Below are 57671 nucleotides of genomic sequence, written 5' to 3'. Positions count from 1 at the left end.
AATGGCGCTCATTGGCCAGATAGGTGGGGAACCAGGTCAGGAAGAAAACCAGCGTAGTATTACCTGCAAACTGCCCAAGGCTGGCGCCAATGATTTGCCTGCAGCACAGTAAACGTTTTGCATCGGGCCAGTTGAAAGGGACATTTTCATTCGCTTTCTCGGTATTTTCTAAACCGATATATTCCAGTTCTGCTTTATTTGCGGTTTTGGATTCATGCGGCTCATGATAAAACTTCCACCATACAAAAGTGAAGGCGATACCTAATCCACCAGTAATAAAAAATAACGTTCTCCAGCCATGATGTTCAAGAATAATAAAGAGTAACGGAGAGAATGCTGCCAGACCAATATATTCTCCGACGGTGTAAGTTGCCGTTGCACGTGCGCGTTCATGTTGGGGAAACCATTTGCTCACGACCCGACTGTTGACCGGGAAACAGGGTGCTTCACTGATTCCCAGACCTAAACGCAATAGCAATAAGGATTTTAACCCGACTGAAAAGCTTTGTAATAGAGTGAAGGTTGACCAGAAAAAAATGGAAAGCGCGTAGGTTAATTTGTTACCAAAGCGATCTAAAAACATGCCGCCAGGGATTTGTGCCAGCGCATAGGTCCAGGCAAAAGCAGAAAAAACGATGCCCATCATTGCCGGATCGATATGTATTTCGCTTGTTAACTTAGGAGCAACAATACCAAGGATAGTACGATCAAGATAATTTATCATCGTACCAATAGAGAGTAACATTAAAATTACAATTCGCGTTTTGGTTCGCTTCTGCGTGGCCGGTGGCGAAATAGGCCTTTCCTGAACATCGATTGTCCTCATTGAGAGTTCCTTTAAAGTTTAAAATATTTTTGCATATATTGACACATGCAAAAATATTCTACTGAACCATTGATTTAGTCTATGATATTGCAATCCTTTGTTACGTGATGAATAAAATAACAAAACAATATTTGATGCGACGCCGATATTTGCCCTTTGCGACTCATCATAGATGGCTTGTATGGTATATTAGGTGCATTAGTTTTATTCTTATATTATACGAGCAAAAATAATGAACCTAAAGCAACTTTATTATTTTAAGCGACTGGCAGAAACCGAGCATTACACCGAGGCGGCCTCTAGTCTTTTCATCACCCAGCCCTCCTTAAGCCATGCCATATCTGAGCTGGAGAAAGAACTGGGAGTAGCGCTATTTGCCAGAAAAGGGCGAAATGTCAAGATCACACAGAATGGTAAACGCTTTCTGCCCTACGTGGAAGATGCGCTGGCTTCTCTGGAAAATGGTCGCATGACGCTGCAAAAAAATAGTGCGGAAAACAAAGAGAATATTCGTATTGCTTTTATTTATACAATGGGTGAGTTTGTTGTTCCGCAGTTAATTAATAAATACTCACTTTCACCATCTTGTCACAATGTGACGTTTTCTTTTACTCAGGGCACGTCGCTAACGTTGCTACAGGAACTGAAGGCCGGAAAGACTGATTTAGCCATTTGCTCTTATATTGCTGATGAACCAGATATTGATTTTATTCCAATTATTCAGCAAGAACTGGTTGTCGTGACGGCGAAAGATCATCCTCTTGCCAGGCTATATGATGATGAAGTCGATCTGGTTGAGACGATTCATTATCCCTATGTCTATTTTTCAGAAAATAGCGGTCTGCGGCCTTTTATCGATAACGTATTTATGCAGCAAAAATTAGTGCCGGACATTGCTTGCTATGTTGACGAGGATACGGCGATGGCGGGGCTGGTGAGTATTGATTATGGTATTGCGATTATGCCGCGAATTTCCGCACTCTCGTACTACAACGTGCATATCCTGACGATCAAAAATGCGATTCCTCCACGCTATATCTATCTGGCAACGATGAAAGAGCGGGTACTTTCCCCTGCAATTCAGTCGTTTAAGAATGTTATTATTAATGACAGCCAAAAAATGATTTAAGTAGATGCCCGGAGGAAACCTCCGGGCACTGTTTTATCAGGAAAGAATATCCATCAGTTCACGCAGCTGAGTAATGGCGATTTGTCCCGGTGCTGACGCCTGACCTACGGTACCGAAGGTCATTGCTGAACCGAACAAACGACCCGTTACCCGGCTAACCCCGCCGGATTTACCCATCGACATGGTAATTAATGGGCGGGTTGCATACTTTTCTTTCATCGTCAGGGTTGCAGACAGCAGGGTTAACACATCCTGCGGCGACTGCGGCATGACGGCGATTTTCGGTAAATCGGCACCCAGATCCTGCATACGACGCAGGCGGTAGATAATATCTTCCTGAGCCGGAGTTTTATGGAAATCATGATTACTCATGATGACTTTTACGCCAGCCGCATGGGCATCGTTCACCAGTGAACGAATCTGTGCTTCATCATTGAATAGCTCGACATCAATGACGTCAGCGAGTCCGCTAACCGCCGCTTGGCGATTCAGTTCAAAATAAGCTTCATCGCTAATTTCCGTTTCGCCGCCCTCTTTTTTACTGCGGAAGGTGAACAGCAGCGGAATGTCTTTCAGCAACTGACGAATTTCGCCCAGCGCCAACAGTACCTGCTCAATTTCTCTAACCTGCGTGAAGTGATCAACACGCCATTCGATAATGTCAGCTCCGGCAGTAGCCAGGGCACGAGCATTGACTTGCAGTTCGTCAATGGTTTTACCAATCAGCGGAACGCAAATCAGGGTTTCCCCTTCCTGGAAGGTGATGTTTTTTACTGTTACTGCTTTAGTCATGTTGGTATCCATTATTCTTTTTGTCATTGACCATCAGGCGGTTGCTGCAACATGAGATGTTTTTGCAGCGGCGCGAGCCTGAAACTGACGATAACCGATGTACAGAGCGATCACAAAGCCGACGATAGCGATCAGGAGATCAAACCACATAATGCTGGCGATACCAATCTTCGACAGTTTTGCCGTGATGAGTGGAATCGTAAAGCTTGCCAGACTCCCTGCGGTATAAAAGATCCCGGTGGCTTTGCCTTTTCCGTTAGGAAAGCTCATCGCCATAATGGTCGCGCCTATCTGCAGAACACCGCCAGCGGCGGCAAAGCCGATGATAAAGGCGAACCCGGTAACCACCATTGGCGTCGGGAACAGGCAGACGATCAGCAGTGAAATCATCGACAGGAAGGTATAGATGATCATGGCGACGGCTGAACTGAACACCTCTTTGACGAAGGCCGCAGTGACAAATACGCAAGTCAGAGAACCCGCAGTATAGACGCTCAGCAGTTTAATGGCCGACTCATGCGGGATCCCCGCCACGAACTCGCCGTACTGCGCTAACCATTGGCTAACCAGATAGAAAGTCGCCATCCCGATATAGCCGTACAGGGTAAATACCACCATATCCAGCTTGCCGGAATTAGCTTGCGGAGCAGCTGTAACAGCCTGGGACTTTTCGACAGTTTCCTTTTTCGCCCGATGATCCGGGAAAGGCATTTTTATCAGATAGATGGCGCTCAGAACCATCAATGCTGCGGCGATGATAAACGACCAGCCATACCACATATTCGCCCATATCAGCGCGCCGATAATGAACGGCAGCAGGAACTGCCCAGCAGAGACGAAGGCTTTGATCAGCACGTTCGCGCGGCTGGCGGAGTTAGGGAAAGACTCCATCAACGCCGGATAGGTTCCGGAATCGAGGAAGCTGTTTGCCAGACCTGCCATAATGCCGAAGAAGTAGGCCATATAAATGTTTTTCGTCAGTAAAATACCGAGGAAAAACACCAGATAGCTGGCGATCCCGAGATAGATAAAGGGTTTGCGTCCAAAGCGATCGGACAGGAATCCTGTCACGATCGTGGCGAGTTTACCAATACCTAGCGACGATATGACGATGGAGACGCCGGCAGCGTCGGTTCCCCATTGCGTCTGTAAATTCGCCATATTGAGGGTAATTAATAATACCCCCATGCCATGGATCAGATAGTTAAGGTATAGCCCCGCTGCCGTTGGGACATATTTATTTTTCATCGCGCCCCATCCTTAAAAAAGGATACTTTTGACGTGTTCAACCGGCATTTCTTTGCCCGTCCAGATTTCAAAAGCACGCGCACCTTGCCAGAGCATCATGCCCAGACCATTGATGGTGCGGCAGCCTTTTTTCTCAGCCACTTCCAGCAGATACGTTTTGCGCGGGTTATAAACCACGTCAGAAACGATCAGATCCGGGCGCAGGAAGCTGTCGTTAGGCAGCAGCATCTGGCCTTCAAACGGTTTCATGCCAACGCCGGTCGCGTTAGTAAGAATGACGCTGCTGTCGATCTCGGCGCGCAGTTTGTCATGATCGTCCAGGTCGAACAGATGGATCGCACAGTTGGTGTTATTACGGATCTTGGCGACGGTTTGTTCTGCGTTGGCGAAGAATTTATCTTTACGGTTGAAGATGGAGATCTCTTTGACGCCATCCAGCGCGGCCTGTACGCAGAGCGCGGTTGCCGCGCCGCCTGCACCTAATACGGTCATTTTTTTGCCGATTATGTCGATGCCTGCTTCAGACAGCGCGCGCATATAGCCGGTGCCATCGGTGATGTGACCCGTTAACACGCCGTTGTCGTTCACCACGGTATTCACCGCGCCAACCAGTTCTGCTGCCGGGGAGAGCTTATCCAGATACTGGCAAATTTCGGTTTTGTTCGGCATAGAGACGTTGCAGCCGCGCAGTTTTAGCGCCCGAAAACCCTGTACGACATCTTTCAGCTCCTCATTACCGACTTCAAAAGCCAGGTAAACATAGTCCAGCCCCAGTTTGGCAAAGGCTTCGTTATGCATTGTCGGTGACATGCTGTGGCGAATCGGAGTTGCAATCAGGCCAATCAGCTCAGTGTGTCCAGTAATACGTTCTGCCATGATAAAATCCTCAATATGTTAGAAATGGAATTTTTGTAGATTCGCGGTTACCCAGAGCACCCATGTCTTCCAGGGTGTCCAGCACGTTGCGCCCCTCGCGCACGCCATCAATGATTCGCCGGGCCATCAGGCTGTCGCCGATGTTCATTATTTTTACGTTATTGGCTCTGGCCCATTGTTCAATCTCATTGAGACCGGTGGTATTGGCGCGCATTCCCAGGCAGACGAAGCCGTAATCAAAGGGAATGTCAAAGGTGCTATCCGCGTTTTTAACTGTGAAGTGAGTTGGAGTAACGGCAACCAACTGCGTTTGCATGTGCTGTTCCACGTGATGTTCATCAAGCATGGTCAACATGGCATTTTTAGTGATGATGTCCAGGTCGCGGCCCGCTGACTCCTGCATTTCGATAAGTACTGCGCTGGCACCGCGTGCGGAGAAATATTCGATGACGTCCAGACCGACCGCACCTGCGCCGACGACAGCAATGCGTTTACCTTTCGCATCGGCAAACTGGTCCAGATGATGAATCATATTGGTAATCGAAAAGACGCTGCCGCCTTCGACATCAATGTTCTCGCGCAGCCCTTCAATTGGTGGCAGCAGAGGAACCGAACCGGTCGCATTGACAATTAAATCAGGGTGCAGGGCGGAAACCGATTCAACAGTGGCGCGTTTGCCGACCTGTAGCATCAGGTTATCCAGCGAGGCGATACGGTTTTTCATAAACTGCGGGAAATCGGCAATACGCTTTTTCTCTGGCAACAGAGAGATCTCGCTGGCCAGCCCGCCGATGCTGTGTTTTTCCTCAAGCAGCCAAGTGTGGCAGCCGACTTCGGCCGCGGTACAGGCCGCTTCCATTCCCGCCGTGCCAGCGCCGATAACCACCACGTTGGTGTCGCGGTTCACACGCTGCTGTTTGTAAGCGTCGCCGTGGATAATATCCGGGTTGATAGAGCAACGCAGCGGGCGAGAACGGGCGATGCGGTGATCCGCGCAGCCAATGTTGCAGGAGATGCATTTGCGCATCAGGCGCTCGTTACCGCTCTGGACTTTTTGTACCCATTCTGGCTCGGCGATAAGCCCGCGGCCAATCGCAATCAGGTCGGCATCACCGCTGGCGATAATATCTTCGGCGACTTTTGGTGAACGAATGTTGCCTGCAATAACCGTTGGTTTGTGGAATTTGTCGCGAACCGCGCGGGAGAGATAACGCTTCCAGCCATCCTCCAGAGACATCTGGTCAATCTGGAAATTCAGGTTGTCGTTTTGCGCTGCGGAGACGTTGATAATATCGACTTTGTCCTGGCACAGTTCGAGGATGCGCAGCGAATCTTCGAGCGTATTTCCGCCTTCTAAGAAATCATCAGCGCTAATACGTAAGCTCACCGGAAAACGTGGCCCTACGCAGGCGCGCACTTTATCAACAATTAAGGTTAATATTCTGGCGCGATTTTCTATACAGCCGCCAAATTCATCGGTGCGTTTATTAAACAGCGGCGATAAAAACTGGCTAATTAAATAAGAGTGACCAGCGTGAATTTCCACACAGTCAAAACCAGCCCGGCGTACGCGCTCTGCGGCATCGCCAAATTTACTCACGGCGTGATAAATTTCATCACGTGTCATCGGGCGCGGAATATTGCCATTCTTTTTCGATGGTGTGCTGGAAGAGGAAAGCGGCATTTCACCATTCAGACGATAAGCATAAGCTGAAGCGCCGGCATGGTTTAATTGGATACCGACGCAGGCACCGTGTTTATGCAGGGTTTCGGTTAATTTGAACAGTCGTGGAATATATTGATCGTTATCGATACGCAGCTGCGTTGTGCCATTAGAAGCGAAAGGAAAATCGATACAAATATTTTCGATAGTGATGAGTCCGGTGCCGCCACGCGCGCGTAACTCATAGTATTCAATCTGTTCCTGAGTGACTTCACCGTTCAGGCTGGCCAGGTTAGTCCCCATTGGCGGCATGATGATACGGTTTTTTATGGTCATCCCGTTAATGGTCAACGGGGAAAAAAGGTGGGGGTAGTGGCTCATATGCTCTCTCCACTGGATGCCTGATGGTCGCCGTACGGCGATCCTGGCCTGTCCAAAGTTAATATTTCTCTATGGGGAAAGATAACGAGGCGCCAAATGGAAAAATAATGCTTTTTTTTGCGTAGAGCTATAGTGTGCTTCTATGGAATTAACGTTTTAGTTACATGTTTGTATTCTTATCTTAAATATCTCAAGCGATTTTTTACTTGTACTTGTGAATTGACACAATAAAAGGAGGGGAATGATTGAATAAATGCCCAATTGATAAATATTTATTTTCCTGGCTTTAAATATTTCTATATATCAGGCTGAGCAATATCGATATATGTGCATCAGATCTCATTTTTCTGCTGAGGAAAACAAAAAAGCCCGGCGCAAAGGCCGGGCTGAGAGGTGAACTGCGCGTGGTTTTAATTCATAAAGGCGGGTTGTTTATTCTCGTAAGTAGAGATTGCATCTTCATGCTGCAGCGTCAAGCCGATGCTGTCCAGGCCATTGAGCATGCAGTGACGGCGGAAAGCATCAATTTTAAAGCTGTAGGATTTATCGCCCGCTTTAACCACTTCAGCTTGCAGATCAACTTCAAATGTAATGCCTGGCTGCGCCTGAACCAGCTTAAACATTTCATCGACCTGTTCGTCGCTCAAGGTGACCGGCAGCAACTGGTTGTTGAAACTGTTGCCATAGAAGATATCGGCAAAGCTTGGGGCGATAACGACTTTAAAACCATAGTCGGTCAACGCCCACGGCGCATGCTCACGAGAGGAGCCGCAGCCAAAGTTTTCTCGCGCCAGCAGAATCGACGCTCCTTTGTACTCAGGAAAGTTCAGCACGAATTCCGGATTCGGCTGCTCACCTTTGTCATCAAGGAAGCGCCAGTCGTTAAACAGGTGTGCACCAAAGCCGGTACGAGTGACTTTTTGCAGAAACTGCTTTGGAATGATTGCATCGGTGTCCACGTTCGCGGCATCCAGCGGAACCACCAGGCCGGTATGTTGGGTAAATTTCTCTGCCATGATGGTTTCCTTATTTCAAGCTACGGATGTCGGCGAAATGGCCGGTAACGGCTGCCGCTGCGGCCATTGCCGGGCTGACCAAATGGGTGCGTCCGCCACGGCCCTGGCGGCCTTCAAAGTTACGGTTGCTGGTAGATGCACAGCGCTCACCCGGGTTCAGGCGATCGTTGTTCATTGCCAGGCACATGGAGCAACCCGGCAGACGCCATTCAAAACCGGCCTCGATAAAGATCTTATCCAGGCCTTCCGCTTCGGCCTGCGCCTTCACTGGGCCAGAACCTGGTACAACCAGCGCCTGAACGCCCGGAGCCACTTTGCGACCTTTAGCAATTTCCGCTGCGGCGCGTAAGTCTTCGATGCGAGAGTTGGTACAGGAGCCGATAAAGACTTTATCAATCGCCACTTCAGTTAACGGCACGCCAGACTTCAGACCCATATACGCCAGCGCTTTTTCAGCACTCGCACGTTCTACCGGATCGGTGAATGATGCCGGGTCCGGAATAATGTCGGTAACGGAGATAACCTGGCCTGGGTTTGTTCCCCAGGTGACCTGTGGGGCAATCTCTTCTGCTTGCAGAGTGACAACGCTATCAAAAGTCGCGCCATCGTCGGTGGTCAGGGTCTTCCAGTATGCGACCGCATCGTCAAAATCCTGGCCTTTGGGCGCCTGCAGACGGCCTTTCACATAGTCAAAAGTCGTTTGGTCAGGCGCTACCAGGCCTGCTTTGGCGCCCAGTTCAATGGCCATATTGCACAGGGTCATACGACCTTCCATGCTTAAATCACGAATAGCTTCGCCGCAGAATTCGACAACGTGCCCGGTACCGCCAGCGCTGCCGGTTTTACCAATAATCGCCAGTACGATATCTTTTGCCGTGATGCCTGGAGCCGCTTTACCCTTGACTTCAATTTTCATGGTTTTAGCACGACCCTGCTTGAGGGTCTGGGTCGCCAGCACGTGCTCAACTTCTGAGGTGCCGATACCAAAGGCCAACGCACCGAATGCGCCATGAGTCGCCGTGTGGGAATCGCCACAGACGATAGTCATACCCGGCAGGGTAACGCCCTGTTCCGGCCCCATCACGTGGACGATGCCCTGGTAAGGGTGGTTCAGGTCATACAGTTCAACGCCAAACTCTTTGCAGTTTTTAATCAGTTCCTGCATCTGGATGCGCGCCATTTCGCCGGACGCATTAATGTCCTTGGTTTGCGTTGAAACGTTGTGATCCATGGTGGCGAAGGTTTTACCCGGCTGGCGTACCGGGCGGTTGTGGGCGCGCAGGCCATCAAATGCTTGCGGCGAGGTAACCTCATGGACCAGATGACGGTCGATGTACAACAGCGGGGTTTCGTTTTGCGCTTCATAAACGACATGAGCATCAAACAATTTTTCGTATAACGTCTTCGCCATGATTACACCCCTTCAGCGACATAGCGGGCAATGATATCGCCCATTTCATCGGTACCGACCGCTGCCGCACCGCGAGCTAAATCGCCGGTACGCACGCCTTCTTCTAATGCACGGTTGATCGCATTCTCAATTGCCGTTGCCGCGTTATCGGCATCCAGGCTGTAGCGCAGCAGCAGCGCCAGCGACAGGATCTGCGCGATCGGGTTAGCGATGTTTTTGCCTGCGATATCCGGAGCGGAGCCGCCGGCTGGTTCGTACAGGCCGAAACCTTGCTCGTTGAGGCTGGCGGATGGCAGCATGCCCATAGAACCCGTGATCATGGCGCACTCATCGGACAAGATGTCGCCAAACAAGTTGGAGCACAGCAGAACGTCGAACTGAGACGGATCTTTAATCAGCTGCATGGTGGCGTTGTCGATGTACATATGTGCCAGTTCAACATCAGGATACTGCTTGCTAATTTCACTGACGATTTCGCGCCACAAAATAGAAGACTGCAGCACGTTGGCTTTATCAATAGAAGTGACTTTGTGACGACGCTTGCGGGCAGACTCAAACGCAATGTGAGCGATACGCTCAATCTCAAAACGGTGATACACCTCGGTATCAAACGCTTTCTCGTGCTGGCCACTGCCTTCACGACCTTTTGGTTGGCCGAAGTAGATGCCGCCGGTCAGTTCACGAACGCACAGAATATCGAAACCGTTGGCGGCGATATCCGCACGCAGCGGGCAGAACTCTTCCAGACCTTGGTACAGCTTGGCTGGACGCAGGTTGCTGAATAATTTGAAGTGTTTACGCAGCGGCAGCAGCGCGCCGCGCTCCGGCTGCTCTGCAGGCGGCAGGTGTTCCCATTTCGGGCCACCAACGGAACCAAATAAAATCGCATCAGCCTGCTCGCAGCCTTCTACGGTCGTCTGTGGTAATGGAGTGCCCTGACGGTCGATGGCGATGCCGCCGACGTCATGCTGACTGGTGGTAATGCGCATATCAAAACGGTTGCGAACAGCTTCCAGTACTTTCATCGCCTGGTTCATGACTTCCGGGCCAATACCATCACCTGGCAAAACAGCAATATGGTAATTCTTCGACATTACACGGTTTCCTTATTGTTCTCTTTATTCTGAGCTTTGCGTTGCAATTCTTTCTCGACTTCGGCGGCGCGCCAGATGTTGTTCAGGACGTGAACCATGGCTTTCGCGGATGATTCCACGATATCCGTTGCCAGACCCACGCCGTGGAAGCGACGTCCGTTGTAGGTAGCCACGATATCCACCTGACCCAGCGCATCTTTGCCCTGACCCTTGGCGTTCAGATCGTATTTAACCAGCTCAACCTCATAGCCGGTGATACGGTTAATCGCCTGATAAATGGCATCTACCGGGCCATTGCCGTTGGCGGCTTCAGCTTTAGTTTCTTCACCACAGGCCAGCTTCACGGACGCGGTCGCGATATCGCTGGACCCGGACTGGACGCTGAAGTAGTCCAGGCGGAAATGTTCTGGCTCTTCTTGCTGCTTGTTAATGAAGGCTAAAGCTTCCAGATCATAATCAAACACTTGGCCCTTTTTATCCGCCAGCTTCAGGAAAGCGTCATACAGATGATCCATGTTGTAGTCGCTTTCTTTATAGCCCATCTCTTCCATACGGTGTTTCACCGCGGCACGGCCTGAACGAGAAGTCAGGTTCAACTGAACCTGGTTCAGACCGATAGATTCCGGGGTCATGATTTCGTAGTTTTCGCGATTCTTCAGCACACCATCCTGGTGAATACCAGAGGAGTGAGCGAAGGCACCGGTACCGACGATGGCTTTGTTCGCGGGGATCGGCATATTACAAATCTGGCTAACGGTCTGGCTGGTGCGCCAGATTTCGTTGTGATTAATGCGGGTGTGCACATCCATGATGTCTTTGCGCACTTTGATAGCCATGATCACTTCTTCCAGCGAGCAGTTACCTGCGCGCTCGCCGATGCCGTTCATTGCGCCTTCAACCTGACGAGCGCCGGCGTGAACCGCAGCGATGGCGTTACCGACCGCAATGCCTAAATCGTCATGAGTGTGGACGGAGATAATCGCTTTATCGATATTAGGAACGTGTTCATACAGACCGGTAATGATATTGGCGAATTCGAACGGCATGGTGTAGCCAACGGTGTCCGGGATGTTGATAGTGGTTGCGCCAGCGTTGATCGCCGCTTCAACGACGCGCGCCAGATCGGCAATTGGCGTACGGCCAGCATCTTCACAGGAAAACTCAACGTCGTCAGTGTAATTACGTGCGCGCTTCACCATATACACCGCGCGCTCAATCACTTCGTCCAGGGTGCTGCGCAGCTTGGTGGCGATATGCATCGGTGAGGTGGCGATAAAAGTATGAATGCGGAACGCCTCGGCCACTTTTAAAGATTCTGCCGCTACATCAATATCTTTTTCAACACAGCGGGCCAGCGCGCAAACGCGACTGTTCTTAATGTTGCGAGCGATGGTTTGTACGGACTCAAAGTCGCCCGGAGAAGAGACCGGAAAACCAACTTCCATCACATCAACGCCCATACGCTCCAGGGCCAGAGCAATTTGCAGCTTCTCTTTTACACTCAGGCTGGCCTGTAAGGCTTGTTCGCCGTCACGTAAGGTTGTATCGAAAATAATGACTTGCTGGCTCATGGTTTAAATCCTTAGTCTGTGTCCGGGCGCCTTGCTGACGAGCATAAAAAAACCCGCGCATCGGCGCGGGTTTTATAGTCTTGCTGGAAGATGACTTAACGATGAACGTCGCCCAACAGCCTACCGCGCAAAATGGATGCGTTTAGTAGTAGTAGGCTGAGGAAGCGAGTGGTGCAAATCATTGCGTCATACTCCAAATGAAATCGTTATGCTTTTAGAGTTACTGGATATGGCGTTTAATGTCAACACTCGGAAGAAGAAAACGTCTTTTTGCCTGAGCAGTGAATTAGCTAATTGTGCTAGAGATCGCGCTTTTTGACCGATGATCCTTTTTTGGATGTTGCTCCTCGCTGTGTGACTGTCAACATTTGATAAGTTTTCTTTTCACTTACGCTCTCATTTCCTGTGCGTTGTGGCTAGATGATATCTTAATGAAAATTATGAATTTATTTATTGTGTGAATGTTTTTGTGTGAATGTGGATAGATTATCAATGATAAATAAACGTTAACTTTAAGGGTGACTTAAATAGATACTTTAATAGTGCTTAAATTATAGTTAACCACTACTGTTGTTGTTTATTTTTAATATTTATGGGTAAACTTAATGCCATCAAGTAAACGATATGGTTTAAGTGGTTTCGGTACTTTCAATCGCGCGGATTTTTCGTCGCCACTCATAACCTTGATATATTCCTAAAATTCATCTTTGCTCTTTTGCAAATGTCATATGCATGATAAATGATATTCTCAGAATTAATTACTGCACTTTGGCAAAGGGAATTTAGCGTGACAGTGGAGTTAGATATGTTAATTGAAGGTACTGAATATAAAGCTGCCCCAGGGGCAGAGATCACTAAACCTCAACTGCGTATGGTTGATCTCAATCTACTTACCGTTTTTGATGCGGTGATGCAGGAACAAAACATCACCCGTGCGGCACATTCTTTGGGAATGTCCCAACCAGCGGTCAGTAATGCGGTATCACGTTTAAAAGTGATGTTTAATGATGAGCTGTTTGTTCGCTACGGACGCGGCATCCAGCCTACAGCACGTGCTTTCCAACTATTTGGCTCAGTACGTCAGGCACTGCAATTAGTGCAAAATGAATTACCAGGCTCTGGCTTTGAGCCGCTCAGCAGTGAACGTGTTTTCAATCTGTGTGTCTGCAGCCCGTTAGATAACTATTTGACTTCCGTTATCTTTAATAAAGTTGGCGAAATTGCGCCGAACATTCATTTGGTTTTTAAATCTGCATTGAATCAAAACACTGAGCATCAATTGCGTTATCAGGAAATTGAATTCGTTGTTGGTTATGAAGAGTTTCGTCGTCCTGAGTTTGCTTGTGTTCCATTATTTAAAGATGAAATGGTGCTGGTTGCCAGTCGGAAGCATCCGCGTATTTCCGGGCCGTTAATGGAGACGGATATTTATCAGGAAGAACATGCGGTGGTTGCTCTCGACCGCTACGCATCATTTAGCCAGCCATGGTATGACTCTGCGGATAAACAATCTCGCATTGCGTATCAGGGAAATGCGATGGTCAGCGTATTAAATGTTGTTTCGCAAACCAACATGGTTGCAATTGCACCACGCTGGCTGGCGACTGAATTTGCCGATAAGCTGGATCTACAAATATTACCTTTGCCGCTGAAAGTGAATAGCCGCACCTGCTATCTCTCCTGGCACGAAGCGGCGGGGCGCGATAAAGGCCATCAGTGGATGGAAGAATTACTGACGAGTATTTGCCAGCGCTAAATTGTCGCTAAACAAACGGGGGCTTCGGCTCCTGCTTTGTGTGACAAAAGTCATCAAATGCAGAATTTTATTCTGTTTATCCTCGCAGGTGGCCATCGACATCAGATGAAAAATGGATGATTTACTGTAGTTGGTAATTTTATCCGAGTATTGACCATCATATTTTCTTATCCCTGAAGTTTTTCACCGCTTTTCTTCTTAGAATCTTTCTTTTCTTCTATTAATGCTTGCAGTGTGGCGGCGGTGGCTAATTGCCTGCCCGTTGGCGAGCAGTTATGGTAAAGGCATGCAGTCTATTCACCTCACTGCGGAGCCTTTTTGCTTCGTATTGTGCGAGCGCGCGGAAATTGGATTCCGCTGTCGTTAAAAACAATAAGCCGGGAGGCAAACCATGGAGATGTTGTCAGGAGCCGAGATGGTCGTCCAGTCGCTAGTCGATCAGGGCGTCAAGCAAGTGTTCGGTTACCCCGGGGGCGCAGTCCTCGATATCTATGATGCGTTACATACCCTTGGTGGTATCGATCATATTCTGGTTCGCCATGAACAAGCCGCTGTTCATATGGCTGATGGCCTGGCCCGTGCGACAGGCGAAGTCGGCGTGGTGCTGGTGACGTCGGGGCCAGGAGCCACGAACGCGATTACCGGCATTGCGACGGCCTACATGGATTCTATTCCGCTGGTGATTCTTTCCGGACAGGTTGCGACCTCTTTGATTGGTTACGATGCTTTTCAGGAGTGCGATATGGTGGGGATTTCCCGACCGGTGGTGAAGCACAGCTTTCTGGTTAAGCAAACCGAAGATATCCCTGGCGTCCTAAAAAAAGCCTTTTGGTTGGCGGCGAGTGGACGTCCTGGTCCGGTGGTGGTTGATTTGCCGAAGGATATTTTGAACCCGGCGAAAAAGCTGCCTTACACCTGGCCAGATACGGTTAGCATGCGCTCCTATAACCCGACGACAACGGGCCATAAAGGGCAGATTAAACGTGCGCTGCAAACGCTGATTACGGCAAAAAAACCGGTCGTCTATGTTGGCGGTGGGGCAATTAATGCGAAATGTGAACCGCAGCTATATACCCTGGTTGAGAAACTGAAGCTGCCCGTCGTTTCTTCGCTGATGGGGCTGGGCGCTTTTCCTGCATCGCATCAGCAGGCATTAGGGATGTTAGGTATGCATGGCACCTATGAAGCCAACATGACCATGCATAACTCTGATGTGATTTTCGCTGTTGGCGTGCGCTTCGACGATCGTACGACGAACAATCTGGCAAAATACTGTCCGAACGCGACGGTGCTGCACATTGATATTGATCCCACTTCGATTTCAAAGACCGTTCCCGCCGATGTTCCTATCGTTGGTGATGCGCGTCTGGTGCTGGAACAAATGCTGGAGCTACTCGAACACGAGGAGTCTCTGCAGCCGTTAGATGAAATTCGCGACTGGTGGCAGCAGATTGAACAGTGGCGCGCGCGTCATTGTCTGCAATACGACACCCAAAGCGGCAAGATCAAACCGCAGGCGGTTATCGAGACTATCTGGCGTCTGACTAACGGCGATGCGTACGTGACGTCTGATGTTGGCCAGCACCAAATGTTTGCAGCACTCTATTATCCTTTCGACAAACCAAGGCGTTGGATTAATTCCGGCGGGCTGGGGACCATGGGATTTGGCTTACCCGCAGCACTTGGCGTGAAGATGGCGCTGCCGGAAGAAACGGTTGTCTGTGTGACGGGTGATGGCAGTATTCAGATGAATATTCAGGAGCTGTCTACCGCGTTGCAATACGATCTTCCTGTATTGGTACTGAATCTGAATAACCGTTATCTCGGGATGGTTAAGCAGTGGCAAGATATGCTCTATTCTGGCCGTCATTCACAATCTTATATGGAATCGCTACCCGATTTTGCCCGCGTAGCGGAAGCCTATGGTCATGTCGGGATTCGTATTAGCGACCCACAGGAGCTGGAAGCGAAGCTGACTGAAGCGCTGGAGCAAGTACGTAACAATCGCCTGGTTTTTGTCGATGTGACGGTTGACGGCAGTGAGCATGTATACCCTATGCAGATTCGCGGCGGTGGTATGGACGAGATGTGGCTGAGCAAAACGGAGAGGACCTGATTATGCGCCGGATATTATCAGTATTGCTGGAGAATGAATCGGGTGCATTATCCCGCGTGATCGGTCTCTTTTCGCAGCGTGGCTATAATATTGAAAGCCTGACGGTAGCACCGACGGACGATCCGACGCTGTCCAGGATGACGATTCAAACCGTTGGTGATGAGAAAGCGATAGAGCAAATAGAAAAGCAATTACATAAGCTGGTGGACGTTTTACGCGTTACTGAGCTTGGGCAGGGCGCGCACGTTGAGCGAGAAATTATGCTGGTGAAAGTCCAGGCCAGCGGTTATGGGCGCGATGAGGTCAAGCGTAACACGGAGATTTTCCGTGGGCAAATTATCGATGTGACGCCGTCTATTTATACCGTTCAACTGGCGGGCACTAGCGACAAGCTGGATGCGTTCCTGGCTTCACTGCGCGATGTTGCGCGAATTGTGGAAGTGGCTCGCTCCGGCGTGGTCGGATTGTCGCGCGGCGACAAAATCATGCGTTGAGTCGCTGAAACTGATGTAAAAATAGCCCGACACCGCCTGTCGGGCTATTTTTTTGCGAAATCGGTGGGAACTGTGGACTAAAGCGGTTGCTGTGCTCACTTTTCTGCGCTTAGATGTTATAAAAATGAATCCATACCTGAAGAATGGTTATGTTCTGTACTTATTACCCAAGGGGCAATTGTGAAACTGGATGAAATCGCCCGGCTGGCCGGTGTCTCGCGAACCACCGCTAGCTATGTGATTAACGGTAAAGCGAAGCAGTATCGCGTTAGCGATAAGACTGTTGAAAAGGTGATGGCGGTTGTTCGTGAGCACAACTATCACCCGAATGCGGTCGCTGCGGGCTTGCGTGCAGGACGCACGCGTTCCATTGGTCTGGTCATTCCGGATCTGGAAAATACCAGCTATACGCGCATCGCTAATTACCTGGAGCGTCAGGCGCGTCAGCGCGGCTATCAGTTATTGATTGCTTGTTCTGAGGATCAACCGGATAACGAAATGCGCTGTATTGAGCACCTGCTACAGCGTCAGGTTGATGCCATTATCGTTTCTACCTCGCTACCGCCTGAACATCCGTTCTATCAACGCTGGGCCAATGATTCCTTCCCGATTGTCGCCCTTGACCGGGCGCTCGATCGTGAACACTTCACGAGCGTAGTTGGTGCCGATCAGGACGATGCTGAAATGCTCGGCGCAGAATTACGTAAATTCCCTGCTGAAACGGTACTGTATCTTGGTGCGTTACCGGAGCTATCCGTGAGCTTCCTGCGCGAGCAGGGCTTCCGTACGGCGTGGAAAGACGATCCGCGAGAGGTGAATTACCTCTACGCCAACAGCTATGAACGCGAAGCAGCGGCACAGCTATTCGAGAAGTGGCTGGAAACGCATCCCATGCCGCAGGCGCTGTTCACGACATCATTTCCGCTGTTGCAGGGGGTGATGGATGTCACGCTGCGTCGTGAAGGGAAGCTGCCTTCTGAACTGGCTATTGCGACTTTTGGCGATAATGAGCTGCTGGATTTCCTCCAGTGTCCGGTGTTAGCCGTTGCTCAGCGCCATCGTGATGTTGCTGAACGCGTACTGGAGATTGTGCTCGCCAGCCTCGATGAACCGCGCAAGCCAAAGCCGGGCTTGAGCCGCATCCGGCGCAATCTGTATCGCCGTGGTAGTTTGAACCGTCGTTAAACATATCGGCAGTATGCGGTTAGGATTATTCGCAGGTTGTTCGCCAGACGGATACTCGTCTGGCGATAATCCGAACAAATGACGTAAATATTTTTTGGCTGAATATCTTTCAGACAAATCCCTAAACTTCTTTACGTATTATTTTTGTTTTATTAGGACCCATTGCCTTTTTGTATCAAGTGCGTGCATGAAAAGCGCCGCAGGTTTTTATTCGTATTATTTTGTTACATTCATTTGGTTATTTGCTGAATTAACAATCATTTTATGCCCGTGCTCCCCCTCATTCCTCTGTACCCCGCGGCAAACGTGCTTCTCTGACAACAACTGGTGCTGTTAACGGACATCAGAATGGCCTAAAATGCCGCTCGCGTCGCAAACTGACACTTTATATTTTCCCCGCGAAGATATTTTGCTGCTTTTAACTGTTACAAGTTTGTTGGTTGTTTTCTTACCGATATTCATAACGTTAATTTGCTTCGTTTGTTGGGTGATTTTCCATCAGGGTGAATATCGGCTGTAAATAATGGGTTTTTGAGCTCTGTTAGCATCCGTGCTGGCTTGACAAGCTTTTCCTCCGCTCCGTAAACTCCTTCTTGTGGGAATTTGTGGGTTAAAGTGGCGAAAAGGGGTGAGGCTGGCATGTTCCGAGGGGCAACGTTAGTCAATCTTGACAGCAAAGGCCGTCTGGCCGTACCGACGCGTTACCGCGACGGGCTGATCGAGGACGCTTCCGGTCAATTGGTTTGCACCATTGACATTCATCACCCATGCCTGCTGCTTTACCCCTTGCCCGAATGGGAAATCATCGAGCAAAAATTGTCGCGTTTATCGAGCATGAATCCCACTGAGCGGCGCGTGCAGCGTTTGCTTCTGGGGCATGCCAGCGAATGTCAGATGGATAATGCCGGGCGACTATTGATTGCCCCGGTGCTGCGGCAACATGCCGGGCTGACAAAAGAAGTGATGCTGGTCGGGCAGTTCAATAAATTTGAGCTGTGGGATGAAACGACCTGGTATCAACGGGTCAAGGAAGATATCGACGCTGAGCAGTCCGCATCCGGGGAACTGTCGGAGCGCCTGCAGGACTTGTCTTTGTAAAATGATGGAAAATTTTAAACATACTACGGTACTTCTGGATGAAGCCGTCAACGGCCTGAATATTCGTCCGGATGGTATCTACATTGATGGAACCTTTGGTCGCGGTGGTCACTCGCGTCTGATTCTCTCCCAACTGGGAGCGGAGGGACGTCTGCTGGCAATCGATCGCGATCCGCAGGCTATCGCCGTCGCGAAGACCATCGATGATCCGCGCTTCTCCATCATTCATGGTCCTTTCTCTGCGCTTGCTGATTATGTTAGCGAGCGCGAACTTACTGGCAAGATCGATGGGATTCTGCTCGATCTTGGCGTTTCCTCTCCGCAACTTGATGACGCTGAACGCGGTTTTTCGTTTATGCGCGATGGCCCGCTGGATATGCGCATGGATCCAACTCGCGGTCAATCTGCCGCTGAGTGGCTACAAACCGCCGATGAAGCCGATATCGCCTGGGTGATTAAAACCTTTGGCGAGGAGCGTTTTGGTAAACGTATTGCCCGCGCCATTGTTGAGCGCAACCGTGTGGAGCCGATGACGCGAACTAAAGAGTTGGCGGAAGTTGTGACGGCCGCCACCCCGGTAAAGGACAAATTCAAACATCCCGCGACCCGTACCTTCCAGGCGGTGCGCATTTGGGTGAACAGTGAACTGGAGGAGATAGAGCAGGCGCTAAAAAGCTCGCTCAGCGTGCTGGCTCCGGGTGGGCGGCTCTCAATCATCAGTTTCCATTCGCTGGAAGACCGTATTGTGAAGCGCTTTATGCGTGAACAAAGCCGCGGTCCGCAGGTTCCGGCTGGATTACCGATGACCGAAGAGCAGCTCAAAAAACTGGGCGGCCGTGAGTTAAGAGCACTAGGCAAGTTGATGCCGGGTGAAGAAGAGGTAGCTGAAAATCCTCGTGCCCGTAGTTCAGTTCTGCGTATTGCAGAGAGGACGAACGCATGATCGGCAGAGTGACAGAAGCCCTAAGCAAGGTTAAAGGGTCGATTGGAAGCAACGAGCGCCATGCTTTGCCTGGCGTGATCGGAGACGACCTTCTGCGGTTTGGGAAGCTGCCACTCTGTCTGTTCATTTGCATTATTGTTACGGCGATTACGGTGGTGACAACGGCGCACCATACTCGCCTGTTAACGGCACAGCGTGAACAGCTGGTTCTGGAACGTGACGCGCTGGACATTGAATGGCGCAACCTGATCCTTGAAGAGAACGCCTTGGGCGATCACAGTCGGGTTGAGCGGATCGCGACGGAGAAGTTGCAGATGCAACACGTTGATCCATCACAAGAAAATATCGTTGTACAGAAATAAGGATTATTGCGACGCATGAAAGCAGCGCCGAAAACGCCAAAAGCAAAACGTCAGGAAGAACAAGCCAACTTTGTCAGTTGGCGTTTTGCGTTGTTATGCGGCTGTATTCTGCTGGCGCTGGGCTTCCTGCTGGGCCGCGTGGCCTGGCTGCAGGTGATTAGCCCGGATATGCTGGTACGTCAGGGCGATATGCGCTCTCTGCGCGTACAGGAAGTTTCCACCGCGCGTGGGATGATTACCGACCGCTCTGGTCGCCCGCTGGCGGTGAGCGTGCCGGTAAAAGCGATTTGGGCTGACCCGAAAGAGCTACACGATGCTGGCGGCGTCACGCTGGATAATCGTTGGAAAGCGCTGGCCGATGCGTTGAATATGCCGCTGGATCAGCTGGCATCGCGTATTAATACCAACCCGCGAATGCGTTTCATCTATCTGGCGCGTCAGGTGAACCCTGATATGGCCGATTACATCCGCAAGCTGAAGCTACCGGGGATTCATTTGCGTGAAGAGTCTCGCCGCTACTACCCGTCAGGAGAAGTAACCGCTCACCTTATTGGCTTCACCAACGTGGATAGCCAGGGGATTGAGGGCGTCGAGAAGAGTTTCGATAAGTGGCTTACCGGCCAGCCTGGCGAACGTGTCGTGCGTAAAGACCGCTATGGCCGCGTGATTGAAGATATCTCTTCTACCGACAGCCAGGCGGCGCATAACCTGGCATTGAGTATTGATGAACGCCTGCAAGCACTGGTTTACCGCGAGCTGAATAATGCCGTGGCGTTTAACAAAGCGGAGTCAGGCACTGCGGTTCTGGTTGATGTGAGCACTGGCGAAGTGCTGGCGATGGCCAACAGCCCCTCTTACAACCCGAATAATTTCGCCGGTACCGCTAAAGATACTATGCGTAACCGCGCCATCACCGACGTGTTTGAACCAGGTTCAACGGTAAAGCCGATGGTAGTAATGACGGCGCTCCAGCGCGGTATCGTTAACGAAAATACCGTGCTGAATACCATTCCATACCGAATTAACGGCCACGAGATTAAAGACGTGGCGCGCTATAGCGAATTGACCCTGACCGGGGTACTACAGAAGTCGAGTAACGTCGGTGTTTCCAAGCTGGCGTTAGCGATGCCGTCCTCAGCGTTAGTAGATACTTACTCACGTTTTGGACTTGGAAAAGCGACCAATTTGGGGTTGGTCGGAGAACGCAGTGGCTTATATCCTCAAAAACAACGGTGGTCTGACATAGAGAGGGCCACCTTTTCTTTCGGCTATGGGCTAATGGTAACGCCGTTACAGTTAGCGCGAGTCTACGCAACGATTGGCAGCTATGGCATCTATCGCCCGCTGTCGATTACCAAAGTTGATCCACCGGTTCCGGGCGAGCGCGTCTTCCCGGAATCACTCGTTCGTACCGTTGTTCACATGATGGAAAGCGTGGCGCTGCCCGGCGGCGGCGGCGTGAAGGCGGCGATCAAAGGCTATCGCATCGCCATTAAAACCGGTACCGCGAAGAAAGTAGGACCGGATGGTCGCTACATCAACAAATATATTGCTTACACCGCAGGCGTTGCGCCCGCCAGCCATCCGCGTTTCGCGCTGGTGGTGGTGATCAACGACCCGCAGGCGGGTAAATACTACGGCGGCGCCGTTTCCGCGCCGGTCTTCGGTGCCATCATGGGCGGCGTACTGCGCACCATGAACATCGAGCCGGATGCGCTGGCAACGGCTGAGAAAAGTGAATTAGTCATTAATCAAGGCGAGGGAACAGGTGGCAGATCGTAATTTGCGCGACCTTCTCGCTCCGTGGGTGCCAAATGCGCCGGAGCGAATTCTGCGGGAAATGACGCTGGACAGCCGGGTGGCTGCTTCTGGCGATCTTTTTATCGCGGTTTTGGGTCATCAGGCGGACGGGCGTCGTTATATCCCGCAGGCGATAGCGCAAGGTGTTGCTGCCATTATTGCTGAGGCCAAAGATGAGGCTGATGACGGCGAAATCCGTGAGATGCACGGCGTGCCGGTCATTTACCTGAGCCAACTCAATGAGCGCTTATCCGCGCTGGCCGGGCGTTTTTACCATCAGCCTTCGGAACAGCTGCGCCTGGTTGGCGTTACCGGGACGAACGGCAAGACCACCACTACTCAACTGTTGGCGCAATGGGCGCAACTGCTTGGCGAAACCAGTGCGGTGATGGGTACGGTAGGCAATGGTCTGCTGGAGAACGTGATCCCAACAGAAAATACTACCGGTTCTGCGGTGGATGTGCAGCACGTACTCTCCGGCCTGGCAGGGCAGGGGGCGACGTTTGCCGCGATGGAGGTTTCCTCCCATGGCCTGGTGCAGCATCGCGTTGCCGCGCTGAAGTTTGCCGCATCGGTCTTTACTAATCTGAGCCGCGATCACCTCGATTACCATGGCGACATGGAGCATTACGAAGCGGCGAAATGGCTGCTCTATTCAACGCATCATTGCGGTCAGGCGATCGTCAACGCTGACGATGAAGTGGGCCGCCGCTGGCTGGCGAAGCTGCCGGATGCGGTTGCTGTTTCAATGGAAAACCATATTAATCCGAACTGCCGGGGCCGCTGGCTCAAAGCAACCGCTGTGAATTATCACGATAGCGGTGCAACCATTCAGTTTGAATCCAACTGGGGCAACGGTGAGATCGAAAGCCGCCTGATGGGCGCGTTTAACGTCAGTAATCTGCTGTTGGCACTGGCAACGCTGCTGGCGTTGGGGTATCCGCTGGCTGAACTGTTAAAAACCGCTTCTCGTCTGCAACCGGTTTGCGGGCGAATGGAAGTGTTCAGCGCGCCGGGTAAACCGACCGTTGTGGTTGATTATGCCCATACGCCTGACGCCCTGGAAAAAGCGCTGCAGGCAGCGCGTCTGCACTGTAGCGGCAAGCTGTGGTGTGTGTTTGGCTGCGGCGGAGACCGCGACAAAGGCAAGCGCCCGTTGATGGGCGCTATCGCCGAAGAGTTTGCCGATATTGTGGTTGTCACCGATGACAATCCGCGCACTGAAGAGCCGCGGGCGATCATCAACGATATCCTCGCTGGCATGCTAGATGCGGGCCACGCGAAAGCGGTGGAAGGCCGTGCGGAAGCGGTCACCAACGCGGTAATGCAGGCAAAAGAAAACGATGTGGTGCTGGTGGCAGGTAAAGGCCATGAGGACTACCAGGTCGTCGGCAATCGCCGACTGGATTACTCTGACCGCCTCACCGTGGCGCGTCTGCTGGGAGCGGTAGCATGATTCGCTTGACTCTCAGCCAGCTTGCCGACGTGACGCGCGGTGAACTGCGCGGTAGCGATGTGGCGATTGATGAAGTTACTTCAGATACCCGCAAGATCACAGCAGGCTGCCTGTTCGTGGCACTGAAAGGCGAGCGCTTTGATGCGCATGATTTTGCCGAACAGGCAAAAGCCGCAGGTGCCGGCGCATTGTTAGTCAGTCATCAGCTGGCGTGTGATTTGCCGCAGGTGATAGTGAAAGATACGCGTCTGGCCTTCGGCGAACTGGCCGCGTGGGTGCGCCAGCAGGTTCCGGCGCGAGTTGTTGCACTAACTGGTTCTTCCGGGAAAACCTCGGTCAAAGAGATGACCGCCTCAATTCTCAGCCAGTGTGGCAATACGCTGTATACCGCAGGCAATCTGAATAACGATATCGGCGTCCCGATGACGCTGCTGCGCCTGACCAAAGAACATGATTACGCAGTTATCGAATTAGGTGCTAATCACCAGGGCGAAATAGCCTGGACCGTCAGCCTGACGCGCCCTGAAGCCGCGTTAGTCAACAATCTTGCTGCCGCGCATCTTGAAGGTTTTGGTTCGCTGGAAGGTGTTGCCAAAGCCAAGGGCGAAATTTATACCGGTCTGCCGGTCAATGGCATTGCCATTATGAACGCCGATAACAATGACTGGCTGAACTGGCAAAGCGTGATTGGCGAACGTAAAACGTGGCGCTTTTCGCCGAATGCCGCTAATAGCGATTTTACGGCGACTAACGTTCATGTGACCTCGCACGGTACTGAATTTACCCTGCAAACCCCAACGGGCAGCGTTGATGTACTGCTGCCGTTGCCGGGTCGTCACAACATCGCCAATGCGCTGGCCGCCGCTGCGCTGTCAATGGCGGTTGGAGCAACTCATGAGGCGATCAAAGCCGGGTTGCGGGATCTGAAGGCGGTACCGGGGCGTCTGTTTCCGATCCAACTGACCGACAGCCAGCTCCTGCTGGACGATTCATACAACGCAAACGTCGGCTCGATGACCGCGGCGGTGCAGGTTTTATCTGAGATGCCGGGCTACCGGGTGCTGGTTGTTGGCGATATGGCCGAGCTCGGCGCAGAAAGCGAAGCGTGCCATCGTCAGGTAGGCGAGGCGGCGAAAGCGGCTGGTCTCGATTGCGTGTTGAGCGTCGGAACGTTGAGTTCAGATATCAGCAGTGCCAGCGGTGTTGGCGAACATTTTAGCGAGAAGGCCGCGCTGTTAGCTCGTCTGCGCGAGCTTATTGCAGAACACAAAATTATGACCATTTTAGTGAAGGGTTCACGTAGTGCCGCCATGGAAGTGGTAGTACGCGCATTACAGGAGAACGGAACATGTTAGTATGGCTGGCCGAACATTTGGTCAAATATTATTCAGGCTTTAACGTCTTTTCCTACCTGACGTTTCGCGCCATTGTCAGCCTGCTGACCGCGCTGTTCATCTCTCTGTGGATGGGCCCGCGCATGATCGCCCGTCTGCAAAAACTCTCTTTCGGCCAGGTTGTGCGCAACGATGGTCCGGAGTCACATTTTAGCAAGCGCGGTACCCCGACGATGGGCGGGATCATGATCCTGACCGCTATTGTTGTCTCCGTACTGCTGTGGGCCTATCCGTCCAACCCTTACGTCTGGTGCGTGCTGACCGTACTGATCGGCTACGGCATCATCGGCTTCGTTGACGACTACCGCAAAGTGGTGCGCAAGGATACCAAAGGCCTTATCGCCCGCTGGAAATACTTCTGGATGTCAGTGATTGCGCTTGGCGTCGCCTTTGCGCTGTATATGGCGGGCAAAGATACGCCAGCGACTCAACTGGTGGTCCCATTCTTTAAAGACGTGATGCCGCAGTTGGGTCTGTTCTATATCCTGCTGGCCTATTTTGTCATCGTTGGTACGGGTAATGCAGTCAACCTGACCGATGGCCTTGATGGTCTGGCGATTATGCCAACCGTGTTTGTGGCGGCGGGCTTTGCGTTGGTGGCCTGGGCGAGCGGTAACATGAATTTTGCCAGCTATCTGCACATTCCTTACCTACGTCATGCGGGGGAATTGGTGATCGTCTGTACGGCGATTGTCGGTGCGGGTCTGGGCTTCTTGTGGTTTAACACTTACCCGGCACAGGTCTTTATGGGTGATGTTGGCTCGCTGGCCCTCGGCGGCGCGCTGGGCATCATCGCCGTGCTGCTGCGCCAGGAGTTCCTGCTGGTGATTATGGGCGGCGTTTTCGTCGTAGAAACGTTATCGGTGATTTTGCAGGTCGGTTCCTTCAAGCTGCGCGGACAGCGCATCTTCCGTATGGCGCCGATTCACCATCACTATGAATTGAAGGGCTGGCCGGAACCGCGCGTTATCGTGCGCTTCTGGATTATTTCGCTGATGCTGGTGCTGATTGGCCTGGCGACGCTGAAGGTACGTTAATCATGGCAGATTATCAGGGTAAAAAAGTCGTCATTATTGGGCTGGGTATGACCGGCCTGTCATGCGTGGACTTTTTCATGGCTCGTGGCGTCACGCCTCGGGTGATGGATACCCGCGTCGCGCCCGCTGGACTGGATAAACTGCCGGAAGCCGTTGAGCGCTATGTCGGCGGTCTGAACGATGATTGGCTGCTGACGGCCGATCTGATTGTCGCCAGCCCTGGTATTGCCCTGGCGTATCCTTCCCTGAGCGCGGCGGCTGATGCTGGTGTGGAAATTGTCGGCGATATTGAGCTGTTCTGCCGCGAAGCGCAGGCACCGATTGTCGCTATCACCGGTTCCAACGGCAAAAGCACCGTGACCTCGCTGGTTGGGGAAATGGCGAAGGCCGCGGGCGTTAACGTTGGCGTAGGGGGCAATATTGGCCTGCCAGCGCTGATGTTGCTGGATGATGAACGCGAGCTGTATGTCCTTGAACTCTCCAGCTTCCAGCTGGAAACCACCTCCAGTCTTCGGGCCGTTGCGGCGACCATTCTTAACGTCACCGAAGATCATATGGACCGTTATCCGCTGGGGCTGCAGCAGTATCGTGCTGCCAAACTGCGTATTTATGAAAATGCACAGGCCTGTATCGTCAATGCCGATGATGCCTTGACCATGCCGGTACGCGGCGCTGACGAGCGCTGCATCAGCTTCGGCGTTGACGTTGGTGACTATCACCTGAACCGCCAGCAGGGAGAAACCTGGCTGCGCGTCAAAGGCGAGAAAGTGCTTAACGTCAAAGAGATGAAGATTAGCGGCCAGCACAACTACAGTAACGCTCTGGCGGCGCTGGCGCTGGCGGATGCCGCAGGCCTACCGCGCGCCAGCAGCCTGCAAGCGCTGACGACCTTTACCGGCCTGGCGCACCGTTTTCAGGTGGCCCTGGAACATAACGGCGTGCGTTGGATTAATGATTCCAAAGCGACCAACGTTGGCAGCACCGAGGCCGCGCTCAACGGACTCCATCTTGAAGGGACGCTGTATCTGCTGTTAGGCGGCGATGGGAAATCGGCTGATTTCACACCGTTAAGTCGCTACCTGACCGGCGACAATATCCGTCTGTACTGCTTTGGCCGCGATGGGGCACAGCTGGCAGCGCTTCGCCCGGATGTTGCAGTACAAACTGAAACTATGGAACAAGCGATGCGTGAGATAGCGCCGCAGGTTGTTCCCGGCGATATGGTGCTGTTGTCGCCTGCATGTGCCAGCCTGGACCAGTTTAAGAGTTTTGAACAACGCGGCGATATCTTTGCTCGTCTGGCGAAGGAGTTAGGCTGATGCGTTTATCACTCCCGCGCCTGAAAATGCCACGGCTGAGACTGCCGGGAATGTTTATTTTCACCTGGCTGTTCGCTGCGATGAAAGGCTGGGTGATGGGGTCGCGTCAGAAAGATACCGATAGCCTGGTGATGTATGACCGGATGCTGCTGTGGCTGACCTTTGGCCTGGCCGCCATCGGTTTCATCATGGTGACCTCGGCTTCAATGCCGGTGGGGCAGCGCCTGGCCAACGATCCGTTTTTGTTCGCCAAGCGCGATGGTTTATACATTTTGCTGGCGTTAGGGCTGTCGATGGTGACGCTGCGTCTGCCGATGGAGTTCTGGCAGCGCCATAGTACCGCGATGCTGATCGCCTCTATCGTGATGCTGCTGATCGTGCTTGTCGTCGGCAGCTCGGTTAACGGGGCATCGCGCTGGATTGCGCTGGGGCCGCTGCGTATTCAGCCTGCGGAGTTTACCAAGCTGTCGCTGTTCTGTTATATCGCCAACTACCTGGTGCGTAAAGGTGACGAAGTGCGTAACAACCTGCGCGGCTTCTTAAAACCGATGGGCGTGATTTTCGTACTGGCGATTTTGCTGCTGGCGCAGCCTGACCTGGGGACCGTGGTCGTACTGTTTGTCACGACCCTGGCGATGCTGTTCCTCGCGGGAGCCAAGCTGTGGCAGTTTATCGCGATTATTGGGATGGGAATTTCGGCGGTCGTGCTGCTGATTCTCGCCGAACCGTATCGTATTCGCCGCGTGACCTCCTTCTGGAACCCGTGGGAAGATCCGTTCGGTAGTGGTTACCAGCTAACCCAGTCGCTGATGGCTTTTGGTCGCGGTGAAATGTGGGGGCAGGGCCTGGGTAACTCGGTGCAGAAACTGGAGTATTTACCCGAGGCGCATACCGATTTCATCTTCGCCATTATCGGCGAAGAACTCGGTTATATCGGTGTGGTGCTTGCGCTTTTAATGGTATTCTTCGTCGCTTTTCGCGCCATGTCTATTGGTCGTAAAGCACTGGAGATTGACCACCGTTTTTCCGGTTTTTTGGCCTGTGCTATCGGGATCTGGTTTAGCTTCCAGGCGCTGGTTAACGTTGGGGCGGCGGCGGGTATGCTGCCAACTAAAGGCCTGACGCTGCCGCTGATTAGTTACGGTGGTTCCAGTTTGCTGATTATGTCGACGGCCATCATGTTGCTGTTACGAGTTGATTACGAAACGCGTCTGGAAAAAGCCCAGGCGTTTACACGGGGTGTTCGATGAGCGGTCAGGAAAAGCGGTTAATGGTGATGGCAGGCGGTACCGGCGGGCATGTGTTCCCGGGACTGGCGGTTGCACACCATTTAATAGACCAGGGCTGGCAGGTTCGCTGGCTGGGCACCGCGGATCGTATGGAAGCGGACTTAGTGCCGAAAAACGGCATTGAGATTGATTTCATCCAGATTTCCGGCCTGCGTGGCAAGGGTTTGAAGGCGCAGCTGTTGGCGCCGGTCCGTATTTTCAACGCCTGGCGTCAGGCGCGGGCGATCATGCAGCGTTTTCAGCCGGATGTGGTGTTGGGGATGGGCGGATATGTTTCCGGTCCCGGCGGTCTGGCGGCCTGGTCGCTGGGTATTCCAGTCGTACTGCATGAGCAAAATGGGATCGCTGGCCTGACCAACAAGTGGCTGGCAAAAATTGCTAAAAAGGTGATGCAGGCGTTTCCTGGCGCTTTTCCGGATGCCGATGTTGTTGGTAATCCGGTTCGTACCGATGTCCTCGCGCTGCCGTTGCCAGAACAACGCTTAGCCGGGCGTCAGGGGCCCATTCGCGTATTAGTCGTGGGGGGCTCGCAGGGCGCGCGCGTACTGAATCAGACGATGCCGCAGGTGGCGGCGAAGCTCGGCTCTTCTGTCACCATCTGGCACCAGAGCGGTAAAGGTGGTCAGGAAACCGTGCAGCGGGCTTATACCGATGCTGGACAGCCGCAGCATAAAGTAACTGAGTTTATTGACGACATGGCGGCGGCTTATGCCTGGGCCGATGTTGTTGTGTGTCGTTCCGGCGCATTGACGGTGAGCGAAATTGCCGCCGCAGGTTTACCGGCGCTGTTTGTGCCTTTCCAGCACAAAGACAGGCAGCAGTACTGGAACGCGCTTCCGCTGGAGAAAGCGGGTGCAGCGAAGATTCTCGAACAACCGCAGTTTACCGTGGATGCCGTCGCGCAAGTCCTGGCCGGTTGGGATCGAGAAACGCTATTGGATATGGCGGAGCGAGCGCGTAGAGCCTCGATTCCGGACGCTACCGAGCGGGTAGCAGAAGAAGTCAGCGCCGCAGCACTGGCGCGCTAATCGCGGTGAATATCACCGTCCGAATAAAGAAGTTGATGGCGTAAAGAATGAATACACAAGATCTGGCAAAACTGCGTTCCATAGTGCCCGAGATGCGTCGCGTCCGGCACATTCACTTTGTTGGCATTGGCGGTGCCGGCATGGGCGGTATTGCCGAAGTTCTGGCCAACGAAGGTTATCAGATTAGCGGCTCCGACCTGGCGCCGAATCCGGTGACTCAGCAGTTGACTCAGCTTGGCGCCACCATTTATTTCAACCATCGTCCTGAAAACGTTCGCGATGCGAGCGTAGTGGTGGTTTCCAGCGCGATCTCTGCGGAGAACCCGGAGATTGTCGCTGCCCATGAAGCACGAATTCCGGTTATTCGTCGCGCGGAGATGCTGGCGGAGCTGATGCGCTTTCGCCACGGTATTGCTATCGCCGGGACGCACGGAAAAACGACGACGACAGCGATGGTTTCCAGCATTTATGCTGAAGCGGGTCTCGATCCAACCTTCGTGAACGGTGGACTGGTGAAAGCGGCGGGTGTTCATGCGCGCCTGGGACATAGCCGGTATCTGATTGCCGAAGCGGACGAAAGCGATGCCTCGTTCCTGCACCTGCAGCCGATGGTCGCCGTGGTGACCAATATCGAAGCCGATCACATGGACACCTATCATGGCGACTTCGAAAACCTGAAGCAGACGTTTATTAACTTCCTGCATAACCTGCCGTTTTACGGACGCGCGGTGATGTGCGTGGACGATCCGGTTATCCGTGAACTGCTGCCGCGCGTTGGCCGCCAGATAACCACCTACGGATTTAGCGATGATGCCGATGTTCGTATTGAAGATTATCGCCAGGTTGGTGCTCAGGGGCATTTCCGCCTGATTCGCCAGGACAAAGATGTTATTCAGGTGACGCTCAACGCGCCAGGTCGCCACAACGCGCTAAACGCAGCGGCGGCGGTGGCTGTGGCGACGGAAGAGGGCATTGAAGATGACGCTATTCTGCATGCGCTGGAAAGCTTCCAGGGTACCGGTCGTCGTTTTGATTTCCTTGGCGAATATCCATTAGCAGAAGTAAACGGCAAAAGCGGTACCGCCATGCTGATTGATGATTATGGCCATCATCCGACGGAAGTTGATGCCACGATTAAAGCGGCGCGGGCTGGCTGGCCGGATAAAAATCTGGTCATGCTGTTTCAGCCGCACCGTTTTACTCGTACACGCGATCTGTACGACGATTTCGCCAACGTTCTGACTCAGGTTGATGCCCTGCTGATGCTTGACGTTTACTCTGCTGGCGAGGCCGCTATTCCGGGGGCTGATAGCCGTTCGCTGTGCCGCACGATTCGCGGGCGTGGCAAGGTTGATCCGATTTTGGTGTCCGATCCGGCACTGGCGGCGGAGATGCTGGCTTCTGTACTGACTGGTAACGACTTGATACTGGTTCAGGGTGCGGGAAATATTGGAAAAATCGCGCGTCACCTGGCTGAAATCAAACTGCAACCGCAAAAAATGCAGGAGGAGCGCCATGGCTGATAAAATCGCGGTCCTCTTCGGTGGCACCTCAGCGGAGCGTGAAGTCTCACTCAATTCAGGTTCAGCGGTGCTTGCTGGCCTGTGTGAAGCTGGCGTTGACGCGCATCCGGTAGATCCGCGCGATGTTGATATTACTCAGTTGAAAAACATGGGTTTTCAGAAAGCGTTTATTGCGTTACACGGCCGCGGTGGTGAAGATGGTACGTTGCAGGGGCTGCTTGAACTGATTCGATTGCCTTATACCGGCAGCGGTGTGATGGCTTCCGCTATCTCGATGGATAAGCTGCGTAGCAAATTGTTGTGGCAGGGAGCAGGATTACCCGTTGCACCATGGGTTGCGTTGACGCGTAAACAGTTTAACGCAGGGCTTTCCGCTGACATAGAGCAGCAGATTGCTGCCCTCGGGCTGCCGCTGATTATTAAGCCCAGTCGTGAAGGTTCCAGCGTCGGCATGTCGAAAGTGAGCGAAAGCTGCGCATTACAAAATGCATTGGCGCTGGCTTTTCAGCATGATGATGAAGTTCTGATCGAAAAATGGCTCAGTGGGCCGGAATTTACCGTCGCAATCGTTGGTGAAGAAATTTTACCGTCAATACGTATCCAGCCGGCAGGAACCTTCTATGATTATGAGGCGAAGTATCTCTCTGATGAGACGCAATATTTCTGCCCTGGTTTTGAAGATCTTGTACGTGAGTCAGAAATCCAGGCTCTGGTGCTGAAAGCCTGGAATACCCTTGGCTGTAATGGTTGGGGACGAATTGACGTGATGCTGGACAGCGATGGCCAGTTTTATCTGTTGGAAGCGAATACATCTCCTGGCATGACCAGCCATAGCCTGGTGCCGATGGCGGCTCGTCAGGCAGGGATGAGCTTCTCGCAGCTTGTTGTACGAATTCTGGACCTGGCGGGGTGATATGTCGCAGGCTGCGCTGAATACGCGGAACCACGAAGAAGAGGAAGAGTCTTCTTCGCGTAGAAGTAATGGAACTCGCCTGGCAGGCATTTTCTTCCTGCTGGCGGTGCTATGTACCGTGCTGGTCAGCGGATGGATGGTTCTGGGTTGGATGGAAGATGCACAGCGTTTACCGCTGTCAAAGATGGTGGTTACCGGCGATCGTCACTACACGCGTAATGATGATATCCGTCAGGCGATTCTGGCGTTAGGTTCACCGGGTACCTTCATGACGCAGGACGTCAACATTATTCAAAGCCAGATTGAGCGTCTGCCGTGGATTAAGCAGGCGAGCGTTAGAAAGCAGTGGCCGGACGAATTGAAGATTCATCTGGTTGAATATGTGCCGATTGCGCGCTGGAATGATCAGCATATGGTCGACGTGGAAGGGAATTCTTTCAGCGTGCCGTCAGATCGCACCAGTAAACAGAATTTACCGATGTTATACGGCCCGGAAGGTAGCGAGAACGAAGTTCTTCAAGGATACCGCGACATGGGGCAGGTGCTGGCAAAGGATAAATTTACGTTGAAAGTGGCGGCAATGACCGCGCGCCGTTCCTGGCAGTTGACGCTTAATAACGATATTAAGCTCAATCTTGGTCGGGGCGACACCATGAAACGGCTTCAGCGCTTTATGGAACTCTACCCGGTTCTTCAGCAGCAGGCGCAGACCGACGGCAAACGGATAAGCTACGTTGATTTGCGTTATGACTCGGGGGCGGCAGTCGGTTGGGTACCGGTTCCCGTAGAGGAAACTAATCAACAACAGAATCAGGCACAGGCAGAACAACAATGATCAAGGCGACGGACAGAAAACTGGTAGTTGGACTGGAGATCGGCACCGCTAAGGTTGCCGCTTTAGTAGGGGAAGTTCTGCCCGACGGTATGATTAATATCATTGGCGTGGGCAGTTGCCCATCGCGTGGTATGGATAAAGGCGGAGTGAACGACCTGGAATCCGTGGTGAAATGCGTACAGCGCGCCATTGACCAGGCCGAACTGATGGCCGATTGCCAGATCTCGTCAGTCTATCTGGCGCTTTCAGGCAAACATATCAGCTGTCAAAATGAAATTGGTATGGTGCCGATTTCTGAAGAGGAAGTGACGCAGGATGACGTCGAGAACGTAGTGCATACCGCGAAGTCGGTTCGCGTGCGCGATGAGCATCGTGTTCTGCACGTTATTCCTCAAGAATATGCTATTGACTACCAGGAAGGGATTAAAAACCCTGTCGGACTGTCTGGTGTCCGCATGCAGGCGAAAGTGCATTTGATTACCTGCCATAACGATATGGCGAAAAATATTGTCAAAGCGGTGGAACGTTGCGGTCTGAAAGTCGACCAACTGATATTCGCCGGTTTAGCCGCTAGCTATTCCGTATTAACAGAAGATGAACGTGAACTGGGCGTCTGCGTGGTGGATATCGGCGGTGGTACAATGGATATTGCCGTCTATACCGGCGGTGCGTTGCGTCATACCAAAGTGATCCCGTATGCGGGCAACGTAGTGACCAGCGATATCGCCTACGCCTTCGGTACGCCGCCGAGCGACGCTGAAGCCATTAAGGTACGTCATGGTTGCGCGCTAGGTTCCATCGTAGGTAAAGACGAGAACGTCGAAGTGCCAAGCGTGGGTGGACGTCCACCTCGTAGTCTGCAGCGTCAGACGCTGGCTGAGGTTATTGAGCCGCGATATACCGAATTGCTCAACCTGGTAAACGAAGAGATCCTGCAACTGCAGGAGCAGCTCCGCCAGCAAGGGGTGAAGCACCACCTGGCGGCAGGAATTGTATTAACCGGCGGCGCGGCGCAAATTGAAGGTCTTGCCGCCTGTGCACAGCGAGTGTTCCATACGCAGGTACGAATCGGCGCGCCGCTGAACATTACTGGATTAACGGATTATGCCCAGGAGCCGTATTACTCAACGGCGGTTGGGCTGCTGCACTACGGGAAGGAATCTCATCTCAGTGGTGAAGCCGAAGTGGAAAAACGCGTAACGGTTGGGTCGTGGATCAAACGGCTCAACAGTTGGTTGCGAAAAGAGTTTTAATTTTTTAAGAGAACGCAGAAAATTAGCGTTCTCAGGCGACAGGCACAACGGAGAGAGAAATTATGTTTGAACCTATGGAACTGACCAACGACGCGGTGATTAAAGTCATCGGCGTCGGTGGCGGCGGCGGTAACGCCGTTGAGCATATGGTGCGCGAGCGCATTGAGGGTGTTGAATTTTTTGCGGTGAACACCGACGCGCAGGCTTTGCGCAAAACAGCGGTTGGCCAGACTATTCAGATCGGTAGCGGTATTACCAAAGGTCTGGGCGCAGGCGCAAACCCGGAAGTTGGCCGTAATGCGGCGGATGAAGATCGTGAAGCGCTGCGCGCTGCTCTTGACGGCGCAGACATGGTATTTATCGCAGCCGGTATGGGCGGCGGTACCGGAACCGGTGCGGCACCTGTTGTCGCTGAAGTAGCAAAAGATTTAGGTATCCTGACCGTTGCCGTCGTGACCAAGCCTTTCAATTTCGAAGGCAAGAAGCGCATGGCATTCGCTGAGCAGGGGATTACCGAGCTGTCCAAGCACGTAGACTCACTGATCACTATCCCGAACGACAAGCTGCTGAAAGTTCTGGGCCGCGGTATCTCACTGCTTGACGCTTTTGGCGCAGCAAACGACGTGCTGAAAGGCGCGGTGCAGGGGATCGCCGAATTGATTACCCGTCCGGGTCTGATGAACGTCGACTTTGCAGACGTGCGTACCGTGATGTCTGAAATGGGCTACGCGATGATGGGCTCCGGTGTGGCGAGCGGTGAAGACCGTGCAGAAGAAGCGGCTGAAATGGCTATTTCTTCCCCGCTGCTGGAAGATATCGATCTGTCCGGCGCGCGCGGCGTACTGGTCAACATCACCGCGGGCTTCGATCTGCGTCTGGATGAGTTCGAGACCGTAGGTAACACTATTCGTGCATTTGCTTCGGATAACGCGACCGTGGTTATCGGTACTTCTCTGGACCCGGATATGAACGACGAGCTGCGCGTGACCGTTGTTGCAACTGGTATCGGTATGGACAAACGTCCAGAAATTACCCTGGTAACCAACAAACAGGTTCAGCAGCCGGTGATGGATCGCTACCAGCAGCACGGTATGTCTCCATTGAATCAAGAGCAGAAACCGGCAGCTAAAGTGGTGAACGACAATACGCCACAAACTGCAAAAGAGCCGGATTATCTGGATATTCCAGCGTTCCTGCGTAAGCAAGCCGACTAAGAATTGGCTGGAAGTTGGGCATCTGCGCTCTTTGTGCTAAACTGGCCTGCCGAATGTATTGTACACTTCGGTTGGATAGGTAACTTGGCGAGATTATACGATGATCAAACAAAGGACTCTTAAACGTATCGTTCAGGCGACTGGCGTCGGTTTGCATACCGGCAAAAAGGTCACACTGACGTTACGCCCTGCGCCGGCAAATACCGGGGTCATCTATCGTCGCACCGACTTGAATCCACCGGTTGATTTTCCGGCTGATGCCAAATCTGTGCGTGATACCATGCTCTGTACTTGCCTGGTCAACGAGCATGACGTGCGGATATCGACGGTCGAACACCTCAATGCCGCACTGGCTGGCTTAGGTATCGACAACATTGTTATTGAAGTCGATGCCCCGGAAGTCCCGATTATGGACGGTAGTGCGGCTCCGTTCGTTTATCTGTTGCTGGATGCCGGCATTGATGAACTGAACTGCGCTAAGAAATTTGTACGTATCAAAGAGACAGTTCGCGTTGAAGATGGCGATAAATGGGCTGAATTCAAACCGTATAATGGTTTTTCACTGGACTTCACCATTGATTTTAACCATCCGGCGATTGATTCCAGCAGCCAGCGCTATGCAATGAACTTCTCGGCTGATGCGTTTATGCGCCAAATTAGCCGCGCGCGTACCTTCGGTTTCATGCGTGATATCGAATATCTGCAGTCCCGTGGCCTGTGCCTGGGCGGCAGCTTCGATTGTGCCATCGTTGTTGACGATTATCGCGTACTGAACGAAGACGGTCTGCGCTTTGAAGATGAGTTTGTCCGCCATAAAATGCTGGATGCGATTGGTGACCTGTTTATGTGTGGTCACAATATCATCGGTGCATTCACGGCGTACAAATCCGGTCACGCGTTGAATAACAAACTGCTGCAGGCTGTTCTGGCAAAACAGGAAGCCTGGGAGTATGTGACTTTCGAAGACGACGCAGAAATGCCGCTGGCATTCCGTGCACCGACGTTGGTTATGGCATAAGCCTGACCATGCAGTAAATTCGACTGGTAACCTGGTACTCTCTCCGGCCAGGGAGCCAGTCGTTTTTCTTTCTGAGTTTCCAGTCCTGTATTCTGCTCCGATCTTTCTTCTGCATTTATCGTGCGTTCGCTCCTTTTTTAAACGTTTTTACCCCGCGTAGGCCTTCATTCCTGCTGCTGTGATGGCGTATTAATGTTAATATTTGGGCGCAAAATATTTCTCAGGGTTGCTACCAACATAAAGGTAATGTAAGTGAGTGGATTGCTGACGCGCTGGCGACAGTTTGGCAGACGGTATTTTTGGCCGCATCTCCTGTTGGGGATGGTCGCGGCTAGCCTTGGCCTGCCTGCGCTTAGTAACGCTCATGAGCATGAAACCGCATCACCTGCAAAAACGACATCCAGCAACCATAACCCGGCTAAAGTTAACTTCTCTCAGCTGGCACTGCTGGAATCCTCCAATCGTCGCCCCAATTTCACGGTTGATTACTGGCATCAGCACGCTATTCGCACGGTCATTCGTCACCTGTCATTTGCGATGGCACCGCAGGTGTTGCCGGTAGCCGAAGAATCTTCGCCGCTTCAGGCACAACATCTGGCCCTGCTCGACACGCTCAGCGCGCTGCTGACGCAGGAGAGCAAACCGCCAGCCATTGTCCGCCAGGTGGCATATAACCCGTCCTGGTCTCATTGTGCATTTCGTGTCTGTACCTGGATTAGCCAGGTAACGGGTATCCGCGCCGGGCCTCAACGTCTCAGCTGAAACAAAAACGAACCTTTCTATTTTTTGTGACTCCGCATCGCGGGGCGTTTGAGATTTTATTATGCTAATCAAATTATTAACTAAAGTATTCGGTAGCCGTAATGACCGTACACTGCGTCGTATGCGCAAAGCCGTCAACGTCATCAATGCCATGGAACCGTCCATGGAAAAACTTTCTGATGATGAGCTGAAGGCTAAAACCGTCGAGTTCCGTGCGCGTCTGGAAAAAGGCGAAAGTCTGGAGAGTTTGATTCCAGAAGCCTTCGCGGTGGTACGCGAAGCCAGTAAGCGTGTTTTTGGTATGCGCCACTTTGATGTCCAGCTACTGGGCGGGATGGTGCTTAATGAGCGCTGCATTGCGGAGATGCGTACTGGTGAAGGTAAAACCCTGACCGCAACCCTGCCAGCATATCTTAATGCACTGACTGGTAAAGGCGTACACGTGGTTACCGTCAACGATTACCTGGCGCAACGTGATGCGGAAAACAACCGCCCGCTGTTTGAGTTCCTCGGGATGAGCGTGGGTATCAACATGTCTGGCCTGCCAGCTCCGGCCAAGCGCGAAGCATACGGCGCAGATATTACCTACGGCACTAACAATGAATATGGTTTTGACTATCTGCGCGACAACATGGCGTTTAGTCCTGAAGAACGGGTACAACGCAAACTGCACTATGCGCTGGTGGATGAGGTGGACTCCATCCTGATTGATGAAGCGCGTACCCCACTTATCATTTCTGGCCCGGCTGAAGACAGCTCCGAAATGTATAAGAAAGTGAACAAAATCATCCCGCATCTGGTACGTCAGGAGAAAGAAGATTCTGAGACCTTTACCGGTGAAGGTCACTTCTCTGTCGATGAGAAAGCGCGTCAGGTTAACCTGACTGAACGCGGTCTGGTGTTGATTGAAGAGCTGCTGGTTAACGAAGGTATCATGGATGAAGGTGAGTCTCTTTACTCACCGACTAATATCATGCTGATGCATCACGTTACCGCCGCGCTGCGTGCTCATGTACTGTTCACGCGTGACGTTGACTACATCGTTAAAGATGGCGAAGTTATCATCGTCGACGAACATACCGGTCGTACTATGCAAGGTCGTCGCTGGTCAGATGGCCTGCACCAGGCTGTTGAAGCGAAAGAAGGCGTTGATATCCAGAACGAAAACCAGACGCTGGCCTCGATCACCTTCCAGAACTATTTCCGTCTGTACGAGAAACTGGCGGGGATGACCGGTACTGCCGATACCGAAGCCTTTGAATTTAGCTCGATCTACAAACTGGATACCGTTGTGGTTCCGACCAACCGTCCGATGATTCGTAAAGATATGGCGGACCTGGTCTATATGACCGAAGCGGAAAAAATTCAGGCCATTATTGAAGATATCAAAGAGCGTACTGCAGCGGGTCAGCCGGTCCTGGTGGGGACTATTTCCATTGAAAAATCGGAAGTGGTCTCTAACGAATTAACTAAAGCCGGTATCAAGCACAACGTTCTGAACGCTAAGTTCCACGCCAGTGAGGCCGATATCGTTGCTCAGGCAGGCTATCCCTCAACCGTAACTATCGCAACCAACATGGCGGGACGTGGGACCGATATTGTGCTGGGTGGTAGCTGGCAGGCTGAAGTTGCAGAGCTGGAAGATCCGACGCCGGAGCAGATTGCTCAGATCAAAGCTGACTGGCAGGTTCGCCACGAAGCTGTATTGGCTGCAGGCGGCCTGCATATCATTGGTACCGAGCGTCACGAATCTCGCCGTATTGATAACCAGCTCCGTGGCCGTTCAGGTCGTCAAGGGGATGCCGGTTCTTCCCGTTTCTATCTGTCGATGGAAGATGCGCTGATGCGTATTTTTGCCTCTGACCGTGTGTCGGGCATGATGCGTAAATTGGGCATGAAGCCTGGAGAAGCGATTGAGCACCCTTGGGTGACCAAGGCGATTGCCAATGCTCAGCGTAAAGTGGAAAGCCGTAACTTTGATATTCGTAAGCAACTGTTGGAATATGATGATGTTGCTAACGACCAGCGTCGCGCAATCTACAGCCAGCGTAACGAGCTGTTGGATGTGTCTGATGTGAGCGAAACTATTAACAGCATCCGCGAAGACGTTTTCAAAGTGACTATTGATGCGCACATTCCGCCGCAGTCTCTGGAGGAAATGTGGGATGTTGAAGGCTTGCAGGAACGTCTGAAAAACGACTTCGATCTCGACATGCCAATCAAAGAGTGGCTGGATAAAGAGCCGGAGCTGCATGAAGAAACCCTGCGCGAGCGTATTCTGCAGAGCGCCATCGAAACTTATCAGCGTAAGGAAGAAGTTGTTGGCGCTGAGATGATGCGTCACTTCGAGAAAGGCGTCATGCTGCAGACTCTGGACTCCCTTTGGAAAGAGCATCTGGCGGCAATGGACTACCTGCGTCAGGGTATCCACCTGCGCGGCTATGCGCAGAAAGATCCGAAGCAGGAATATAAGCGTGAATCCTTCTCAATGTTCGCTTCTATGCTGGAATCGCTGAAATATGAAGTGATTAGCACGTTGAGCAAGGTCCAGGTGCGGATGCCGGAAGAGGTTGAGGCGATGGAACAGCAGCGTCGTGAAGAGGCTGAACGTCTCGCGCAGATGCAGCAGCTTAGTCATCAGGATGATGACACCGCCGCCGCTGCCGCACTGGCAGAGCAAACTGGCGATCGCAAAGTGGGCCGTAACGATCCTTGCCCATGCGGTTCTGGGAAAAAATTCAAGCAGTGCCACGGTCGCCTGAGCTAAGCTCTACAACATTAAACATAAAGGCGCAGATATCTGCGCCTTTTTTATGGAATGAATACAATGAAGAAACTGCAAATCTCAGTCGGTATCATCCGCAATCCGCAAGGCGAAATTTTTATAACACAGCGGTCTGCTGATGCACATATGGCGAATAAACTTGAATTTCCCGGTGGAAAAATTGAAGAAGGTGAGTCGTCAGAGCAGGCATTAGTTCGTGAATTGCAGGAAGAAGTGGGCATTACGGTTAAATCGTGCCGACTGTTCGATAAGCTGGAATATCAGTTTCCTGACCGCCATATCACGCTGTGGTTCTGGCTGGTAGATGTCTGGGAAGGTGAACCGTGGGGGAAAGAGGGACAACCTGGCCGTTGGATGGCGCAGAATGCGCTGAATGCTGAGGATTTCCCTCCCGCAAATGAGCCTGTGATTGCAAAATTAGTTCAAAACTCGTGAGCCATTATTCGGTAAATTATGGCGGGAGCGCTATGCTTGCCCGCCTTAAGAAAAAAACCGACGACTTACTCTTTCTCTTCGCTCCAGCCATCGCTGTCTGATAGATCGCTACTGCTTGGGATGCGTTTTTCTTCTGCTGCCCATTCGCCTAAATCAATAAGCTGGCAACGCTTGGAGCAAAAAGGGCGATACGGGCTCTGTTCATTCCAGACCACAATTTTGCTGCAGGTTGGGCAATTGACGGTTATCTCTTCTGACATATTTTCTCCTTAACAACAGGCCAGTTCAAAATCAAAACGCTCTGGCACGATGCCATGCTCGCTGTCCAGCGGCAAAAAGCGGATAGCAAAACGGCTCTTATGACCGGATATTTGCGGGTACAGCTGGCTGGCAAGATCCAAACGCAGGCGTAACAGATCGGCATCCTCGCCGTTATCCTGATAAAAACCGTTCAGGCTGGTCTGCTTGCGAAAGGCGGCTGAGTTGCGGATCAGATCGAGAATGAGCACCAGCGATTGTGACAGAGGGTCGAGGCTGGACAGCCACTTGCCAACCTGTTCATCGCGATATTCCTGGGGCATATGCAACCAGATATGTAGCGTTGGGAGATCAAAGCTGCAGCAACCGCCGGGGATACTTAAGCGTTGACGCACCAGTCCGACCAGGCGATCTTCGCGCAGATATTGACCAATGCGAGGGGCTGAGATCAGCATGCTGGATAACTGCTTCAACTGCTGGCGCAGCGTATTGATACGTTCCTGATCGACACCAGGGACTTCTGCCCAGGATTGTAATTTCCGCTGTTGGCGTTCCAGCTCTTTCATCAGATCGGTACGGACTTCGCCACGTTCAAGGACATCTAAGAGATCGCCGATATTACGGAAAAAATGAAGCGCATCCGCATGGCTGGTGATAGTTGGGTATACGGATAGCTGCTGAAGCAAAAACTCAATACGCAGCCAAGTGCGCATTTTTTCATTGAGCGGATGTTCAAATAGAACAGGGGTATGCATTACGTTTTTTCCTGTGAGGCGGCCTGCAATGCCAGCGTTTGATACTTTTTATGCAGGCGGGCGACATCTGCTGCAATAGCCGCAGGTGGACCCATATTTTCAATAACATCATCCGCAACGGCAAGACGCTGCTCGCGCGTGGCCTGAGCGGCGAGAATATGTTCCGCATGTTGGCGGCTGACCCGATCGCGGAGCATCGTGCGCTCTATTTGCGTCTCTTTTGGCACATCGACAACCAGTACGCGATCGGCTTTGGCGGACAAACGATTTTCGACCAGTAATGGTACGACCCAGAGAATATAAGACGAGGTTGCAAGCTGCATCTGTCGACGCGTTTCCTGCTGAATTTGGGGGTGCAACAGCGCGTTAAGCCAGGTTTTATCCTTAGCATGAGCAAAGATGTGTTCACGCAGAGCGCGACGGTTCAGCGTTCCGTCTTCGTTGAGTATCTGCTGGCCGAAGCGTTCAGCGATAGCATCAAGCGCCGGGGTTCCGGGCTCTACAACCTGACGTGCGATAACATCGGCATCGATAACGTTAACTCCAAGATGTGCAAATGCATCGGCTACGGTACTTTTACCACTGCCGATGCCGCCCGTTAACGCTACCGTGTACTTCATAGGCTTCAATCCTGAAACTGACAACATGCACATTTTTCTTTGAGACAGTCCGCTATTCACGGCGAGACTACACTGTGGTGGCGGTTTTTATCGGTTGGTTGTCAAACCGATAAATTGCTTTCACAACGCATTCTGGTTTTTTTGTACATGTAAATCAATTGGTTAAAAATGATACGTTGATGATTGAGTGTTGCAAAATCACTTTTGGCTATTCACCAGGTAAATTTATACGATTGTAGCGTAAAAAAAGTGAAAATCGCAGTCTTGCGCGGTCATGATTCGTGCGTATGATAACGTCACTGGAGTTGTGCTCTCACAATAATGCAATTAACCCCAGGAATTCGCACATGCGTATTGAAGAAGATTTGAAGCTTGGTTTTAAAGACGTTCTTATCCGCCCGAAACGTTCTACCCTCAAAAGCCGTTCTGATGTACAGCTGGAACGTGAATTCACCTTCAAACACTCTGGCCAGACCTGGTCCGGTGTGCCAATCATTGCGGCCAATATGGATACTGTCGGCACCTTTGCTATGGCTAAAGCTCTGGCCTCCTTTGGCGTTCTGACTGCAGTCCATAAGCATTACAGCGTTGAGCAGTGGCAGGCGTTTGTACAGGGCGAATCCGCAGATATAGTGAAACACGTCATGGTCTCTACTGGCACTTCAAATGCAGACTTTGAAAAAACTCAACAGATCCTGACCCAGAATCCGCAGCTTAGCTTCGTGTGTATTGACGTCGCAAATGGTTATTCCGAACACTTTGTGCAGTTTGTTGCCAAAGCCCGCGAAGCCTGGCCGCAAAAAACCATTATTGCGGGTAACGTTGTTACCGGTGAAATGTGTGAAGAATTGGTTCTTTCTGGCGCTGATATTGTGAAAGTCGGTATCGGCCCGGGCTCTGTGTGTACTACCCGTGTGAAAACCGGCGTGGGCTACCCTCAGCTTTCCGCTGTTATCGAATGTGCCGATGCGGCACATGGCCTGGGCGGGCAGATCATTAGTGATGGTGGCTGTACCATGCCTGGCGATGTGGCTAAGGCATTCGGCGGTGGTGCTGATTTCGTGATGCTGGGCGGTATGCTGGCAGGTCACGAAGAGAGCGGCGGTACCGTAGTTGAAGAAAATGGTGAAAAATTCATGCTGTTTTACGGTATGAGCTCTGAATCAGCAATGACCCGTCACGTTGGCGGCGTCGCTCAGTATCGTGCAGCAGAAGGTAAAACTGTTAAGCTGCCTCTGCGCGGTCCGGTTGAAAATACCGCGCGTGATATCCTCGGCGGCCTGCGTTCAGCGTGTACCTATGTGGGTGCTTCACGCCTGAAGGAACTGACCAAGCGTACTACCTTTATTCGCGTACAGGAACAAGAGAACCGCGTGTTCAATAGCCTGTAATGCCTCTCGCTGGCGCATTCGCGCCAGCGTTTATCCGCCCATCCCGCTAATGGCATCACCCAGATGAAAAATGGGTAAGTACATTGCCACAACCAGCACCCCGACAATCGCTCCAGTTATCACCAGCATCATAGGTTCAAGTAGGGTTGCCAGGTTATCTGCCTGCTGATGCGTTTGCTCACTATGATGGCGAGCCAGATTCTCCAGCATAGTATCCAACGAGCCTGAAGCTTCACCGGTACGAATGAGTTGTAGACAGAGCGGTGTAAAACCTCCGCTATGAGTCAGCGCCTGCCAGATGGGTTCTCCATGGGTAATTTGCAGAACGACCTGCTGGAGCCTTTGTCGCCATAACGGGCAGCTTAGGGTTTCCTCCACGCTTTGCAGGCCCTGTAAGAAGCTGATACCCGCGCTTTGCGTTAACGCAGGTACGGTGAAAATCTGGCTAAGCCGTTGCCCACTCAGCAATTTACCAAATACTGGCAGCGCGTGGAGTAGCTTTTGGCGATGCAGCAACCAGCCTGGTCTCTGGCGAATCAGCCGATTAATAATTGCAGGTAAAACGACCAGTACTGCCAGAACAGGCCAATAGTGAGTTAACCCATCGCCGACGCTCATCACCGCTCGGGTCAGTAATGGTAGCGGAGTATTGAAGGTTCGATAGATAGCGGCGAACTCCGGTAAGACGAAGCACAGCATCCCCATGACCACCAGCAGCGCCAGGGATAAAATAATAATCGGATAGCGCAGCGCTTTTTTCACTTTCTCGCTAAGAAGCAGCTGTTCTCGCTGCTGAAGGGCTAACTGTGTGCAGCAAAGCTCCAGCTTGCCGGTGAGCTCACCGGTACGGATCATGGCCAAATAGAGTGGGGGAAATACTTCAGGCCATTTCTCCAGGGCAGCCGAAAGTGAAATGCCTTGCGCCAGGTCATCAGCCAACGTTTGCAGCAGGGCCTGCCATTGTGCGTTGGGTTGCTGTTGCGCCAGCAGTTCCAGCCCCTCCGCCAGTGGGAGGCCAGCTTGCAGTAGCGCGGCTAGCTGGCGGATGATTTCACCGCTATGGCGTGGATGCCACAGTGAATTTTGCACGCTACAGCGGCGCAGCGTCAGTGGGATGATTCGCTCCTGTTGCAACATCTGCAATGCCAGCGGACGATTCTCTTTCCAAAGCGTGCCCTGGCAGGGGACGCCCTGAACATCAATACCACGCCAGCGCCACAGTCGCTTAGTCGCCATGTGGGATCCCCAGAACGCGAACCACCTCTTCGAGGCTGGTCAGTCCTCGTTCCACGGCCAGACAGCCGCTCTCAAACAGCGTCATCATTCCCGATTCTCGCGCCAGGGATTCGATTTCGGTAGCGCTAAGCTCCTGAGTGATGGCTTGCCGTAGCGCGGTGTTAACGGGTAAAAGCTCAAATAGCGCCAGTCGCCCGTAGTAGCCGTGATAACAGTGCTGGCAGCCCGGAGCCTGCCAGCGAGGAAGCGCTCGTGGCCACAGGCTGTGCGGGACATCGGCCGAGCTGCCGGTTTCCCGGCGACAGTGTGGGCACAACCTGCGCACAAGGCGTTGAGCAACAACCAGCGAGAGTGCTGATGAGATCATCCAGCGAGCGACGCCCATTTGCTGCAGGCGCACCAGGGTTTCGCTGGTCGAATTAGTGTGTAAGGTAGAGAGGACCAGGTGTCCGGTTTGCGCCGCTTTTATCGCAATTTCAGCCGTTTCCGCATCGCGTATTTCGCCCACCATTACGATGTCGGGGTCCTGACGCAGCAGGGCGCGCAGTACGCTATGGAAGGTTAGCCCGGCACGGGGATTAATCTGCGTCTGATTCATCCCCACAATCGGAATCTCCAGCGGATCTTCCACGCTACAGATGTTTACCTCATCGCGATTTCTCGCCTGCAGCGCGCTATATAAGGTGACGGTTTTTCCGCTTCCCGTTGGGCCTGTGACCAACAGCAGACCCTGCGGTTGGTTAAGCGCCGAGCGAAAGTCAGCAAGCTGTTGAGAGGAGAGCCCTAGCGCTTCGAGATCCAGAGCTTGTTCGACCTGGTGTAATAAACGCAGAACGATTTTCTCTCCGCCGCGGCAGGGAAGCGTAGCGATACGAAAAGAGACCGGGCGATCGGCAAGCGTAAGAGTAAACTGACCGTCCTGCGGTAAACGGTGCTCGGCGATATCCAGATTACTCAACACTTTCAGCCGGGCCGTAATCGGTGCGGCAAGCTCCGGGGCCAGAGGCGAAAGCGGGTGCAGCACGCCGTCTACCCGCAGGCGAATTCTCAGGTGGTTTTCGCCGGGTTCGATATGAATATCGGACGCGCGTTGACGTAGGGCTTGTTCCAGGATGTGATTAACCTGTTCAACTACGCTTGCCGAGGCTTCATTATGCATTGGGGCTACCGCTATCCCTGGTGTCTGTAGCCGTTTGTCCATCCGGTCCTGACTCCAGCACTCAATATCGATTCGTTTCTGGGTCGCGAAGCGTAGTGCTTCCATAAGCCCTGGTGCTGGCGCATCAACAACGGCGATGGCAATAGTGTGTGCATCGCTATTGAGCAGTAATGCCTGGTAGCGCTGGCACAGAGGTATCAATTGTTCAGTTTTCATTGCCTCACCCTCAGTTAAAACGGAATACGTCTTCGCAGGCTTGCTTAAGCGCGCTGTCGCCGGTAATGCTGCAAACGCGCTGCCAGCCGGTGATGCCGTTAGCGTTATCCCAGCTTGGTGTCATCGTGACGCTTAAGCCATTGAGGCTTTCCTGGCCGGTGAGCGTGACAACGCCGGTGGCGACGCTCATTGCCGAGACGTAACGCGTGGTAGCGGGTGAGGGGATGCCATTGCTGCCGCCATCACAGGTTGTTAATCCTCCGTGCTCTAGCGCGCAAAGCTCAATGGCGGTGCGAAAAGGTACAAATGTTTGCAGCATGTCGGTGAGAGCCGCTTTTCGCAGGTAGTTCTGGTAAGCAGGAATGCCGATAGCGCTGAGAATTGCGATGATCCCAATGACCACCATCAGTTCAATAAGGGTAAAGCCACGTTGTTTATCCATAAGTTGCTCCTTGTTGTTTTCGGGAGCACTTTGCCGGGCTTTAATCCGCTGTGCGAGTCGCTGATCGCGCCTAAGGAAGCAAGGTTCCAGGCTTTTTTTGCGGGTTGCAGTGAGGGATTATCGGTGTGCGAGTCGGCTCGCAAAAAGAGCCCCGGTGCAGGATATCAACCGGGGCAGGACAGTTAGCGGAAACGCATTGAGAGATCGAGCGCGCGAACGTGCTTGGTTAGTGCGCCAACGGAGATGTAATCGACGCCGGTTTCGGCAAATTCACGGATAGTATCGAAGGTGACGTTGCCGGAAACCTCCAGCGCTGCCTGACCATTGGTGCGCTTCACTGCTTCACGCATCAGGTCGGTGGTGAAGTTGTCGAGCATAATGATATCAGCCCCCGCTTTCAGCGCTTCTTCAAGCTCCTCAAGGGTTTCAACTTCAACTTCTACCGGCACATCAGGATGCAGCCAAAACGCTTTTTCTACCGCCTGGCGCACTGAGCCGGAAGCGATAATATGGTTCTCTTTGATCAGAAAGGCATCGGACAGACCCAGGCGGTGGTTTGCTCCGCCTCCGCACAGGACCGCATACTTCAGCGCCGTGCGCAGACCAGGCAACGTCTTACGCGTATCGAGAAGTTGGGTTTTGGTTCCAGCAAGCAGGTCGACATAGCGGTGGACTTCGCTTGCCACCCCGGATAATGTCTGCACGAAATTGAGCGCGGTGCGCTCGCCGGTTAACAGAACACGGGAGGGGCCATCCAGTTCAAACAGTGGCTGATCTGCCTTAACCGCGTCGCCATCGGCAACATGCCAGGTGAGATTGACATCATCTCCGGCGAGCTGAATAAAGACCTCTTCTACCCAGCGTTTACCGCAAAATATGCCGTCTTCACGAGTGATTACCACTGCATGCGAGCGCGCGTCTTGCGGCAACAATTGTGCGCTAATGTCGTTATTAGCATCTACTTCACCGCCCAGATCTTCCCGCAGGGATTGGGCGACGGCGTCAGTAATATCATGATTAACACGTTCCAGCAGCGCGTCACGGCGGCGGTCGGGATTGTAGCGACGAGGCGACATGATAAAGCTCCAGATAGATAGGATTCAGAAGTGGGAAACATGCTAACCTGAACCACGTTTCTGTACCACATCCACTTCATCCTTCTGGCGGCTTCACCGTGGGTCTCAAGTTAGTTTTGTGATGAGTGATAGTGCGTATAACAGCAGGCATTCTTTGGGCCCCGGGCGCCGCGAATGCACAGGTTAGTAAAAGGAGACTCGACATGCAGTTGAACGGGGGATGGCTGGTAGATGCGCGTCGGGTTCCTTCGCCGCACCACGATAGCCGCCCGGATAATGAAACCCCTTCTTTGCTGGTGGTGCACAATATCAGTCTGCCGCCCGGCGAATTTGGCGGTCCATGGATTGATGCCCTGTTCAGCGGTACGCTCGATCCCGATGCTCATCCTTTCTTTGCTGAGATAGCCCATCTTCGCGTTTCGGCGCATTGTCTGATTCGCCGGGATGGTGAAATCGTGCAGTATGTGCCTTTCGATAAGCGCGCGTGGCACGCAGGCGTTTCCAGCTACCACGGACGCGAGCGTTGTAATGATTTTTCAATAGGCATTGAGCTGGAAGGGACCGACACACAGGCCTATACCGAGGCGCAATATCAGCAACTGGCGGCTATTACCCGGCGGCTTATTTCGCTCTACCCGGCCATTGCAGACCATATCACCGGCCACAGCGATATTGCTCCTGTGCGTAAAACGGATCCCGGCCCGGCTTTTGACTGGGCAAAATTTTGCGGTTTGTTAACCTCGTCGTCAGATAAGGAGATGCCATGACGTTGTTTACCACGCTGTTAGTGCTTATTGCCGAGCGTTTGTTCAAGCTGGGCGAGCACTGGCAGCTTGATCACCGGCTGGAAGTGTTGTTTCGCCGGGTAAAGCATTATTCACTCTTTGGCACCGTACTGATGACGGCTGCAGCGGTAGCGGTGGTCTTTATTATTCAGCGCTTGCTACAAGGGCAGCTATTTAACGTTCCGCTGCTGGTGTTCTGGATTTTGCTCGGCCTGCTGTGCATTGGCGCGGGTAAGGTCCGCTTGCATTACCATGCGTATCTGAAAGCCGCTGCCCGTGATGATAGCCGCGCCTGCGACGCCATGGCCAGTGAGCTTACCCTTATCCACGGCGTGCCGCCGGGTTGCGATCAGCGTGAATATCTCAGCGAGCTGCAAAACGCACTGCTGTGGATTAACTATCGCTATTATCTTGCCCCGCTGTTTTGGTTCGTTGTTGGTGGACCGTGGGGGCCGTTAACGCTAATCGCTTATTGTGTGCTGCGTGCCTGGCAAACGTGGCTGGCGCGTTATCAGACGCCACATCATCGTTTACAGTCGGGAATCGACGGTATCCTGCACGTAGTGGACTGGGTTCCGGTACGCCTGGTTGGCGTGGTTTATGCGCTGGTAGGGCACGGAGAAAAAGCCCTACCAGCCTGGTTTGCGTCGCTGGGCGATCGCCACTCTTCGCAATATCAGGTATTAACCCGTCTGGCGCAGTATTCGCTGGCTCGCGAGCCGCACGTCGATAAAGTGGCTACGCCGAAAGCGGCGGTTTCCATGGCGAAGAAAACGTCACTGGTGGTAGTGGTGATTATGGCGCTGCTGACGATTTACGGGACGTTGATTTAACAATCTGAGATGCGCTTTACCGGGCGGCGGCTTACGCCTTGCCCGGTCGACAAAAACCGCCCCTGCAAGCGCGGTGCTACAACGTATCAGCCGCTGGGATGCCAAAATCAGGCATCCCATTTTCTTGCCAGCGAACCAATTTCAGACGGGTATGACGATTCGGATCGTACAGCGGATCGCCTTCGATTTCGGTGTAGTTGCGCGCGTGATACACCAGCACATCTTCTCCCTCCGGCGTTTGCGTAAAGCTGTTGTGTCCCGGCCCATACTGACGATTTTCGTAGCTGGTGCGGAACACCGGCTGCGGTGCTTTATGCCAGTTTTCCGGCTGGAGCGGATCGGCGTTGACATCTATCCACAGTAATCCCATGCAATAGTTTTCATCGGTAGCGCTGGCGGAGTAGCTGACGAACAGTTTGTCATCGTGGAACAGCGCCGCCGGCCCCTCGTTGACCAGAAAGCCGCGACACTCCCAGTCGAACTCCGGCTTACTCAACATCACTGGTTTGCCTTTTAGCGTCCACGGGTTTTCCAGCTCAGCCAGATACAGGTTGGTGTTGCCCGCAATATCCGGGTCTTTTTGCGCCCACAGGTACCACTGCTTGCCCTGGTGGTGGAAGGTGGTGGCATCCAGCGCAAAGGTATCAAACGGCGTTTTTACCTGGCCCTTTTCCTGCCACTTGCCGGTTAGCGGGTCGCTATCCGCGCATTCCAGAGCGAACATGCGATGCTGGAACATGCCCAATTCATCGAGATCGTGCGTGTGGCTGGCGGCAAAGTAGATGTACCATTTGCCTTCGATTTCATGTAGTTCCGGGGCCCAAATCAGCTGACTCATTGGGCCGCTCTCCGGCTTGTGCCAGACCACCACTGGCTGCGCGTCGCGCAGGCCTTCAAGGGTTGCAGAGCGGCGAATTTCCAGTCGGTCATACTCCGGAACCGAGGCAATAAAATAGTAGCAATCCTGATGGCGCAGAATAAACGGATCTGCGCGTTGTTCAATAAACGGGTTTGGCCAGTTTTTCATCAAGCTTTCCTTACGTGTTCACTGGTTTTGTGATCCTGGAACTCATTTAGTTCACTGTAGTTGATGCGGCGTTTCTCCAGGTCTGACTGAATTTGGCGCATGAACTCGCGGTTCACTTTCAGCATGCGTACGACACCGGCGGTAATCAGGTAACCGACGCCAGGGATGACGCTAAACAGCAGCACAATACCGTTAACAGCTGAGGCGCTCTGCTCTTTAGCGCCAGCATCGTAGCCGTACCAGGAGAGCAGGAAGCCAACCATTGCCCCGGCAATCGCCAGTCCGACCTTCAGGAAGAAGAGGTTACCGGAGAAGCTGATGCCGGTAATACGTTTGCCGGTCTTCCACTCGCCGTAGTCGTCAACGTCAGCCATTAGCGACCAGTGCAGCGGCGATGGAATTTGATGCAGAATATTCAGCAGGAAGTAGAGCACCATAATCATCATGGTGGCATGCGGATCGAAGAAGTAGAACGCGCAGGAGAAAATGGCGAGCACGATGTTGGTCCAGAAAAATACCTGCAGTTTGCACCAACGGTCGGTCAGTACTTTTGCCAGCATGCTGCCAATCATCATTCCCACCACGCCGAGGCTGATAAACAGCGTCGCGAAGTGGGTGCTTTGCTGCATGACCCAGGTGACGTAATACATGGTGGCGGCCATGCGGATAAAGCCCGGACAGACGTTGCACAGGGTTAGCAGCAGGATACGTACCCACTGATCGTTCTTCCAGACGTCTTTCAGATCTTTTTTCAGTTCGTCGTTAGTCTGCACCGCCGGGCGTACGCGTTCACGAACGGTAGCGAAGCAAAACAGGAACATACACATGCCGATAAAGGCGAGCACCGTCATCGCCATCTGGTAGCCTTTAGCTTTATCTTCACCGCCGAACCAATCCGCCATTGGCAGCAGCGTCAGAGAGAGCAGCAGGGTGGCGATACCGACCATGACAAAACGATAGGACTGGCAGGCTACGCGTTCCTGCGGGTCATTAGTAATCACGCTACCCAATGAACAGTAAGGAATGTTGATCGCGGTATAGGTCAGCGAGAGCAGGAAATAAGTGACGAAAGCATAGATAACTTTGCTGTTGTAGGTCCATTCGGGGGTGGTAAACATCAGCACGCTGAACAGCGCGTACGGGAAGGCAATCCACAGCAGCCATGGACGAAAACGGCCATATTTACTGCGAGTACGGTCAGCCATTGCGCCCATAATCGGGTCGGTCACGGCATCGATAACGCGTACGGAAAGCAGCAGAACGCCGACCAGGGCCGGTGCGAGCCCGAAGATATCCGTATAAAAATAGTTAACAAACAACATGATGGCGCCGAAGATGATGTTACATCCGGCATCGCCCATCCCGTAGCCAATTTTCTCTTTAACTGAAAGCTTATTGCCATTCATGGTGAAGATCTCCCCGTTGCGGTATGGAGAGAATTATTAGCTGGATAATGGATAAATGCGTTGCAGGAAAAGGTCAACGATATGGACAAATAGGTTGTTGCGAGGAAAGTGTGAAGCAGATAACAATGCTCTGTGCCCGCAAAATGGCGGCGGGCACAGATTCTGGAGATGTATGATTATGCTTTTATGGCGCTAGCTGTTTTTTGCTTAAACAGATAGCCAATGCCGAGGATCACAATCCATACCGGGATCAGGTAAACGGAAATTGCCATACCTGGAGTCATTAGCATGATGACCAGCACACCGACCATAAACAGTAGGCAAATCCAGTTTCCTAGCGGATAAAACAGCGCAGGGAAGCGGGTGACTACGCCCTGCTGCTGTTTGGCGCGACGGAATTTGATGTGTGCCAGGCTAATCATCGCCCAGTTGATCACCAGCGCAGAAACGACCAGCGCCATCAGCAGACCAAACGCGGATTCCGGTGCGAAGTAGTTAATCAGGACGCACAGTGCGGTCACTACCGCTGAAACCAGAATGGTGTTAACCGGTACACCGCGTTTATCGACGTTCATTAGCGCTTTTGGTGCGTTACCCTGCTGTGCCAGGCCGAACAGCATCCGGCTGTTGCAGTAGACGCAGCTGTTGTAAACGGAAAGCGCCGCAGTCAGTACCACGACATTCAGCGCGTTGGCTACAAAAGTATCGCCCAGTTCGTGGAAGATCAGGACGAACGGGCTGGTGTCAGCGGTCACGCGGCTCCACGGCAGCAGGGAGAGCAGAACGGCCAGCGAGCCCACATAGAAAATCAGGATACGGTAGATAACCTGGTTGGTGGCTTTAGGAATGCTTTGCTCCGGATTATCGGCTTCTGCTGCCGTAATACCGACCAGCTCCAGACCGCCAAAGGAGAACATGATAATCGCCATCATCATCACCAGCCCGGTGAATCCGTGCGGCAGGAATCCACCCTGCTCCCACAGGTTGCGTACGGTAGCCTGCGGGCCGCCGTTGCCGCTGAACAGCAGCCAGCCGCCGAACAGGATCATCGCCACGACGGCGACGACTTTGATGATTGCGAACCAGAACTCCATCTCGCCAAACACTTTGACGTTGGTCAGGTTGATGGCATTGATGGCAACGAAGAAGATGGCAGCAGAAACCCAGGTCGGGATTTCAGGCCACCAGAACTGGACGTATTTCCCTACGGCAGTGAGCTCTGCCATGGCCACCAGAACGTAAAGAACCCAGTAGTTCCAGCCGGAAGCGAAGCCTGCAAAGCCGCCCCAGTATTTGTAGGCGAAATGGCTAAATGAACCTGCTACAGGCTCTTCGACGACCATTTCGCCCAGCTGGCGCATGATCAGAAAGGCGATGAAACCGGCAATTGCGTAGCCCAGAATAATACCCGGGCCTGCGTTTTGGATGACGGATGCACTACCCAGAAATAAACCGGTACCGATAGCGCCTCCCAGCGCAATAAGCTGAATATGGCGGTTTTTAAGGCCGCGCTTTAGCCGATCGCCATGCTGTTGACCTTCCATCATGAAACCTCGTGTGTGGTTATGGTTATTATGTTTGTACGCGTCATCCTTCAGGTGACTTCTTCACTGTCTGTCCCTGCCTGATAGCATAGTCAGCGAAATTTCAGCGAGCCTGCGCCCCGTTTTACCCTGAGTGATACGATGCACATATTGTTGTGTTTGTGTAATTATGAAATTCCGTTTCTGTAATGATTTCTTTACGCAAGGCAGGGTGGTAATTCATGAAAAGGCCTTTCGTATCATGGAGAATAGTGATAAGCGGCAGTGAATGCACCTGCTTTATGAAGGGATGATGACGAAGCGAGCAAAAAGAAACCATTTGTAAATCATGTCTGCATACCCACTACCTACCTCTTATTTTCTTTAAATTCACAAAAAATGAATTTTTATTCACTTGATGGTGAGGTGAATCGGTTCAGATAGCGTATTTTTTCGTTTCGATTACGTTAACGCTACCTCATTGTGGGTAAACATAACATTTGTGCAAAGTTACATTTTTGAAATGTTATTTCTGTATGTTTGTTAAAACATGCTGGGTTTACTGATTTCAATCAAAACCTGTATGGACAGAAGGTGAATACTTTGTTACTTTAGCGCTACGAACTATGAATTGGTAAGACCAATTGACTCCGGGCTAATGGCAGAGACAGGGAATATGGCCTACAGCAAGATCCGCCAACCAAAACTATCCGATGTGATAGAGCAGCAGCTGGAGTTTTTGATCCTTGAGGGGACGTTGCGCCCCGGTGAAAAGCTCCCGCCTGAACGCGAACTGGCAAAACAGTTCGACGTTTCCCGCCCCTCGCTGCGTGAGGCGATTCAACGCCTCGAAGCCAAGGGGTTGTTGCTTCGTCGCCAGGGAGGTGGAACGTTTGTACAAAGCCGCCTGTGGCAGAGCTTCAGCGACCCGCTGGTAGAGCTCCTGTCCGACCACCCTGAATCCCAATTTGATCTGCTGGAAACTCGGCACGCGCTTGAAGGCATTGCGGCTTATTACGCAGCGCTGCGCAGCAATGATGAAGACCGCGAACGTATTCGCGAGCTGCATCAGGCCATAGAGCGAGCCCAGCAGTCCGGCGACCTTGACGCCGAATCCGACGCCGTCGTCCAGTATCAAATTGCCGTCACCGAAGCGGCGCATAATGTGGTGTTGCTCCATTTGCTACGCTGCATGGAACCGATGCTGGCCCAAAACGTTCGCCAGAATTTTGAATTGTTGTATGCCCGCCGGGAGATGCTCCCGCAGGTCAGCAATCATCGCACTCGGATTTTCGAGGCGATAATCGCCGGAGAGCCGGAGCAGGCGCGTGAAGCCTCGCATCGTCACCTGGCGTTCATTGAGGAAATTTTGCTGGATCGCAGCCGTGAGCAGAGCCGTCGTGAACGCTCACTGCGCCGTTTACAGCAACGAAAAGATGAGAACTCCGGTTCTTAAGCGCCATTTTTAGAGCGCGGCAACTAAACGCAGAACCTGTCTTATTGCACTTTTAGTTGTTCAAAATAATTTTGGGTGTATCGCGGCGGCAAGCGCGCGAATCCCCGGGAGCATAGTGAACTATGTGACTGGGGTGAGGAAGCGAAGCCAACAAAGAGACAGCCAGAAGTATGAAGAACAAAGAGCGCAATGGGACAGGTTCCAGATTAATCAACGATTAGATAGATAAGGAATACCCCCCATGTCAGAACGTTTACCCAATGACGTGGATCCGATCGAAACTCGCGACTGGCTACAGGCGATCGAATCGGTCATCCGTGAAGAAGGTGTTGAGCGCGCTCAGTATCTGATTGACCAACTCCTTTCTGAAGCCCGCAAAGGCGGGGTGAAAGTGGCTGCTGGCACATCGACTGGCAGTTACGTAAACACTATTGCCGTTGAAGATGAACCGGAATACCCGGGAAATCTGGATCTGGAACGTCGTATTCGTTCTGCGATCCGCTGGAACGCTATTATGACCGTTCTGCGCGCATCGAAAAAAGATCTCGAACTGGGTGGCCACATGGCTTCCTTCCAGTCTTCCGCGACTTTCTACGAAGTGTGCTTCAACCACTTCTTCCGTGCACGCAACGAGCAGGATGGCGGCGATCTGGTTTACTTCCAGGGCCACATCTCTCCGGGCGTATACGCACGTGCATTCCTGGAAGGTCGTCTGACTGAAGAGCAGATGAACAACTTCCGTCAGGAAGTTCATGGCAAAGGCCTGTCTTCCTACCCGCACCCGAAACTGATGCCGACCTTCTGGCAGTTCCCGACCGTTTCCATGGGTCTGGGCCCAATCGGTGCAATCTACCAGGCTAAATTCCTGAAATATCTGGAACATCGTGGCCTGAAAGACACCTCCAAACAGACCGTTTATGCCTTCCTGGGCGATGGCGAGATGGATGAACCAGAATCCAAAGGTGCGATCACCATCGCTACCCGTGAAAAACTGGACAACCTGGTCTTCGTTATCAACTGTAACCTGCAGCGTCTTGACGGCCCGGTCACCGGTAACGGCAAGATCATTAACGAACTGGAAGGTATCTTCGCAGGTGCTGGCTGGAACGTTATCAAGGTTATCTGGGGCGGTCGTTGGGATGAACTGCTGCGTAAAGATACCAGCGGTAAACTGATCCAACTGATGAACGAAACCGTTGACGGCGACTACCAGACCTTTAAATCCAAAGACGGCGCTTACGTTCGTGAGCACTTCTTCGGTAAATATCCGGAAACCGCAGCGCTGGTTGCCGACTGGTCTGACGATCAGATTTGGGCACTGAACCGCGGTGGTCACGATCCGAAGAAAGTCTTCGCTGCACTGAAAAAAGCGCAGGAAACTACCGGCAAAGCAACCGTCATCCTGGCCCATACCATCAAAGGTTACGGCATGGGTGATACCGCTGAAGGTAAAAACATCGCTCACCAGGTTAAGAAAATGAACATGGACGGCGTGCGTCACATTCGCGACCGTTTCAATGTGCCAGTAACCGATGAGCAGGTGGAAAACCTGTCTTACATTACCTTCCCGGAAGGTTCTGAAGAACATACCTATCTGCACGCACAGCGTCAGAAACTGCACGGTTACCTGCCGACTCGTCAGCCGAACTTCGATGAGAAGCTGGAACTGCCTCAGCTTGCAGATTTCGGTCCGCTGCTGGAAGAGCAGAACAAAGAAATTTCTACCACTATCGCGTTTGTTCGTGCTCTGAACGTGATGCTGAAGAACAAGTCTATCAAAGACCGCCTGGTACCAATCATCGCCGATGAAGCGCGTACCTTTGGTATGGAAGGCCTGTTCCGTCAGATCGGTATTTACAGCCCGAACGGTCAGCAGTACACCCCGCAGGACCGTGAGCAGGTTGCTTACTATAAAGAAGACGAGAAAGGTCAGATCCTGCAGGAAGGTATCAACGAACTGGGTGCTGGCGCATCCTGGCTGGCTGCTGCGACTTCTTACAGCACCAACAACCTGCCGATGATTCCGTTCTACATCTACTACTCCATGTTCGGGTTCCAGCGTATCGGTGACCTGTGCTGGCAGGCTGGCGACCAACAGGCTCGCGGCTTCCTGGTCGGTGGTACTTCCGGTCGTACGACGCTGAACGGCGAAGGTCTGCAGCACGAAGATGGCCATAGCCATATTCAGTCTCTGACTATCCCGAACTGTATCTCTTACGATCCGTCTTACGCGTACGAAGTTGCGGTCATCATGCATGATGGTCTGGAGCGTATGTACGGTGAGAAACAAGAGAACGTTTACTACTACATCACCACCCTGAACGAAAACTACCACATGCCGGCAATGCCGGAAGGTGCCGAGGAAGGTATCCGTAAAGGTATCTATAAACTCGAAACCATCGAAGGTAGCAAAGGTAAAGTTCAGCTGCTGGGTTCCGGTTCTATCCTGCGTCACGTGCGTGAAGCCGCTGAGATCCTGGCGAAAGACTACGGCGTAGGTTCTGACGTTTATAGCGTCACCTCCTTCACCGAACTGGCGCGTGATGGCCAGGATTGTGAGCGCTGGAACATGCTGCACCCGCTGGAAACTCCGCGCGTTCCGTACATCGCCCAGGTGATGAACGACGCTCCGGCTGTGGCATCGACTGACTATATGAAACTGTTCGCCGAGCAGGTTCGTACTTATGTACCGGCTGATGATTACCGCGTACTGGGTACCGACGGCTTCGGTCGCTCTGACAGCCGTGAGAACCTGCGTCACCACTTCGAAGTTGATGCTTCCTACGTGGTAGTTGCAGCGCTGGGCGAACTGGCTAAACGTGGCGAAATCGATAAGAAAGTGGTTGCAGACGCAATTGCCAAATTCAATATCGATGCAGATAAAGTTAACCCGCGTCTGGCGTAAGAGGTAAAAGAATAATGGCTATCGAAATCAATGTACCGGACATCGGGGCTGATGAAGTTGAAATCACCGAGATCTTGGTCAAAGTGGGCGACAAAGTTGAAGCTGAACAGTCGCTGATCACCGTAGAAGGCGACAAAGCCTCTATGGAAGTTCCGTCTCCTCAGGCTGGCGTTGTTAAAGAGATCAAAGTCTCTGTTGGCGACAAAACCGAGACCGGCAAACTGATCATGATTTTCGATTCCGCCGATGGTGCAGCAGCCGCTGCACCTGCGCAGGAAGAGAAGAAAGAAGCGGCTCCGGCAGCAGCGCCAGCGGCAGCAGCGGCTAAAGACGTACACGTTCCGGATATCGGCGGCGACGAAGTTGAAGTCACCGAGATCATGGTCAAAGTGGGCGACACCGTTGCGGCTGAGCAGTCATTGATCACCGTAGAAGGCGACAAAGCTTCTATGGAAGTCCCGGCACCGTTCGCAGGTACCGTGAAAGAGATCAAAATCAACACCGGCGACAAAGTGTCTACCGGCTCCCTGATTATGGTCTTCGAAGTGGCGGGTAGCGCAC

At 52.4% G+C, this 57671-nt stretch carries 50 protein-coding genes (2 of these 50 only partly in view); 30 read left to right on the top strand and 20 right to left on the bottom strand.

The genetic code is table 11. The annotated features are described in order from the left end of the window. Positions 1-826, bottom strand: partial view of an MFS transporter gene (locus ACMYSL_RS24175; RefSeq protein WP_434660132.1) — the 5' portion only. It extends 485 nt beyond the left edge of the window; 826 of the gene's 1311 nt are visible here — the first part of the coding sequence; it begins with the start codon at positions 824-826; its stop codon lies off the left edge, out of view. A gap of 232 nt (positions 827-1058) precedes the next feature. Between ACMYSL_RS24175 and ACMYSL_RS24170 the strand changes: the two genes are divergently transcribed. Beyond that, on the top strand, positions 1059-1955 hold the full coding sequence (locus ACMYSL_RS24170) for a LysR family transcriptional regulator (protein WP_110272580.1): 897 nt from the start codon (positions 1059-1061) through the stop codon (positions 1953-1955). A 36-nt stretch (positions 1956-1991) separates the two neighbouring features. On the opposite strand, the gene aroD is transcribed toward ACMYSL_RS24170, so the two are convergent. From aroD to leuL, 9 genes are all read right to left on the bottom strand, one after another. After that, positions 1992-2747: a type I 3-dehydroquinate dehydratase gene (aroD, locus tag ACMYSL_RS24165; protein ID WP_112215539.1), complete on the bottom strand. Its 756-nt coding sequence runs from the start codon at positions 2745-2747 to the stop codon at positions 1992-1994. A gap of 33 nt (positions 2748-2780) precedes the next feature. Continuing rightward, positions 2781-3995 carry an MFS transporter gene (locus tag ACMYSL_RS24160; RefSeq protein ID WP_304256107.1) on the bottom strand — a complete coding sequence of 405 codons (1215 nt, stop codon included), beginning with the start codon at positions 3993-3995 and terminating at the stop codon, positions 2781-2783. A 12-nt stretch (positions 3996-4007) separates the two neighbouring features. Next, a complete protein-coding gene (locus ACMYSL_RS24155) occupies positions 4008-4871 on the bottom strand; it encodes a shikimate dehydrogenase (RefSeq protein ID WP_304256111.1) in 864 nt (287 codons plus the stop codon). Positions 4872-4881: 10 nt separating this feature from the next. Then, positions 4882-6915 carry an FAD-dependent oxidoreductase gene (locus tag ACMYSL_RS24150; RefSeq protein ID WP_304256114.1) on the bottom strand — a complete coding sequence of 678 codons (2034 nt, stop codon included), beginning with the start codon at positions 6913-6915 and terminating at the stop codon, positions 4882-4884. Between the two features lie 410 nt (positions 6916-7325). After that, positions 7326-7931: a 3-isopropylmalate dehydratase small subunit gene (leuD, locus tag ACMYSL_RS24145; RefSeq protein WP_182236317.1), complete on the bottom strand. Its 606-nt coding sequence runs from the start codon at positions 7929-7931 to the stop codon at positions 7326-7328. Positions 7932-7941: 10 nt separating this feature from the next. Beyond that, positions 7942-9342, bottom strand: a complete 1401-nt coding sequence (leuC, locus tag ACMYSL_RS24140; RefSeq protein WP_434660129.1) for a 3-isopropylmalate dehydratase large subunit — start codon at positions 9340-9342, stop codon at positions 7942-7944. A gap of 2 nt (positions 9343-9344) precedes the next feature. After that, positions 9345-10436 carry a 3-isopropylmalate dehydrogenase gene (gene leuB / locus ACMYSL_RS24135; RefSeq protein WP_110272573.1) on the bottom strand — a complete coding sequence of 364 codons (1092 nt, stop codon included), beginning with the start codon at positions 10434-10436 and terminating at the stop codon, positions 9345-9347. Beyond that, a complete protein-coding gene (gene leuA, locus ACMYSL_RS24130) occupies positions 10436-12007 on the bottom strand; it encodes a 2-isopropylmalate synthase (RefSeq protein ID WP_110272572.1) in 1572 nt (523 codons plus the stop codon). Before leuA ends, leuB begins: the two co-directional genes overlap by 1 nt. A gap of 95 nt (positions 12008-12102) precedes the next feature. Continuing rightward, positions 12103-12189 (bottom strand): leu operon leader peptide, encoded by an 87-nt coding sequence (gene leuL / locus ACMYSL_RS24125; protein WP_110272571.1) that lies wholly within the window; start codon positions 12187-12189, stop codon positions 12103-12105. A 605-nt stretch (positions 12190-12794) separates the two neighbouring features. On the opposite strand from leuL, the gene leuO reads away from it, so the two are divergent. The 23 genes from leuO to mutT all read left to right on the top strand — a co-directional run bounded on the left by leuO (position 12795) and on the right by mutT (position 40022). Then, on the top strand, positions 12795-13763 hold the full coding sequence (gene leuO, locus ACMYSL_RS24120; RefSeq protein WP_112215534.1) for a transcriptional regulator LeuO: 969 nt from the start codon (positions 12795-12797) through the stop codon (positions 13761-13763). Positions 13764-14154: 391 nt separating this feature from the next. Next, positions 14155-15879, top strand: a complete 1725-nt coding sequence (gene ilvI, locus ACMYSL_RS24115) for an acetolactate synthase 3 large subunit (protein WP_331329691.1) — start codon at positions 14155-14157, stop codon at positions 15877-15879. A gap of 2 nt (positions 15880-15881) precedes the next feature. Further along, the gene (gene ilvN, locus ACMYSL_RS24110) at positions 15882-16373 is read left to right on the top strand and encodes an acetolactate synthase small subunit (protein WP_110272568.1); all 492 of its coding nucleotides are present in this window, start codon (positions 15882-15884) and stop codon (positions 16371-16373) included. Between the two features lie 180 nt (positions 16374-16553). Next, the gene (cra, locus tag ACMYSL_RS24105) at positions 16554-17558 is read left to right on the top strand and encodes a catabolite repressor/activator (RefSeq protein ID WP_112215532.1); all 1005 of its coding nucleotides are present in this window, start codon (positions 16554-16556) and stop codon (positions 17556-17558) included. Positions 17559-18197: 639 nt separating this feature from the next. Then, on the top strand, positions 18198-18656 hold the full coding sequence (gene mraZ, locus ACMYSL_RS24100) for a division/cell wall cluster transcriptional repressor MraZ (RefSeq protein WP_110272565.1): 459 nt from the start codon (positions 18198-18200) through the stop codon (positions 18654-18656). Between the two features lies 1 nt (position 18657). Further along, complete coding sequence (gene rsmH, locus ACMYSL_RS24095; RefSeq protein WP_112215531.1) at positions 18658-19599, top strand: 16S rRNA (cytosine(1402)-N(4))-methyltransferase RsmH; 942 nt, start codon at positions 18658-18660, stop codon at positions 19597-19599. After that, complete coding sequence (gene ftsL, locus ACMYSL_RS24090) at positions 19596-19961, top strand: cell division protein FtsL (RefSeq protein WP_110272563.1); 366 nt, start codon at positions 19596-19598, stop codon at positions 19959-19961. Before rsmH ends, ftsL begins: the two co-directional genes overlap by 4 nt. A 15-nt stretch (positions 19962-19976) precedes the next feature. Then, a complete protein-coding gene (locus ACMYSL_RS24085; RefSeq protein ID WP_182236325.1) occupies positions 19977-21743 on the top strand; it encodes a peptidoglycan glycosyltransferase FtsI in 1767 nt (588 codons plus the stop codon). Beyond that, a complete protein-coding gene (gene murE / locus ACMYSL_RS24080; RefSeq protein WP_434660126.1) occupies positions 21730-23217 on the top strand; it encodes a UDP-N-acetylmuramoyl-L-alanyl-D-glutamate--2,6-diaminopimelate ligase in 1488 nt (495 codons plus the stop codon). The genes ACMYSL_RS24085 and murE overlap by 14 nt, the downstream gene beginning before the upstream one ends. Further along, positions 23214-24572 carry a UDP-N-acetylmuramoyl-tripeptide--D-alanyl-D-alanine ligase gene (gene murF, locus ACMYSL_RS24075; RefSeq protein WP_434660125.1) on the top strand — a complete coding sequence of 453 codons (1359 nt, stop codon included), beginning with the start codon at positions 23214-23216 and terminating at the stop codon, positions 24570-24572. Before murE ends, murF begins: the two co-directional genes overlap by 4 nt. After that, the gene (mraY, locus tag ACMYSL_RS24070; protein ID WP_110272559.1) at positions 24566-25648 is read left to right on the top strand and encodes a phospho-N-acetylmuramoyl-pentapeptide-transferase; all 1083 of its coding nucleotides are present in this window, start codon (positions 24566-24568) and stop codon (positions 25646-25648) included. Before murF ends, mraY begins: the two co-directional genes overlap by 7 nt. A gap of 2 nt (positions 25649-25650) precedes the next feature. Further along, on the top strand, positions 25651-26967 hold the full coding sequence (murD, locus tag ACMYSL_RS24065) for a UDP-N-acetylmuramoyl-L-alanine--D-glutamate ligase (protein ID WP_434660124.1): 1317 nt from the start codon (positions 25651-25653) through the stop codon (positions 26965-26967). Beyond that, positions 26967-28217, top strand: a complete 1251-nt coding sequence (gene ftsW / locus ACMYSL_RS24060; protein WP_110272557.1) for a cell division protein FtsW — start codon at positions 26967-26969, stop codon at positions 28215-28217. Before murD ends, ftsW begins: the two co-directional genes overlap by 1 nt. Continuing rightward, the gene (gene murG / locus ACMYSL_RS24055) at positions 28214-29284 is read left to right on the top strand and encodes an undecaprenyldiphospho-muramoylpentapeptide beta-N-acetylglucosaminyltransferase (RefSeq protein WP_434660123.1); all 1071 of its coding nucleotides are present in this window, start codon (positions 28214-28216) and stop codon (positions 29282-29284) included. Before ftsW ends, murG begins: the two co-directional genes overlap by 4 nt. A gap of 47 nt (positions 29285-29331) precedes the next feature. Continuing rightward, positions 29332-30807, top strand: coding sequence for a UDP-N-acetylmuramate--L-alanine ligase (murC, locus tag ACMYSL_RS24050; protein ID WP_181483597.1), 1476 nt, complete (start codon positions 29332-29334; stop codon positions 30805-30807). Further along, positions 30800-31720 carry a D-alanine--D-alanine ligase gene (locus ACMYSL_RS24045; RefSeq protein ID WP_434660122.1) on the top strand — a complete coding sequence of 307 codons (921 nt, stop codon included), beginning with the start codon at positions 30800-30802 and terminating at the stop codon, positions 31718-31720. The genes murC and ACMYSL_RS24045 overlap by 8 nt, the downstream gene beginning before the upstream one ends. 1 nt (position 31721) lies before the next feature. Then, positions 31722-32555 (top strand): cell division protein FtsQ, encoded by an 834-nt coding sequence (ftsQ, locus tag ACMYSL_RS24040; protein WP_142512308.1) that lies wholly within the window; start codon positions 31722-31724, stop codon positions 32553-32555. Next, entirely contained in the window at positions 32552-33808 is a 1257-nt protein-coding gene (gene ftsA / locus ACMYSL_RS24035; protein WP_004098594.1) for a cell division protein FtsA, read from the top strand. Before ftsQ ends, ftsA begins: the two co-directional genes overlap by 4 nt. Before the next feature lie 62 nt (positions 33809-33870). Beyond that, entirely contained in the window at positions 33871-35022 is a 1152-nt protein-coding gene (gene ftsZ, locus ACMYSL_RS24030; protein ID WP_110272552.1) for a cell division protein FtsZ, read from the top strand. A gap of 100 nt (positions 35023-35122) precedes the next feature. Next, positions 35123-36040: a UDP-3-O-acyl-N-acetylglucosamine deacetylase gene (gene lpxC, locus ACMYSL_RS24025; RefSeq protein ID WP_110272551.1), complete on the top strand. Its 918-nt coding sequence runs from the start codon at positions 35123-35125 to the stop codon at positions 36038-36040. 252 nt (positions 36041-36292) lie between these two features. Then, positions 36293-36802 (top strand): secA translation cis-regulator SecM, encoded by a 510-nt coding sequence (gene secM / locus ACMYSL_RS24020; protein WP_167492826.1) that lies wholly within the window; start codon positions 36293-36295, stop codon positions 36800-36802. Positions 36803-36863: 61 nt separating this feature from the next. After that, positions 36864-39569 carry a preprotein translocase subunit SecA gene (gene secA / locus ACMYSL_RS24015; RefSeq protein WP_181483595.1) on the top strand — a complete coding sequence of 902 codons (2706 nt, stop codon included), beginning with the start codon at positions 36864-36866 and terminating at the stop codon, positions 39567-39569. Positions 39570-39629: 60 nt separating this feature from the next. Then, entirely contained in the window at positions 39630-40022 is a 393-nt protein-coding gene (gene mutT, locus ACMYSL_RS24010; RefSeq protein WP_181483594.1) for an 8-oxo-dGTP diphosphatase MutT, read from the top strand. Positions 40023-40087: 65 nt separating this feature from the next. Here mutT and yacG read toward each other — a convergent pair whose 3' ends face one another. From yacG to coaE, 3 genes are read right to left on the bottom strand one after another with little or no spacing between them, the layout of a single operon-like run. Next, complete coding sequence (yacG, locus tag ACMYSL_RS24005) at positions 40088-40282, bottom strand: DNA gyrase inhibitor YacG (protein WP_112215520.1); 195 nt, start codon at positions 40280-40282, stop codon at positions 40088-40090. Between the two features lie 9 nt (positions 40283-40291). Beyond that, positions 40292-41035 (bottom strand): cell division protein ZapD, encoded by a 744-nt coding sequence (gene zapD, locus ACMYSL_RS24000; RefSeq protein ID WP_182236336.1) that lies wholly within the window; start codon positions 41033-41035, stop codon positions 40292-40294. After that, positions 41035-41655: a dephospho-CoA kinase gene (gene coaE, locus ACMYSL_RS23995; protein ID WP_434660121.1), complete on the bottom strand. Its 621-nt coding sequence runs from the start codon at positions 41653-41655 to the stop codon at positions 41035-41037. Before coaE ends, zapD begins: the two co-directional genes overlap by 1 nt. Positions 41656-42002: 347 nt before the next feature. Between coaE and ACMYSL_RS23990 the strand changes: the two genes are divergently transcribed. Further along, positions 42003-43046 carry a GMP reductase gene (locus ACMYSL_RS23990; protein WP_112215517.1) on the top strand — a complete coding sequence of 348 codons (1044 nt, stop codon included), beginning with the start codon at positions 42003-42005 and terminating at the stop codon, positions 43044-43046. Between the two features lie 30 nt (positions 43047-43076). Here ACMYSL_RS23990 and hofC read toward each other — a convergent pair whose 3' ends face one another. The 4 genes from hofC to nadC form a co-directional block, all read right to left on the bottom strand. Then, entirely contained in the window at positions 43077-44282 is a 1206-nt protein-coding gene (gene hofC / locus ACMYSL_RS23985) for a protein transport protein HofC (protein WP_434660120.1), read from the bottom strand. Next, positions 44272-45657, bottom strand: a complete 1386-nt coding sequence (gene gspE / locus ACMYSL_RS23980) for a type II secretion system protein GspE (RefSeq protein ID WP_434660119.1) — start codon at positions 45655-45657, stop codon at positions 44272-44274. Before gspE ends, hofC begins: the two co-directional genes overlap by 11 nt. Before the next feature lie 10 nt (positions 45658-45667). Then, positions 45668-46099: a prepilin peptidase-dependent pilin gene (gene ppdD, locus ACMYSL_RS23975; protein ID WP_110272542.1), complete on the bottom strand. Its 432-nt coding sequence runs from the start codon at positions 46097-46099 to the stop codon at positions 45668-45670. 182 nt (positions 46100-46281) lie between these two features. Then, positions 46282-47175 (bottom strand): carboxylating nicotinate-nucleotide diphosphorylase, encoded by an 894-nt coding sequence (gene nadC, locus ACMYSL_RS23970; protein WP_182236342.1) that lies wholly within the window; start codon positions 47173-47175, stop codon positions 46282-46284. Positions 47176-47378: 203 nt separating this feature from the next. Between nadC and ampD the strand changes: the two genes are divergently transcribed. Together ampD and ampE are read left to right on the top strand one after the other, a co-directional pair. After that, complete coding sequence (gene ampD / locus ACMYSL_RS23965) at positions 47379-47942, top strand: 1,6-anhydro-N-acetylmuramyl-L-alanine amidase AmpD (RefSeq protein WP_434660118.1); 564 nt, start codon at positions 47379-47381, stop codon at positions 47940-47942. Continuing rightward, positions 47939-48793 carry a beta-lactamase regulator AmpE gene (ampE, locus tag ACMYSL_RS23960; RefSeq protein WP_112215511.1) on the top strand — a complete coding sequence of 285 codons (855 nt, stop codon included), beginning with the start codon at positions 47939-47941 and terminating at the stop codon, positions 48791-48793. The genes ampD and ampE overlap by 4 nt, the downstream gene beginning before the upstream one ends. Before the next feature lie 76 nt (positions 48794-48869). Here ampE and ACMYSL_RS23955 read toward each other — a convergent pair whose 3' ends face one another. From ACMYSL_RS23955 to aroP, 3 genes are all read right to left on the bottom strand, one after another. Next, positions 48870-49820, bottom strand: a complete 951-nt coding sequence (locus ACMYSL_RS23955) for a glycoside hydrolase family 43 protein (RefSeq protein ID WP_434660117.1) — start codon at positions 49818-49820, stop codon at positions 48870-48872. Beyond that, on the bottom strand, positions 49820-51226 hold the full coding sequence (locus ACMYSL_RS23950; RefSeq protein WP_181483568.1) for a glycoside-pentoside-hexuronide (GPH):cation symporter: 1407 nt from the start codon (positions 51224-51226) through the stop codon (positions 49820-49822). Before ACMYSL_RS23950 ends, ACMYSL_RS23955 begins: the two co-directional genes overlap by 1 nt. A gap of 176 nt (positions 51227-51402) precedes the next feature. Then, the gene (aroP, locus tag ACMYSL_RS23945; protein WP_181421741.1) at positions 51403-52773 is read right to left on the bottom strand and encodes an aromatic amino acid transporter AroP; all 1371 of its coding nucleotides are present in this window, start codon (positions 52771-52773) and stop codon (positions 51403-51405) included. A 652-nt stretch (positions 52774-53425) separates the two neighbouring features. Between aroP and pdhR the strand changes: the two genes are divergently transcribed. The 3 genes from pdhR to aceF all read left to right on the top strand — a co-directional run. Continuing rightward, on the top strand, positions 53426-54205 hold the full coding sequence (gene pdhR, locus ACMYSL_RS23940; RefSeq protein WP_004098632.1) for a pyruvate dehydrogenase complex transcriptional repressor PdhR: 780 nt from the start codon (positions 53426-53428) through the stop codon (positions 54203-54205). A 241-nt stretch (positions 54206-54446) separates the two neighbouring features. After that, a complete protein-coding gene (gene aceE / locus ACMYSL_RS23935; RefSeq protein WP_110272535.1) occupies positions 54447-57110 on the top strand; it encodes a pyruvate dehydrogenase (acetyl-transferring), homodimeric type in 2664 nt (887 codons plus the stop codon). Positions 57111-57124: 14 nt separating this feature from the next. Further along, positions 57125-57671 carry the 5' portion of a pyruvate dehydrogenase complex dihydrolipoyllysine-residue acetyltransferase gene (aceF, locus tag ACMYSL_RS23930; RefSeq protein WP_434660116.1) on the top strand. Its footprint extends 1346 nt past the window's final position, so only the first 547 of its 1893 coding nucleotides appear in the window; its start codon is at positions 57125-57127; its stop codon lies beyond the right edge, outside the window.

Source organism: Klebsiella sp. MISC125, assembly GCF_051131775.1.
Lineage (GTDB): Bacteria > Pseudomonadota > Gammaproteobacteria > Enterobacterales > Enterobacteriaceae > Klebsiella.
Note: the sequence above shows the minus strand (reverse complement) of the source record. Positions and strands in the feature narration are given on the sequence as shown.

Excerpts from the sequence above, each read along its gene's own strand:
- ACMYSL_RS24170 (WP_110272580.1), top strand. The coding sequence starts at position 1,059 with ATGAACCTAAAGCAACTTTATTATTTTAAGCGACTGGCAGAAACCGAG.
- aroD (WP_112215539.1), bottom strand. The coding sequence starts at position 2,747 with ATGACTAAAGCAGTAACAGTAAAAAACATCACCTTCCAGGAAGGGGAA.
- ACMYSL_RS24160 (WP_304256107.1), bottom strand. The coding sequence starts at position 3,995 with ATGAAAAATAAATATGTCCCAACGGCAGCGGGGCTATACCTTAACTAT.
- ACMYSL_RS24155 (WP_304256111.1), bottom strand. The coding sequence starts at position 4,871 with ATGGCAGAACGTATTACTGGACACACTGAGCTGATTGGCCTGATTGCA.
- ACMYSL_RS24150 (WP_304256114.1), bottom strand. The coding sequence starts at position 6,915 with ATGAGCCACTACCCCCACCTTTTTTCCCCGTTGACCATTAACGGGATG.
- leuD (WP_182236317.1), bottom strand. The coding sequence starts at position 7,931 with ATGGCAGAGAAATTTACCCAACATACCGGCCTGGTGGTTCCGCTGGAT.
- leuC (WP_434660129.1), bottom strand. The coding sequence starts at position 9,342 with ATGGCGAAGACGTTATACGAAAAATTGTTTGATGCTCATGTCGTTTAT.
- leuB (WP_110272573.1), bottom strand. The coding sequence starts at position 10,436 with ATGTCGAAGAATTACCATATTGCTGTTTTGCCAGGTGATGGTATTGGC.
- leuA (WP_110272572.1), bottom strand. The coding sequence starts at position 12,007 with ATGAGCCAGCAAGTCATTATTTTCGATACAACCTTACGTGACGGCGAA.
- leuL (WP_110272571.1), bottom strand. The coding sequence starts at position 12,189 with ATGATTTGCACCACTCGCTTCCTCAGCCTACTACTACTAAACGCATCC.
- ilvI (WP_331329691.1), top strand. The coding sequence starts at position 14,155 with ATGGAGATGTTGTCAGGAGCCGAGATGGTCGTCCAGTCGCTAGTCGAT.
- ilvN (WP_110272568.1), top strand. The coding sequence starts at position 15,882 with ATGCGCCGGATATTATCAGTATTGCTGGAGAATGAATCGGGTGCATTA.
- mraZ (WP_110272565.1), top strand. The coding sequence starts at position 18,198 with ATGTTCCGAGGGGCAACGTTAGTCAATCTTGACAGCAAAGGCCGTCTG.
- rsmH (WP_112215531.1), top strand. The coding sequence starts at position 18,658 with ATGATGGAAAATTTTAAACATACTACGGTACTTCTGGATGAAGCCGTC.
- ftsL (WP_110272563.1), top strand. The coding sequence starts at position 19,596 with ATGATCGGCAGAGTGACAGAAGCCCTAAGCAAGGTTAAAGGGTCGATT.
- ACMYSL_RS24085 (WP_182236325.1), top strand. The coding sequence starts at position 19,977 with ATGAAAGCAGCGCCGAAAACGCCAAAAGCAAAACGTCAGGAAGAACAA.
- murF (WP_434660125.1), top strand. The coding sequence starts at position 23,214 with ATGATTCGCTTGACTCTCAGCCAGCTTGCCGACGTGACGCGCGGTGAA.
- mraY (WP_110272559.1), top strand. The coding sequence starts at position 24,566 with ATGTTAGTATGGCTGGCCGAACATTTGGTCAAATATTATTCAGGCTTT.
- murD (WP_434660124.1), top strand. The coding sequence starts at position 25,651 with ATGGCAGATTATCAGGGTAAAAAAGTCGTCATTATTGGGCTGGGTATG.
- ftsW (WP_110272557.1), top strand. The coding sequence starts at position 26,967 with ATGCGTTTATCACTCCCGCGCCTGAAAATGCCACGGCTGAGACTGCCG.
- murG (WP_434660123.1), top strand. The coding sequence starts at position 28,214 with ATGAGCGGTCAGGAAAAGCGGTTAATGGTGATGGCAGGCGGTACCGGC.
- murC (WP_181483597.1), top strand. The coding sequence starts at position 29,332 with ATGAATACACAAGATCTGGCAAAACTGCGTTCCATAGTGCCCGAGATG.
- ACMYSL_RS24045 (WP_434660122.1), top strand. The coding sequence starts at position 30,800 with ATGGCTGATAAAATCGCGGTCCTCTTCGGTGGCACCTCAGCGGAGCGT.
- ftsQ (WP_142512308.1), top strand. The coding sequence starts at position 31,722 with ATGTCGCAGGCTGCGCTGAATACGCGGAACCACGAAGAAGAGGAAGAG.
- ftsA (WP_004098594.1), top strand. The coding sequence starts at position 32,552 with ATGATCAAGGCGACGGACAGAAAACTGGTAGTTGGACTGGAGATCGGC.
- ftsZ (WP_110272552.1), top strand. The coding sequence starts at position 33,871 with ATGTTTGAACCTATGGAACTGACCAACGACGCGGTGATTAAAGTCATC.
- lpxC (WP_110272551.1), top strand. The coding sequence starts at position 35,123 with ATGATCAAACAAAGGACTCTTAAACGTATCGTTCAGGCGACTGGCGTC.
- secA (WP_181483595.1), top strand. The coding sequence starts at position 36,864 with ATGCTAATCAAATTATTAACTAAAGTATTCGGTAGCCGTAATGACCGT.
- mutT (WP_181483594.1), top strand. The coding sequence starts at position 39,630 with ATGAAGAAACTGCAAATCTCAGTCGGTATCATCCGCAATCCGCAAGGC.
- yacG (WP_112215520.1), bottom strand. The coding sequence starts at position 40,282 with ATGTCAGAAGAGATAACCGTCAATTGCCCAACCTGCAGCAAAATTGTG.
- zapD (WP_182236336.1), bottom strand. The coding sequence starts at position 41,035 with ATGCATACCCCTGTTCTATTTGAACATCCGCTCAATGAAAAAATGCGC.
- coaE (WP_434660121.1), bottom strand. The coding sequence starts at position 41,655 with ATGAAGTACACGGTAGCGTTAACGGGCGGCATCGGCAGTGGTAAAAGT.
- ACMYSL_RS23990 (WP_112215517.1), top strand. The coding sequence starts at position 42,003 with ATGCGTATTGAAGAAGATTTGAAGCTTGGTTTTAAAGACGTTCTTATC.
- hofC (WP_434660120.1), bottom strand. The coding sequence starts at position 44,282 with ATGGCGACTAAGCGACTGTGGCGCTGGCGTGGTATTGATGTTCAGGGC.
- gspE (WP_434660119.1), bottom strand. The coding sequence starts at position 45,657 with ATGAAAACTGAACAATTGATACCTCTGTGCCAGCGCTACCAGGCATTA.
- ppdD (WP_110272542.1), bottom strand. The coding sequence starts at position 46,099 with ATGGATAAACAACGTGGCTTTACCCTTATTGAACTGATGGTGGTCATT.
- nadC (WP_182236342.1), bottom strand. The coding sequence starts at position 47,175 with ATGTCGCCTCGTCGCTACAATCCCGACCGCCGCCGTGACGCGCTGCTG.
- ampD (WP_434660118.1), top strand. The coding sequence starts at position 47,379 with ATGCAGTTGAACGGGGGATGGCTGGTAGATGCGCGTCGGGTTCCTTCG.
- ampE (WP_112215511.1), top strand. The coding sequence starts at position 47,939 with ATGACGTTGTTTACCACGCTGTTAGTGCTTATTGCCGAGCGTTTGTTC.
- ACMYSL_RS23955 (WP_434660117.1), bottom strand. The coding sequence starts at position 49,820 with ATGAAAAACTGGCCAAACCCGTTTATTGAACAACGCGCAGATCCGTTT.
- ACMYSL_RS23950 (WP_181483568.1), bottom strand. The coding sequence starts at position 51,226 with ATGAATGGCAATAAGCTTTCAGTTAAAGAGAAAATTGGCTACGGGATG.
- aroP (WP_181421741.1), bottom strand. The coding sequence starts at position 52,773 with ATGATGGAAGGTCAACAGCATGGCGATCGGCTAAAGCGCGGCCTTAAA.
- pdhR (WP_004098632.1), top strand. The coding sequence starts at position 53,426 with ATGGCCTACAGCAAGATCCGCCAACCAAAACTATCCGATGTGATAGAG.
- aceE (WP_110272535.1), top strand. The coding sequence starts at position 54,447 with ATGTCAGAACGTTTACCCAATGACGTGGATCCGATCGAAACTCGCGAC.